General features: G+C 53.3%; 50 protein-coding genes and 1 pseudogene (1 of these 51 running past the window's edge). 37 read left to right on the top strand and 14 right to left on the bottom strand.

Translation table 11 applies throughout. The features are described 5' to 3' along the window. Window positions 1-1,019: the 5' portion of a hypothetical protein gene (locus A6395_RS05575; RefSeq protein WP_071398243.1), read on the bottom strand. It extends 670 nt beyond the left edge of the window; the window shows 1,019 of its 1,689 coding nt (coding positions 1-1,019); its start codon is at window positions 1,017-1,019; the stop codon falls past the left edge of the window. Window positions 1,020-1,133: 114 nt separating this feature from the next. Between A6395_RS05575 and A6395_RS05570 the strand changes: the two genes are divergently transcribed. Both A6395_RS05570 and A6395_RS05565 read left to right on the top strand, forming a co-directional pair. Next, a complete protein-coding gene (locus A6395_RS05570; protein WP_071398242.1) occupies window positions 1,134-1,373 on the top strand; it encodes a hypothetical protein in 240 nt (79 codons plus the stop codon). Window positions 1,374-1,382: 9 nt separating this feature from the next. Further along, window positions 1,383-2,315: a transglutaminase domain-containing protein gene (locus A6395_RS05565; RefSeq protein WP_071398241.1), complete on the top strand. Its 933-nt coding sequence runs from the start codon at window positions 1,383-1,385 to the stop codon at window positions 2,313-2,315. 85 nt (window positions 2,316-2,400) lie between these two features. On the opposite strand, the gene A6395_RS05560 is transcribed toward A6395_RS05565, so the two are convergent. The 6 genes and pseudogenes from A6395_RS05560 to A6395_RS05535 all read right to left on the bottom strand — a co-directional run bounded on the left by A6395_RS05560 (window position 2,401) and on the right by A6395_RS05535 (window position 11,613). Next, window positions 2,401-4,644, bottom strand: coding sequence for a putative bifunctional diguanylate cyclase/phosphodiesterase (locus tag A6395_RS05560; protein WP_071398240.1), 2,244 nt, complete (start codon window positions 4,642-4,644; stop codon window positions 2,401-2,403). Between the two features lie 372 nt (window positions 4,645-5,016). After that, complete coding sequence (locus A6395_RS05555; protein ID WP_071398239.1) at window positions 5,017-5,712, bottom strand: N-acetylmannosamine-6-phosphate 2-epimerase; 696 nt, start codon at window positions 5,710-5,712, stop codon at window positions 5,017-5,019. Window position 5,713: 1 nt separating this feature from the next. Continuing rightward, window positions 5,714-6,520 (bottom strand): MurR/RpiR family transcriptional regulator, encoded by an 807-nt coding sequence (locus A6395_RS05550; protein WP_071398238.1) that lies wholly within the window; start codon window positions 6,518-6,520, stop codon window positions 5,714-5,716. A gap of 24 nt (window positions 6,521-6,544) precedes the next feature. Next, window positions 6,545-8,086 carry a maltose/glucose-specific PTS transporter subunit IIC gene (locus A6395_RS05545; RefSeq protein ID WP_071398237.1) on the bottom strand — a complete coding sequence of 514 codons (1,542 nt, stop codon included), beginning with the start codon at window positions 8,084-8,086 and terminating at the stop codon, window positions 6,545-6,547. A gap of 132 nt (window positions 8,087-8,218) precedes the next feature. Continuing rightward, entirely contained in the window at window positions 8,219-9,670 is a 1,452-nt protein-coding gene (locus A6395_RS05540; protein ID WP_071398236.1) for a 6-phospho-beta-glucosidase, read from the bottom strand. Window positions 9,671-9,706: 36 nt separating this feature from the next. After that, a pseudogene (locus tag A6395_RS05535) lies at window positions 9,707-11,613 on the bottom strand (beta-glucoside-specific PTS transporter subunit IIABC). Between the two features lie 419 nt (window positions 11,614-12,032). Between A6395_RS05535 and A6395_RS05530 the strand changes: the two are divergent. The 27 genes from A6395_RS05530 (at window position 12,033) to A6395_RS05400 (ending at window position 40,694) form a co-directional block, all read left to right on the top strand. Next, complete coding sequence (locus A6395_RS05530) at window positions 12,033-13,460, top strand: polysaccharide deacetylase family protein (RefSeq protein WP_084812957.1); 1,428 nt, start codon at window positions 12,033-12,035, stop codon at window positions 13,458-13,460. Next, window positions 13,453-15,309: a glycosyltransferase family 2 protein gene (locus A6395_RS05525; RefSeq protein ID WP_071398235.1), complete on the top strand. Its 1,857-nt coding sequence runs from the start codon at window positions 13,453-13,455 to the stop codon at window positions 15,307-15,309. The genes A6395_RS05530 and A6395_RS05525 overlap by 8 nt, the downstream gene beginning before the upstream one ends. A 10-nt stretch (window positions 15,310-15,319) precedes the next feature. Beyond that, the gene (locus tag A6395_RS05520) at window positions 15,320-17,035 is read left to right on the top strand and encodes a polysaccharide deacetylase family protein (RefSeq protein ID WP_252100515.1); all 1,716 of its coding nucleotides are present in this window, start codon (window positions 15,320-15,322) and stop codon (window positions 17,033-17,035) included. Window positions 17,036-17,052: 17 nt separating this feature from the next. Then, window positions 17,053-18,075, top strand: a complete 1,023-nt coding sequence (locus tag A6395_RS05515) for a glycoside hydrolase family 18 protein (RefSeq protein ID WP_071398233.1) — start codon at window positions 17,053-17,055, stop codon at window positions 18,073-18,075. A gap of 18 nt (window positions 18,076-18,093) precedes the next feature. Then, on the top strand, window positions 18,094-19,386 hold the full coding sequence (locus tag A6395_RS05510) for a nucleotide sugar dehydrogenase (RefSeq protein ID WP_071398232.1): 1,293 nt from the start codon (window positions 18,094-18,096) through the stop codon (window positions 19,384-19,386). An 80-nt stretch (window positions 19,387-19,466) separates the two neighbouring features. Next, entirely contained in the window at window positions 19,467-19,922 is a 456-nt protein-coding gene (locus A6395_RS05505) for a hypothetical protein (protein ID WP_071398231.1), read from the top strand. Between the two features lie 207 nt (window positions 19,923-20,129). Then, the gene (locus A6395_RS05500) at window positions 20,130-20,888 is read left to right on the top strand and encodes a YveK family protein (RefSeq protein ID WP_071398230.1); all 759 of its coding nucleotides are present in this window, start codon (window positions 20,130-20,132) and stop codon (window positions 20,886-20,888) included. Further along, window positions 20,854-21,549: a CpsD/CapB family tyrosine-protein kinase gene (locus tag A6395_RS05495; protein ID WP_071398229.1), complete on the top strand. Its 696-nt coding sequence runs from the start codon at window positions 20,854-20,856 to the stop codon at window positions 21,547-21,549. The genes A6395_RS05500 and A6395_RS05495 overlap by 35 nt, the downstream gene beginning before the upstream one ends. A 10-nt stretch (window positions 21,550-21,559) precedes the next feature. Continuing rightward, window positions 21,560-22,777, top strand: a complete 1,218-nt coding sequence (locus A6395_RS05490; protein ID WP_071398228.1) for a glycosyltransferase — start codon at window positions 21,560-21,562, stop codon at window positions 22,775-22,777. Then, window positions 22,774-23,700, top strand: coding sequence for a glycosyltransferase family 2 protein (locus A6395_RS05485; protein ID WP_071398227.1), 927 nt, complete (start codon window positions 22,774-22,776; stop codon window positions 23,698-23,700). Before A6395_RS05490 ends, A6395_RS05485 begins: the two co-directional genes overlap by 4 nt. A 15-nt stretch (window positions 23,701-23,715) precedes the next feature. Then, window positions 23,716-24,765, top strand: coding sequence for an EpsG family protein (locus A6395_RS05480; RefSeq protein WP_071398226.1), 1,050 nt, complete (start codon window positions 23,716-23,718; stop codon window positions 24,763-24,765). Window positions 24,766-24,784: 19 nt separating this feature from the next. Next, window positions 24,785-26,347 (top strand): oligosaccharide flippase family protein, encoded by a 1,563-nt coding sequence (locus tag A6395_RS05475; protein WP_071398225.1) that lies wholly within the window; start codon window positions 24,785-24,787, stop codon window positions 26,345-26,347. 11 nt (window positions 26,348-26,358) lie between these two features. Next, complete coding sequence (gene wecB / locus A6395_RS05470; RefSeq protein ID WP_071398224.1) at window positions 26,359-27,510, top strand: non-hydrolyzing UDP-N-acetylglucosamine 2-epimerase; 1,152 nt, start codon at window positions 26,359-26,361, stop codon at window positions 27,508-27,510. A gap of 3 nt (window positions 27,511-27,513) precedes the next feature. Then, entirely contained in the window at window positions 27,514-28,155 is a 642-nt protein-coding gene (locus A6395_RS05465) for a sugar transferase (RefSeq protein ID WP_071398223.1), read from the top strand. A 108-nt stretch (window positions 28,156-28,263) separates the two neighbouring features. Further along, window positions 28,264-29,307 carry a polysaccharide biosynthesis protein gene (locus A6395_RS05460; RefSeq protein WP_071398222.1) on the top strand — a complete coding sequence of 348 codons (1,044 nt, stop codon included), beginning with the start codon at window positions 28,264-28,266 and terminating at the stop codon, window positions 29,305-29,307. 10 nt (window positions 29,308-29,317) lie between these two features. Next, the gene (locus tag A6395_RS05455) at window positions 29,318-30,448 is read left to right on the top strand and encodes a glycosyltransferase family 4 protein (RefSeq protein ID WP_071398221.1); all 1,131 of its coding nucleotides are present in this window, start codon (window positions 29,318-29,320) and stop codon (window positions 30,446-30,448) included. Between the two features lie 20 nt (window positions 30,449-30,468). Next, a complete protein-coding gene (locus A6395_RS05450; protein ID WP_071398220.1) occupies window positions 30,469-31,728 on the top strand; it encodes an ATP-grasp domain-containing protein in 1,260 nt (419 codons plus the stop codon). Then, window positions 31,692-32,807 (top strand): polysaccharide biosynthesis C-terminal domain-containing protein, encoded by a 1,116-nt coding sequence (locus A6395_RS05445; protein ID WP_071398219.1) that lies wholly within the window; start codon window positions 31,692-31,694, stop codon window positions 32,805-32,807. Before A6395_RS05450 ends, A6395_RS05445 begins: the two co-directional genes overlap by 37 nt. Window positions 32,808-32,819: 12 nt before the next feature. Then, on the top strand, window positions 32,820-33,800 hold the full coding sequence (locus A6395_RS05440) for a glycosyltransferase family 2 protein (protein WP_071398218.1): 981 nt from the start codon (window positions 32,820-32,822) through the stop codon (window positions 33,798-33,800). A gap of 14 nt (window positions 33,801-33,814) precedes the next feature. Further along, window positions 33,815-34,513, top strand: a complete 699-nt coding sequence (locus tag A6395_RS05435; protein ID WP_071398217.1) for a WbqC family protein — start codon at window positions 33,815-33,817, stop codon at window positions 34,511-34,513. A 23-nt stretch (window positions 34,514-34,536) separates the two neighbouring features. Beyond that, window positions 34,537-35,658 carry a DegT/DnrJ/EryC1/StrS family aminotransferase gene (locus tag A6395_RS05430; protein ID WP_071398216.1) on the top strand — a complete coding sequence of 374 codons (1,122 nt, stop codon included), beginning with the start codon at window positions 34,537-34,539 and terminating at the stop codon, window positions 35,656-35,658. Then, complete coding sequence (rfbA, locus tag A6395_RS05425; RefSeq protein ID WP_071398215.1) at window positions 35,655-36,629, top strand: glucose-1-phosphate thymidylyltransferase RfbA; 975 nt, start codon at window positions 35,655-35,657, stop codon at window positions 36,627-36,629. Before A6395_RS05430 ends, rfbA begins: the two co-directional genes overlap by 4 nt. After that, window positions 36,532-37,581, top strand: coding sequence for a dTDP-glucose 4,6-dehydratase (rfbB, locus tag A6395_RS05420; protein ID WP_071398214.1), 1,050 nt, complete (start codon window positions 36,532-36,534; stop codon window positions 37,579-37,581). The genes rfbA and rfbB overlap by 98 nt, the downstream gene beginning before the upstream one ends. A gap of 6 nt (window positions 37,582-37,587) precedes the next feature. Then, window positions 37,588-38,565 (top strand): glycoside hydrolase family protein, encoded by a 978-nt coding sequence (locus tag A6395_RS05415; protein WP_071398213.1) that lies wholly within the window; start codon window positions 37,588-37,590, stop codon window positions 38,563-38,565. Further along, window positions 38,562-39,503, top strand: a complete 942-nt coding sequence (locus tag A6395_RS05410) for a glycoside hydrolase family protein (protein ID WP_071398212.1) — start codon at window positions 38,562-38,564, stop codon at window positions 39,501-39,503. Before A6395_RS05415 ends, A6395_RS05410 begins: the two co-directional genes overlap by 4 nt. Continuing rightward, window positions 39,500-39,919, top strand: coding sequence for a GNAT family N-acetyltransferase (locus tag A6395_RS05405; protein ID WP_071398211.1), 420 nt, complete (start codon window positions 39,500-39,502; stop codon window positions 39,917-39,919). The genes A6395_RS05410 and A6395_RS05405 overlap by 4 nt, the downstream gene beginning before the upstream one ends. Before the next feature lie 130 nt (window positions 39,920-40,049). After that, on the top strand, window positions 40,050-40,694 hold the full coding sequence (locus A6395_RS05400; protein WP_159429449.1) for a thioredoxin domain-containing protein: 645 nt from the start codon (window positions 40,050-40,052) through the stop codon (window positions 40,692-40,694). Window positions 40,695-40,713: 19 nt separating this feature from the next. On the opposite strand, the gene A6395_RS05395 is transcribed toward A6395_RS05400, so the two are convergent. Next, window positions 40,714-41,367: an excalibur calcium-binding domain-containing protein gene (locus A6395_RS05395; protein ID WP_071398209.1), complete on the bottom strand. Its 654-nt coding sequence runs from the start codon at window positions 41,365-41,367 to the stop codon at window positions 40,714-40,716. 213 nt (window positions 41,368-41,580) lie between these two features. After that, window positions 41,581-41,841, bottom strand: coding sequence for a hypothetical protein (locus A6395_RS05390; RefSeq protein ID WP_159429448.1), 261 nt, complete (start codon window positions 41,839-41,841; stop codon window positions 41,581-41,583). Between the two features lie 105 nt (window positions 41,842-41,946). Here A6395_RS05390 and A6395_RS05385 point away from each other — a divergent pair, with 105 nt between their 5' ends. Then, on the top strand, window positions 41,947-43,188 hold the full coding sequence (locus A6395_RS05385; RefSeq protein WP_071398207.1) for a UDP-glucose dehydrogenase family protein: 1,242 nt from the start codon (window positions 41,947-41,949) through the stop codon (window positions 43,186-43,188). Between the two features lie 75 nt (window positions 43,189-43,263). Here A6395_RS05385 and A6395_RS05380 read toward each other — a convergent pair whose 3' ends face one another. Then, window positions 43,264-43,737: a DinB family protein gene (locus tag A6395_RS05380; RefSeq protein ID WP_071398206.1), complete on the bottom strand. Its 474-nt coding sequence runs from the start codon at window positions 43,735-43,737 to the stop codon at window positions 43,264-43,266. Window positions 43,738-43,867: 130 nt separating this feature from the next. Between A6395_RS05380 and A6395_RS05375 the strand changes: the two genes are divergently transcribed. Then, window positions 43,868-44,596, top strand: coding sequence for a DUF3784 domain-containing protein (locus tag A6395_RS05375; protein WP_071398205.1), 729 nt, complete (start codon window positions 43,868-43,870; stop codon window positions 44,594-44,596). Beyond that, window positions 44,593-44,853, top strand: a complete 261-nt coding sequence (locus A6395_RS05370) for a hypothetical protein (RefSeq protein ID WP_070328468.1) — start codon at window positions 44,593-44,595, stop codon at window positions 44,851-44,853. Before A6395_RS05375 ends, A6395_RS05370 begins: the two co-directional genes overlap by 4 nt. A 28-nt stretch (window positions 44,854-44,881) precedes the next feature. Here A6395_RS05370 and A6395_RS05365 read toward each other — a convergent pair whose 3' ends face one another. Further along, on the bottom strand, window positions 44,882-47,587 hold the full coding sequence (locus A6395_RS05365; protein ID WP_071398204.1) for an EAL domain-containing protein: 2,706 nt from the start codon (window positions 47,585-47,587) through the stop codon (window positions 44,882-44,884). A gap of 114 nt (window positions 47,588-47,701) precedes the next feature. Beyond that, window positions 47,702-49,507: a C40 family peptidase gene (locus A6395_RS05360; protein WP_071398203.1), complete on the bottom strand. Its 1,806-nt coding sequence runs from the start codon at window positions 49,505-49,507 to the stop codon at window positions 47,702-47,704. A 276-nt stretch (window positions 49,508-49,783) separates the two neighbouring features. Here A6395_RS05360 and A6395_RS05355 point away from each other — a divergent pair, with 276 nt between their 5' ends. Further along, complete coding sequence (locus A6395_RS05355) at window positions 49,784-51,637, top strand: sensor domain-containing phosphodiesterase (protein WP_071398202.1); 1,854 nt, start codon at window positions 49,784-49,786, stop codon at window positions 51,635-51,637. Window positions 51,638-51,654: 17 nt separating this feature from the next. Here A6395_RS05355 and A6395_RS05350 read toward each other — a convergent pair whose 3' ends face one another. After that, window positions 51,655-53,025: a HAMP domain-containing sensor histidine kinase gene (locus A6395_RS05350; protein ID WP_071398201.1), complete on the bottom strand. Its 1,371-nt coding sequence runs from the start codon at window positions 53,023-53,025 to the stop codon at window positions 51,655-51,657. Window positions 53,026-53,037: 12 nt separating this feature from the next. Further along, entirely contained in the window at window positions 53,038-53,727 is a 690-nt protein-coding gene (locus tag A6395_RS05345) for a response regulator transcription factor (protein WP_071398200.1), read from the bottom strand. 107 nt (window positions 53,728-53,834) lie between these two features. Here A6395_RS05345 and A6395_RS05340 point away from each other — a divergent pair, with 107 nt between their 5' ends. From A6395_RS05340 to A6395_RS05325, 4 genes are all read left to right on the top strand, one after another. Further along, window positions 53,835-54,596, top strand: coding sequence for an ABC transporter ATP-binding protein (locus A6395_RS05340; RefSeq protein WP_071398199.1), 762 nt, complete (start codon window positions 53,835-53,837; stop codon window positions 54,594-54,596). Then, entirely contained in the window at window positions 54,583-56,412 is a 1,830-nt protein-coding gene (locus tag A6395_RS05335) for an FtsX-like permease family protein (RefSeq protein WP_071398198.1), read from the top strand. Before A6395_RS05340 ends, A6395_RS05335 begins: the two co-directional genes overlap by 14 nt. Before the next feature lie 13 nt (window positions 56,413-56,425). Continuing rightward, window positions 56,426-56,770 carry a YxeA family protein gene (locus tag A6395_RS05330; protein ID WP_071398197.1) on the top strand — a complete coding sequence of 115 codons (345 nt, stop codon included), beginning with the start codon at window positions 56,426-56,428 and terminating at the stop codon, window positions 56,768-56,770. A gap of 118 nt (window positions 56,771-56,888) precedes the next feature. Further along, window positions 56,889-57,623 (top strand): Fic family protein, encoded by a 735-nt coding sequence (locus tag A6395_RS05325; RefSeq protein ID WP_071398196.1) that lies wholly within the window; start codon window positions 56,889-56,891, stop codon window positions 57,621-57,623. The last annotated feature ends 48 nt before the right edge of the window (window positions 57,624-57,671 follow it).

Raw genomic sequence — 57,671 nt, 5'->3', positions numbered from 1 at the left:
GTCAATCCGGCGGCGCTCAAGCCGACGACAGATCCTGATAAATAGATGGCCGTCAATGGGACTCCGACCGCGGCCGCTTTCGCCGCCAAGTCTTTCATCGACTTGGCAATCTCAGAGTCATTTTTCCGGAACGTCAAAATATCCTCATCGCTTTGGATAGCACTTGAGATAAGTTCGATTTCGTCTCTTGAAATCGACAGATCCTCTTTTAGTTGTTGGAGAAACGCATTCTCAAACCATGCTGAGAGTGGGCGTTTTAATTTGAACAGATAAAGTAAGTCTTTGAACAATGATTTCTCGACGATGGAGAAATCGATCGTCGTCGACAGGGCACGTAATTCTTCAATCAAGTCGGTCGTCGAAGTGTGAAGCGACGGGTTGCTCAAGTAGCTTCGAAGCTGCAATCGATACTCGGAACTGAGGTGAATCCGAGTGACGAGTGACATGAGTTCACTGTACTCTTTCGCATCGATTTGCTGGTCATTGACGAAGGTGAAATTGGCCAAAATTTTTAAATATGTAAGCTTATACGTTTCCGGCAAGTCGGCGAGGGGGGTCACTTGCGAGACGTTGACGAGTTCGTCTTCTTTGTCTTTGAGCGCTGCGATGCCGTTTAATAACTCGACGACGCCTTCGACGTTATACGTCGCGAGCTTGTCGGTCATACTATAGTCGTATTGCTCGGTGTGCATGACGACATGAAGCTTCTCTTTCCGCTTGTCGTTTTTATATGTTACTTCTCGTTCTAAGTCGACACGTTGCAAATCTTTGTAGAGCACACAGATTGGCTTTTCAAGAAGCGGTTTGAAGTAGAAGCGGTCCCCTAAAAACAGCATGCCTTCTTTGCCGCTCTTAAAGAGAGTTGAATCGTACAAAACGACGACGTGTTCTGGAAGTGCATCTTGCGCATAAGTTTTAATGGCACCGTTCAATTTTTTGTCGGGTACGTTAGGAGCGATATGTGTTCCTTCGCCGAGCGCAGTTTGGGCGTACTCTTTCAAATATGTATTGATATTCATGCGGCAACACCTTCCATATATTGTTTATAGAGTTATTATATACTTATAGAGGTTTAAGAGTAGGGAAAATATTCTATTCGGTAGCATACATGAACGAGAGGAGAAACGAACGTCGTGAATGTCATCATGTATACGTTGATCGTGTTATTAAGTGGGGGGATTACGATTCTCTTGTTTCGTCAAGGTCATGAAATGAGAATTGTCCATCGGGCATTAAAGCGTGAACTTCGTCCCATCCGAATCGAGTTGAAAAAGTATGAGCATAATCCCGCTAAACAGTTTGAACTGCTCGATCCGGTGTACAGAAAAGTCGTGTTTCAAGTTCATCCTAAATTGAAGATGAAACGGACGTAGCTAGAACAGATGGTCAGCGATGAACTCAATCGTCTTATCAAAAGTAGACGGTCGGCACTTTGGTCGTCCATCGTTGTGACCGGACGCGGCGTGTTGACAATGACAATGCTCGGGGTCAGCTTCGTGAGCGGATATATGGTGTATATGGAAGGTGACATGACGGAACTTTTCGGTCCGAAACAAGTCAAGAGTCAAACCGCTACGATTTTAGGGGACACGTTCGAGTTACCAGAACAAATCGCCTCACCGGAAGAACTCGGCATGGCGCTCGCTTATCATATGAGCCAATTCGATGAATCATTCAGCATCCGTTATATCGGTAAAAGTCGTGACTTCGAGCAGACGATGGGTGAAGCGTGGGATTGGCTCGAAGCGAACCATATTTATGTCTTCCGCTTGTCACGCGGAGGCGAGACAGAGTATCGGGATCACGGCGGGTATGTCGATTTGGATATGCAATTGGCCTACGATATGAACGTCGAGGAAGCTAAGCAAATCGAAGCAAAAGTCGATCAAGTCGTTACGGAGATGCCTAGCGGCTTGAACGATTATGAGAAAGTGAAATATGTGAACGACTACGTCGTCTTGAATACAGCTTATAACTTGGATAGCGTGGCGAGTCCGTTTACCCCGTACTCGATTCTATTCAACGGGGAAGGTGTCTGTGAAGGGTACGCGCTGACGACGTTGCTTCTGTTAGAAGCGGCTGGAGTAGAGGCGAGATACATCTCAGGCGAGGCCAGGACGGAGTTGCACGCGTGGAACCTCGTCAAGCTGGACGGTGCTTGGTATCATCTCGACACGACGTGGAACGATCCGGTCCCGAATCGGCCAGGAAAAGTCGGGTACGACTACTTCTTGGTGTCGGACGAGACGCTACAGAAAGATCATACGTGGGAAGCGGGGAACTATCCGGTGACGGGGCGGACCGATTTTCAATGACTCGCTGGTCTAGGAATGCACAAAACTCTGAATGAGCACGTTCACGTGCAAGCATTCAGGGTTTTGTGTGCAATTTTTAATTATCTCAATGGATGAATGAGAAAGACTTTAAATATCGTTCAAAGTCAGCTCGATCTAGCGGTTTAGAGAGCAAGTAGCCTTGACCGAGCGTACAGCTATTTTGTTTAAGGAATTGTAGTTGGAAGTCTGTCTCAATCCCTTCAGCGATAATATCCAAATCGAGGTTCAACCCAAGTTCGATGATTGTTTTAACCATCGGTGAAGACGCGGACTCATCCAATCCTTTAACAAACGATTGATCGATCTTTAACGCATCAATCGGCAAATGTTGTAAAACATGCAGCGAAGAGTAGCCTGTACCGAAATCATCAATCGAAGTCCGGACACCAAGTTCCTTTAACTGATGCAATAGGGTCGTCGTCACTTTCGTGTTCTGCATGATGGATTCCGTAATTTCGAGTTCAAGACAAGACGGTAAGATCCTTGTACGTCCGATGATTTGTTTCACCATAGCAATGAAATTTTCGTCTTCTAATTGCCTGACCGAGACATTGACGGCGACATTCAACTGTGGAATCCCGAAAGATTGCCACTCCTTGACTTGGTGGCATGCTTCTTGCATCACCCACTCTCCGATATCGATAATCATACCTGTCTCTTCCGCTGCAGGAATAAACTCCATCGGCGAGACCATTCCTAGGACAGGGTGGTTCCATCGCAACAGCGCTTCGACGCCATTCAATTCATTGGTTTTCAAATCGATTTTTGGTTGATAAACAAGATGAAATTGCTGTTTCTCGAGCGCAATCTTTAACGCTTTTTCAATCTCCATCTTTCGTTGCATTTTTGTCATCATTTCGGTGTCGAATGACAGAAAATTATTTTTCCCTTTCGCCTTTACTTCGTACATGGCGACATCCGCCTTCGTCAATAAGTCCTCGGCGTTTTCTGAGTGCTTAGGAAACAGACTGATTCCGATACTCGGGGTTAGACTCATGGTTTTCTCAGCGACCGTCATCTCGATTGCAAAGAGGTCGAGCAAGGCGTTCGCAAAAATCTCGGCACTTTCTTCAGACCCTTCACGCAACACGACTACAAATTCATCCCCGCCGAGTCGATAAAGACGCTCGTTCTCTCCCGTGATTAAACGGATATGTTCCGCGACAGCAATCAAGACTTTATCGCCTACGGGGTGTCCAAGGGAATCGTTAATATATTTGAATCGATCTAGATCAATCATCAATAGCGCCAATCGTTCATCCTTATGGCTTATATAACGTTTTAAATCGGTGATAAGGCTATGACGATTGCGCAACCCTGTCAGACTATCATGAAAAGCTAGATGCTCCATTTGCGCAAGGATGTGCTTGTTTTCTCGAATGATGAAAAACTGTCTTCCGACAATCAAGAAGTAAGTGACTGTTAAAGCGACACTGAGTACGTTGATTTTCCAGTCATAACTATACATGACGAGCACATTTAATAGAATGCCACTCGCATAAGGCAAATAGAGCTCGTACTCCGCGTTCTGGTTGATTTTATTTTTGCTCCCGGTGCCTGACAAATATTCGCGGGATAAGAGTCCCGTTAATCCAATCAGAAGTGGAGCGATTGTCCACAAAACGTGAGCGACATTTGAAATTTCTGGGTACGAGATTACCATCATGACATCCGCAGTTGCTTGTAATAAAAGTCCTGCCACTAAAAATAAGATCGTCTTCTCTGTTTTTTCTGCTTGGACCATATAATAGAGAATAATACCTAAGAACAAAATACCAAGATCGACGAATTGATAAATATACATAATCGCGTGAATATAAAGTGGATAGTCTAACGCAGATTGGAATGGCTGCAACAAGAAATGGGAGCTGACGGCCATCGCCATGACCATATAGATTGAGAGGTTAAACCGATATTGACGGTCAGTAAGTAAAAAACCACTTTTTTGCGTGCGATCAATGAGCGACATCAAAAATAACGGGTATGAAAAAATCCAAAATAAATTTGCGAGAAATCGTTTCGAGGGATGCAGATACTGCATTTCTAACAGTAACCATACAAAATTTCCGATTGTCAGGGTGATAAGAGCCCACAAGATATATATCCAATATCGCGGAGGGTCGTTATGGTGACGAATCGAGGTGGTCATCCAGAAGACACTAACCATTCCAGAAAAAAATGGAAGTATACCGATGCTCATCGATTGATGATTATCTAACATCGTAACGAGAAAGGTGCATGCTAAAAAAATCCCGCTAATTGTCAGATATAAAGATAATGGTGACCGTTTATGCTTACTCGCTGCCATACGTTTGACCCTCTCTTTCGATTTTTTTTATGATACGTGCAAGTAAAATGAAGGGTCGCTTCGTTCGATTTTCATTGAGGGACATGCGAAAAATCCCTGAGGTGGTCAGTGCTCTCAGGGGAAATCGAAGTCTCGTCTAAAATGCATCCTATCATTATGCTCCTCTATCTCATCGTGATTATCGATAAAAACGATAGTCTAAATATCATTTTATCATTTTTTAGATTTTTGTCCCTTTTTTTATAGAGCATTACTAGTTTAATTAATCGCATACAAAAAACCTCGAAGGGATCACGTCTATCATCCAATTCGAGGTCATGTTGAACTTCTCAATTCTGATTCTTAATAGTGATAAGGGGAGAGGACAGGCACTTATATTGAACTTTCAGAGTGTATGGCTAAAGCAGCCTCAAACCGCGCCGTGATCTGTTGTGGACGCGTGATGGCTCCACCGACGACGACGGCGTGAGTGCCGAGGTCCATGCAGCGTTTCGCCATCTCCGGCGTCAAGATGTTACCTTCGGCGACGACCGGTTGCGTGACGCGGTCGAGCACGTCTTTCAAAAACTTGAAGTCGTCGTGGAAGAGGAGCGAGCCGTTCGTCTCGGCCGTATAGCCGTGAAGCGTCGTCGAGATATAGTCGAAGCCGAGTCGGTCCGCTTCGATACAATCCTCAAGCGTCGCGCAGTCAGCCATGAGGAGTTGGTTCGGATAAATCGAACGGATGGCGTGGACGAGTTCTTGTAGTGTCATGTTGCCAGGACGCAATCGTTGCGTCGCATCGAGGGCAATCACGTCGACGCCGACCTCGATCAATTCTTCGACTTCCTGCATTGTCGCGGTGATAAACACGTCGCTGTCCGCATAGTCGCGTTTGACGATCCCGATGATCGGGACGTTCACTTGCTGTTTGATTTCACGAATATCTTTCGCCGAATTGGCCCGGATGCCTTTGGCGCCGCCTTGGACGGCCGCGATTGCCATCCGACCCATGATGAAATCGCTATGGAGCGGCTCATTCTCGAGTGCTTGGCACGAGACAATCAATCCGGTTGGTAAATTCGTCATCTTAATCACTTCTTTCTTTTAATCGATCGAGCGCTTTCAATGTCTTTAAATAATGCGCTTTTAAGTCTTCATTCGTTTCCATCAATGTCTTCGTCACCGCGTCCGCTGTGAAGAGGAGCGGGAGTTGTGTGTTGATTAAGAACGCCTCACCCGACGCGCCGGCCGTCAACAGTCGATGGTCGACAAGCTCGGCGAGAGGGGAGTGCTGATAACCGACGAAAGCGACGGTCGTACAGCCCGATTCTTTGGCGAGCTGGACGGCTTGGACGACCTCTCGGCTCTCACCGCTGTTCGAGAAGGCGATAATCAAGTCGTCTTTCGTCACAATCGAGGCGTCCATGACCATGCTGTGGCTATCGAACGCCGTCGTCGCGAGCAATCCCATGCGCCGCAAGCGGTACTCCATCTCTTGGGCGACGAGCCCGGCGTTACCGAGTCCGTATAGATGGACCGAGCGGCAACCTCGGATATGGTCGCAGATGGCTAACAGCTCGTCTTGATCGATCAAGTGAGCGGTCGTCTGAATCAATTCGATATACGACCGTTGCATCGGTTCGAGCGACGTCGCCGTCTGGGGCAAGTTCGTTTCCGTCAATGTCTTTTGCATCATGAGCTTCAGTGCCGAATAGCTTCCGACCCCGATCGTTTTACAGAACCGGGTCACGGTCCCAGGTGACGTCTGGATGGCTTGCGCCAACTCGGTGATCGTTAACTCGATGGCGTCGTTCATATTCGTCATGAGGTAATCGGCAATCTTCTTCTCACTGTCCGTCATCTCTGGATAGACGTCTTTCATTTGTTCCCACACGGCTGTTCCCTCCAACACAATTCGTTATTCGCCCCGGCCTAACGCCTCTTGGACTTCATTCTTAATAATTGTAACAGAAGGACCGTAAATTACTTGAATCCCATTTCCTTTTTGCACGACCCCGTGGGCGCCCGTCGCCTTCAACAAATCCTCACGGACGTGTTGGTGGTCGTTGACGGTGACGCGGAGGCGTGTCGCACAGCAGTCGACCGTGTCGATATTGGCATCGCCACCGAGTGCTGCGATGATTGCTGTCGTACGGTCTGATGCATCGACGTCGGCTGTCTTAACAGCTGTCTCATCCGAGCGACCTGGCGTCATGAAGTTGAACTTCGTGATAAGGAAGCGGAACGTCACGTAGTAGAGCAAGAACCAGAAGGCACCGATGACCGGTACGAGCATCCAGTTCGTCTTGTCATTTCCCTGTAAAACCCCGAATAAGATAAAGTCGATGAACCCGCCTGAGAACGTTTGACCAATCGTGATCTCGAAGATGTGGGCCATCATGAAGGCGAGTCCGTCAAAGATGGCGTGGACCAAGTAGAGGACCGGTGCCACGAACAAGAAGGCGAACTCGAGCGGTTCCGTGATTCCCGTCAAGAACGACGTGAGCGCCGCTGAGAACAAGAGACCGAAGACGACTTTTTTCTGTTCTGGTTTCGCACAGTGATACATGGCTAGTGCGGCACCGAGGAGACCGAACATCATCGTAATGAAGCGACCTGACATGAAGCGGGCCGTCCCTTCATAGAACTGGGTCGTGCTCGGGTCGGCGAGCTGGGCGAAGAAGATCTTCTGCGTCCCTTCAATCAAAGTCCCGTCGATAACCAGTGAGCCCCCGAGGCCGGTCGTCCAAAATGGGATGTAGAAGATGTGGTGCAACCCGAACGGTCCAAGCATACGGAGGACGAACCCGTAGATGAACGTCCCGATATAGCCTGTCTTGTCGACAAGTCCACCGAGCGAGAAGATGCCGCTCTGCACGGTCGGCCAGATGAAGTAAAGTGCGATTCCGACACCGATGGCGACGAACGATGTGATGATTGGAACGAAGCGCGATCCACTAAAGAAGCCTAGGAACTGCGGCAGTACTTGCTTGTTGTAACGGTTATGCAAGAGCGCCGTCACAATCCCGATCAAAATCCCGCCGAAGACACCGGTCTCGAGCGTTTGAATCCCGAGCGCCATCCCTTGGCCGGCACTGGCGAGATCCGTTTCCATCAATTCACCCGTGATTTGAAGCATGGCGTTGATGGTGGCGTTCATAATCAGATAACCGAGCATTGCGGCGAGTCCCGCTGTCCCTTTATCCGATTTGGCGAGCCCGACCGCGACTCCGATCGCGAACAGGACAGCCAAGTTGGCGAAGACGATCGACCCGGCTGCGGCCATGATGGTGAATAAATGCTGAAGCCAGGTGATGTCGAGGAATGGATACGCCTGGACCGTGTTCGGGTTCGAGAGCGCCCCTCCGATCCCGAGTAAGAGTCCCGCTGCCGGTAAGACAGCGATGGGCAGCATAAATGATTTCCCGAATTGTTGTGCCCGTTCAAATAAACGTGACATGAGATAAATCCCCCTTAAAATTATTTTCACCTGAATCATATTATGAAAAATATTTTTATGCAAGCGTTTACGGTAAAAATCTTTTGACAAAAAAGTCGAACCGATCACTGGGACCGGTTCGACTGTTGGTGCTTATGTGGTTTGGGCAGAGGACGTCAGATTGGTCCCATTCGTCGCGATGACTTGTTTGTACCAATCAAAACTCTTCTTCTTCGAGCGGGTGAGCGACCCGTTTCCTTCATTATCTTTGTCGACATAGATGAAGCCGTAGCGTTTCTTCATCTCGCCGGTGGAGGCGCTGACCAAGTCGATTGGCCCCCAGCTCGTGTAGCCGAGGATCTCGACGCCGTCCTTGATGGCCTCGTGCATCTGCTCGATATGTTTCGCCATATAGTCGATGCGGTAATCGTCTTCGACGTAGCCGTTCGAATCTGGCGTATCGACGGCCCCGAGTCCGTTCTCGACAACGAACAGTGGCTTTTGATAGCGGTCGTACAACTGGTTCGCTGTGATGCGGAAGCCGGTCGGGTCGATCGTCCAGCCCCATTCCGACTTCTCAAGGAACGGGTTCTCGAGCGAGCTGAAGATGTTCCCTTCGGTCGATTTGTTGATCTCGGGGTCGGTGCTCGTCGTCCGGCTCGCGTAATAGCTGAAGCCGATATAGTCGACCGTGTATTCTTTCAACAGCTCGAGGTCGCCGTCTTCCATCTGGAGCGTGATACCGTGCTCGTCGAGGTAGCGTTTGGCGTAGCCTGGGTATTCGCCGCGTGACTGCACGTCGATGAAGAAGAATGATTCACGGTCCTTGTCCATCGCGTCCAAGACGTCGTCCGGGTTGCACGAGTAGGCGTACGTCTGACCAGCCGCGAGCATGCAGCCGACCTGCATATCCGAATTGATGGCGTGTGCCGCCTTGACCGCTTTTGCGCTCGCGACGAGCTGATGGTGCGCCGCCTGGTATTTTACTTGTTGCTTGTCTTCACCGTCCGCGAACACGAGCCCAGCACCGATGAACGGTAGGTGCAACAGCATATTGATTTCGTTGAACGTCATCCAATACTTCACTTTGCCGTTATAGCGGGTGAAAACGGTCGTCGCGTACGTCTCGAAGAAGTCGACGACGCAGCGGTCGCGCCAACTGCCGTAATTTTTGATCAGGCTGACCGGCACGTCGAAGTGGGCGAGCGTGACGACCGGTTCGATGCCATGTTTTAATAGTTCATCGAATACATCGTCGTAAAACTTCAGTCCTGCTTCATTCGGTTCCGCGTCGTCGCCGTTCGGGAAGATCCGCGCCCACGAGATCGACAGGCGGAGCGCCTTGAAACCCATTTCAGCGAACAGGGCGATGTCTTCTTTATAGCGGTGATAGAAGTCGATCGCCTCGTGCGACGGGTAGAATTCACCTGGCACCGGCTCGAGCGACGGTAAGTCACCGAACATGACGTCGAACCGTTTTTTTCCGGTCGGCAACAAATCGACCGTCGTCAGCCCTTTCCCGCCCTCTAAATAAGCACCTTCTGCTTGGTTCGCGGCGATTGCGCCGCCCCATAAAAATCCGTTTGGAAAACTCATCAAATCCATCCTTTCTATGATCGGGAGGGATTGTCCCTCCCGTCGTTATTCGTTGATGACAAAGATTGGTTCGCCCGCGAGGACACGTGTCGCCTGGATCGGAGCAATCTTCTGCCGGTTTGTGACGATGACAGGTGTTGTGAGAGCACGACCTGAGCGTTTGATAGCCTCAATGTCGAACTCGATTAACAGCTGACCCTTCTCGACGAACTCGCCTTGCGTGACGTGTGCTTTGAAATGTTTGCCTTCCAATTGTACCGTATCCATGCCGATATGGATGAGCACCTCGGCACCAGTCTCGGTCGTGATGCCGATGGCGTGGTGGGTTGGGAACAGTGCCGACACCGTGCCCGAGACTGGTGCGACGAGCCGGCCTTCCGTCGGTTCGATGGCGATGCCTTGACCGAGTGAGCCCGACGAGAAGGCGGCGTCCGAGATGGACGAGAGTTTCACGACATTCCCAGCGAGTGGACTAAGGATCTGTTCTTGCCCGACTTTTGTCGCTGACACTTCTTCTGCGACGGGTGTGACTTCTGGTTGTGGCGTCGCGGCGACCGCTTGATTGACGCCACCGAACAAGTACGTCAAGACGAAACCGACGACGAAGGCGACGGCCGTCCCGATGAGTGAGCCGTAGAAGCCGGAAGTGATGCCTTCTGGCGAGATGTTCGACGGGTAGCCGAACACGCCGAGTCCGCCGATGATATACACTTGCGTGCCCATGACACCCATGATGGCACCACCGATACCACCACCGATACAGCTCATGATGAACGGTTTTTGAGCGGGAGCGTAACCCCGTAGATGGCTGGCTCGGTGACCCCGAAGATGCCTGAGATGAACGCCGGGATACTGAGCGTCTTGATTTTTTGATTTTTAATTTTGAGGAAGACGGCGAGTACGGCACCGATTTGCGCGAACGAGGCTGCGAAGACGAGTGCGAGTACCGGGTCAGCACCGAGTGACGTCAAGTTGTTAATGGCAACTGGGATGAGACCCCAGTGGAGGCCGAAGATGACGAACACTTGCCAGAAGCCGCCGAGGAAGAGGCCGGCGACGAGAGGACTCAAGTTGTAGACGGCGACCGTCGCGCTACCGAGCAACGTGCCGGCCCATGTCGCGATTGGCCCGATCAAGATGAACGTGAGTGGGACGATGACGAGAAGCGTCAAAAGTGGGACGATAAACATTTTGATGACGTCCGGGATGACAGTCTTCAAGAACTTCTCGAGCTTCGCTGCGAAGAACGCCGCGATGATGATCGGAATGACCGATGTCGAGTACGTCATCAAGATGACCGGGACACCGAGGAACGTGATGTGGATCGGTGATTCAAACATCGTGCCGGCGAAGACGGAGTAGAGCGGATCACCGGCCGTGAGCGTCGACAGCGTCGGATAGACGAGCGCCGCCCCGATAGCCATCCCGATAAACGGACTGCCGCCGAACTTCTTGATGGCCGTATAGCCGAGGAAGATCGGGAAGAAGTAGAATAGCGAGTCACCGATGGCGTTCAACAGCTGATACGTGCCGGATGTCGCGTCGAGCCAACCGAGAGCGACGAAGAGGGCGTTGAACCCTTTGATCATCCCGGTCGCGGCCAAGACGCCGAGGACAGGGGTGAAGATGCTAGAGATAATGTCGATGAAGCGGCTGAACAGTGACCCTTTCGGTCCTTCCTCTTCTTCAATAGGCGACTGGTTTTGGAAGCCGCCGACTTCGACGACTGCCTTATAGACGTCCGGGACGTGGTTGCCGATGACAACCTGGTACTGGCCGCCACTCTTCATGACAGTGACGACATCATCCATGCTTTTGAGCGCTTCGGTATTAGCTTTGCTTTCGTCTTTCAATTTAAAACGCAATCGGGTAATACAGTGGACAACGCTGTTGACGTTTTCTTTGCCGCCGACGTGCTTGATAATGTCGCGTGCGAGCTGTTCGTACTTCATGTCCATTCCCATCCTTTACGTTGAATTTGGTTTGTTCAAATAAAAAACCTGACCCGTGTCAGATGGGATACGTAACGAGACGTATACCGATCTGACGCGAGTCAGGTTATGCCCACTAAAGGTAACATTCCTGCGCAGGGAACCATTCAGTTGTTATTTGATACTTGAAATGTAGCACGTGTCAAAACGAAATGTCAACGCTTACATTTACAAATATTCAGATTTATTTATTTAGACAAAAAGTGAAAAGACCTAGATATTAAACGATGGAGTGGGTGAATAGTATCAGCTTTAACTAGCCCTTTAAACCTAAAGTATTGACCAAACATTGAAAAAATTCACTCTCTCAGTGAAACATTTTCATATGATGGACGTACTGTACGTAAAAACCATCATGACGAAAATGAAAGGAGTCTTCTATGAAATTTTATGCATTCATCCCATTCCTATTAGTCAGTACGGTGCTCCTGGCATCTTGTCAAGAAGAGCAAGTGCGTGAGACCGTGAAACCATCACTCGACATCCCGCAAGTGGAACAACAGGCAAAGCCGCCACTTGCGACTGTTCAAACGACAACCCATTCTATCGCATTGACCTTCAATGGATTGGCCGACGATCAGACGATGACAGCGCTGTTGGACGCATTGAAGCGTGCCAAGATCACAGCGACATTTTTCGTTCCAGGTATGCAAGCGGCAGAGAACCCTGAACTCATTGAAACAATCCTTGATTATGGTCATTCCGTTCAAAACAATACGCTCAATCTAGTGGCACCTGATGCATTGTCTTATGAAGAGGCTTATCGGGAAATCTATTTGGCCGATCAAGTGTTACGCGAACGGTTTGCCCTCGAGCCGAAGTATGTCCGTTCGAAATCTGGTGATAGCACGGAGCCGTTCGAGTTGGCTGCCGCACAATTGAAGCAACGTGTCGTGACGTCGACCATCAATCCGAAAGACAGAATGATGCAGTCTGCTGAGGAAATGCTCGCCTACATTGACCGGTTTGTCTCTCGTGGCGCGATTATTGAGTTAAACACCTATTTGAACCCAGAAATCATTCCGTTGATCGACTTGTTGGCAGAGCGAATAGATGAGCGAGGGTATGCTTTCACTTCGTTAGAAGAACTGGAGGATACAAGCTATGTCACCGGGAATCCAGTCGCTTCGAATGGTCTCGTGATTCAAACAAACGATGCGGACGTATCGCCAAATGTGATTCGTCAATTTAAGACGGATGAACGAGAAGTCTCCTTGACGTTTGATGATTGGGCCGGCGAGGAGCAGACGCTTCAACTTCTCGATCTCTTGGACCGCTATGATGTGAAGGCCACGTTCTTCTTGATTACAAAAGGTGTCGAGCAGAATCCTCAACTGGCTCGATTGATTTTAGAGAGGGGGCATGAAATCGCGAGTCACTCTTACAACCACCAAGTCGTGACGGAGATGACAGCGGATGAGCTACAACAGGACGTCGTGCGCTCTGACAAGATTCTAACGACGGCCCTTCAACAAAAACCGCTCAATTATTTTCGTCCCGCGCAAGGCATCATGAATGACGAACAAGCCCGCAACATCACGGCTACGGGCGTCGATTACATCATGCTCTACGACATCGCATCTTGGGATTGGAACATGGAGATCGAGCCGGAAGAAGTATACGACCGAATTATGACGGCAGTCGAACCCGGAAGCATCATCACCATGCATCTCCTTGACGAGTCGCATACGTTAGACGTGTTGCCGAACGTAATCGAAACATTACAACGAGATGGATACGCCATTCAACCGATTTCAACGATGTTAGAAAAGGAGGGAGCTGTCGACGACAGCGAACGAGATGAATGAACAACAAGAGACAATCCTTCAACCGCTTCAAGACAGACGGATATTATCCAATATCCCGGATCCGGAAGGGGTGCGCCGGGCAATTGACCGGCGTGGGTTTCTCGAAGAGGAAATCAACGAGAATCCGAATGAATTGTATAAGAAGAAATTAGAAGGTCAGCGCTATATCGTTGATTTTCCGGTTAAAGTTACATACAACAAACAAGCCGCGACACTGCGGTGTCATAACATCTCCACGACCGGGATTTTACTTGAACTGCCGGCAGGGGAACAGGAAACTGCGTTCGAGGCGGCGGTCCATCTGAAATTCACGATTCCGGACGGCGCGATGCCGGAAGGGTATGAAGCGAAAGTGAGTATGCCGGCAAAAAAAGTACGGACTTTCGTTGAACAGATTGATGGAGAAGAAGTCCGATTCATGGCGTTCATCTTTGAAAAACCGCTCGACCTGTATTTCAAACGACGCCGCTGGGGTCTATCCATTTTTATGGCGAGCGCCTTCCTCTTGTTCATCACGATGCTCGTGCTATTGATGCGAGCGGAGAGCGTCATTTATTTCCGTTTCAATAAATTCTTATATTTTTATAGTTTGTTGGCGGCCACGTTTTTGCTCAGTCGCTATGTCTTCGGCCTCCTGTATCGTAACGTCCCGATTAACCTGGATTATGAACCGGGCGTGTCGATTATCATTCCAGTATTCAACGAAGAGGAGTGGATTGAGCGGACCATCATCAGTTGCATCGATCAGGCGTACCCGATTGAAAAGTTGGAAGTGATTGTCGTCGATGACTGCTCGACCGACCGTACCGCCGAACGCGTCAGACATGGATTCGATAAGGTCAATGCCAACGGGAAACGGTTCAAGACGAAAACGAGGATGCGATTCCATGTGTTAAGTGAGAACGCAGGTAAGCGAGAAGCGCTCGTCGTCGGCGTGAACATGGCACGACATGATTTGGTTGTCTTTGTCGACTCAGATAGCTTCTTAGAGCCGACCGCAATTCGAAATCTCGTTCAACCGTTCCAAGACCCGGAAATGGGCGGCGTTGCCGGACGGACCGAAGTGGAGAATAAATTCACGAACGCCCTGACGAAACTGCAGACGGTTCGCTATTACGTCGCGTTTCGCATCATGAAGGCGGCCGAATCGTGGTTCGATTGTGTGACGTGTCTCTCGGGACCGCTCTCGTGTTATCGAAAAGATCTCGTCCTCAAAAATTCAGAGGACTGGTTGAACCAACGTTTCCTAGGGCACCCGGCCACGTTTGGAGACGACCGTAGCATGACGAATTTCATCTTGAAGACGCACCGGACGAGCTACCAAGATCTCGCCGTGTGTTCGACGATTGTCCCATCAAAGACGGGCGTATTTTTACGCCAACAGATGCGGTGGAAACGTTCATGGTTGCGTGAATCGCTTCGTGCCCTCGGATTTGTATGGCGCAAGGAGCCATTCATGGCCGCATTCTTCATCGTCGGATTGATCGTCCCGATTGCTGCACCAATCGTCGTGACGTACAACTTGATTTACGTACCGGCCCGCTATGGCATTTTCCCGACGACCTTTTTACTCGGATTGCTCTTGATGGCATTGATGATGAGCTTTGCGCATCTCTTTTTCCGAAAGAGCAAACTATGGTCGTTCGGAATCGTCTTCGTCCTCTTCTATGAATTCGTCCTGCTTTGGCAGATGCCGGTCGCCTGGGTCACGTTTTGGAAGTCGACGTGGGGGACGCGGGACACGCCGCAAGACGTGCTCGAACAGAATCGAAAGCAAGAGCGACGGACGAAACGCCGACCGTTTCCGTTCTTTGCGATGAAGGGAGACAATCGCGACGATGGGCAATAAATCATTCAATGTGGCACCCAAAAATCGACGAAAGCGGATCAGTACGGTGATTCAAGCCGTCATCCTACTGTTCCTCGTCATCACGCTCGTGCGCGTCGTTTGGATCACAGAGCGCTATGAGCCAGCTGATGGTAGTGGATATACGAATACAGACGGATTTGTCGCCCTGTCGTATTTCGGTGTGGCCCGAAACGAGTCTACGAAATATGTGGGGCGTGATACGTTGCGGCAACAGTTGACCCTGTTAAAAGAGCAAGGCTTTGAGACGATCTCGCAAGACCAAGTGACGGACTTTTTAGAAAAGGGCAAACCGCTTCCCGATAAAGCGCTATTCTTGTCGTTCGAAGACGGGAGGAACGACTCCAGTATTTTTGCACAGCCGATCCTCGAGGCTTTGAACTATCGCGCGACGATGTTCACATATGCGGACAAGATGGATACGTCCGACACGAAGTTCCTGAAACCACGCGACTTGTCGCCGATGATGAAAAGCGGTTATTGGGAGCTCGGGTCGAACGGCTATCAGCTGACGTATATCAATACGTTCAATGACAAGGGTGAACATTTAGGGGTCATCCCTGAAAATGATGTCCCGGATAAAACGGAGATTGAATACTATAACCATTATTTGATGGACTATTTACGAGACGAGTATTTGATCTCGACCGAGTCCAAACGGGAGATGGAAGAGCGGATCACAGACGACTATGCGCGCATGCAGTCAATCTATGAAGAGTCGTTCGGGTTCGTTCCGAAGAGTTATGCCATCATGCATGCGAATTCGCTCTATAACAACATGAACGATTACGTGGAAGCAATCAATGACCAAAACATTCGCGAGACGTTCGGGATTCATTTCAACCGGGATCGGAACGCGTTCAACGACCAGAATTCCGATGTGTATGATTTAACGAGAATTCAAGCGATTCCGTCGTTTTCGGTGAACCATTTGCTGATGAAGCTGAAACAAGACTCCCCGTTTCCAATCACGTTCTTCGAAGGGGACACCTCACTCGCCTCGCGCTTTAGCAAGACGAACGCTGTGTTAGAGGCAGAGAAAGACGAATTGATTGTCACCACGTACCCAGGGAAAGAAGGCTATGCGACATTGCAAGACGAAGTGCCAGCAGAAGCCACCGTGGCGATGCGGTTGACCGGAGCTGTCATGGGCGAACAGAGCATCGTGTTACAGGACGCCGACAGCGGGAAGAGCCACATCCTGGTCTTCGCGAAGAACACGTTGACGTTGTATGAAGAAGTGAACGGCGAGCGACGGGAAGTCGATCAAGTGGCGCTGGCCCCAATCAAGTGGGACGGGACCGATTTCGCGTTTAACAAAGCCACGCAATATACGTATGAAGACACGCAAGCAGGGTCACGGATCGTCGACGGGGAATACCCGCGCACGTTGCCGAACAATCGGCAAGTAGAGCTGCGTCTTGGCACCGATACATTGAACGTCTCGGTAGATGGAGAAGCCTTGATTAGTGTAAAGTCTGATCCGGCCGACACGTTTTATGTGAAACTCGGGGGGCGAGCGCTTCAATCCGAGACCGGTTATCAAAAAGATGAGGGCGCTATTTACGATTCGTCGTTCGAAGCGCTAAGGATTACGAAAGAGGATGAGTCAATCTACGACACGACGCCGACACGTACAGAACGCATGGCGAGCCAAGTGAAGACGCGTTGGGACCGGACCGTTGATTACTTTATCGAAACGTTTTAACAAAGGGAGTACGTGTGATGAAACGAATAATGTATCCGCTGTTGCTGCTGACGCTGCTCGGATTGTATGGCTGCGAGGAGGCGTCAGCGCCAACACAAGAGACCGAACCTGCGCATGACGTGTCATGGTGGCTCGTTGATTGGGCCAGCGAAGCGAGCGTGACCGATACGGTCGCGGCTACCTCGGGACTGAATCGATTGATGCTGTTCACGAGCTACGTCGATGCGTCGGGTCATCTCTTTCAGACCGATGAGGGCAAGGAACTGATTGAGACCGTCTTTGCCACCGCATCGATTGCCGATAAACCAATATTTTTGACTGTGGTCAATGATCGATTCGTCGATGACAAGATCATCCAGAAGGACCCAAGCGTGATCACTGACCTCCTTGACAACCCAGACCTTGAAGCGCAGTATTGGCAACAACTTTTCAACTTGTTGGAGCGTCATCCTTTTACAGGAGTCGAGATGGACTTCGAGAAGATTCCGCCGACACGTTTTGAGGACTATATAGCATTTTTAGAACGGACCAAAGAACGGTTGCGTGAAAAAGGGATGACGCTGCGCGTCATCTTCGAACCGGGCACCCCGTTTGAGGATGTTACGCTGCCCTCTGGGATCGAGTACGTCGTCATGGCGTATAACTTGCACGGGTTCCACACACCGGACGACCCAGGACCGAAGGCGACGTATTCGTTCTTTGACCAGTTATCCGAACGAATGACCTCAGGTACCGATTGGACGGTCGCGCTCGCGGCAGGCGGCTTTTTATTCAAAGACGGTCGTGTAACATCGCTGACCGAACTCGACGCCCTGGACATGCTACCCGAGGGGACGAAGATTGAGCGGGACCCAGCGAGTAGCGTACTCCGTGCGACTTACGTCGAGGACGGTGTGCCAGCATCGCTCTGGTGGGCCGATGGCGAGACGATGACACGGTGGATGGCGTATTGGGAAAAGCATCATGATTTCCACAATTTTTCGTTATGGCGTGCCGGAGAATGGTCCGACAGCTCATTAAAAACTATATCGACATGGTGATGAGAAAGAAGGCGCAACATGGAGTTAAAAGAAACAATTGGCATCATTGGGCTAGGCTACGTCGGGTTACCGCTAGCAATCGAATTTGCTAAGTATTTTGACGTCGTTGGCTATGACACGAACCACGAGAAAGTAGACGCATATCATCGGAAAATCGATGTCACTGAAGAAGTCGGTGCACGGGCGCTGGCAGAGACGTCGGCCACCTTGACGACGTCAAAGGAAGAGTTGGCAACGTGCACGACATACATCGTCACAGTTCCGACTCCTATCAATGCAGACAAAACACCGAACCTTGACCCGATTATTCAAGCTACCCGACAAATTGCCAGCATCTTGAAGCCCGGAAACTTGGTTATCTACGAATCGACCGTGTATCCGGGCACGACGGAAGAGATTTGCGTCCCGATTTTAGAGGCAGAGAGCGGGTTCGTGTATCGCAGTGATTTTCAAGTCGGATATTCTCCCGAACGAATCAATCCAGGTGACAACGTTCATAAGCTGACGACGATTCAAAAGATTGTATCTGGGTGTGATGAACAGACGTTGGAACGTATCGATGCCTTGTACCAAACGATTATTCAAGCAGGGACGTATCGTGCGCCCTCCATCAAAGTGGCCGAAGCGGCGAAAGTGATTGAAAATGCGCAACGGGACATCAATATCGCGTTCATGAATGAACTGGCGATGGTATTCGAGCGCATGGAGATCGACACGCAAGACGTATTGGCGGCTGCCAGGACGAAGTGGAACTTCTTGCCGTTCCAACCGGGTCTGGTCGGTGGGCATTGCATTGGGGTCGACCCGTACTACTTTATGTACAAAGCAGAACAACTTGGCTATCATTCACAAATCATTTCAGGTGGTCGGGCCGTCAATGATTCTATGGGAGAGTTTGTCACGCAGCGAGTAATCAAACAGTTGATTCGTCGTAAATCATTGTCGGGAGCGATTCGGGTTGGTATTTTAGGCGCCACCTTTAAAGAGAACTGCAGTGACGTACGGAATTCAAAAGTGTTTGATATCGTATCTTCTTTGACAGATTATGGGATTGAAGTGCTCGTCCACGATCCGGTGGCGAATGCGGAAGATGTGGAAACCTATTATCGACAAGCGCTCGTCTCTAAAGAGAAACTCAGTGGTTTGGACGCGCTCATCGTCGCTGTCGGTCACAAAGTGTTCCGACTTGACTATCCGTTGAGTGAATTACGTTCGATGTTAAAACCGGAGGCAAACACGGTCTATGACGTAAAAGCGATTTATTCGAAGGATGAGGGAACGGCAATTGGGCTAGAGTTATGGCGACTCTGATCGAAAGACGGAGACAAGGTTGAAACCATGACGGATTCGTTCACATATGTAAAGTCATGACAAAATAAGGAGATGTGACTATGAGACGTGAACAACATATCCGTCGCCTCGTCGACTACGCACGGCAAGGCAAAGCAAAAGCGATTATGATCGGAGCCGGTTCCATCTTCCTGACGAGCACGTTCCTGCGAACGGTCGACCTCTCACAACCGCTCCTCATCGGACTCGGGTTTCTCGGCGTCGTCCCGTTGCTCGTGCGTGAATGGAAACTCGGGACAATCCGGAGTACATTCAACGATGACGCGACGTATCAACGGCTCATCCGTTTCCCGTTTTGGCTGACGCTGTTTGGCCTCCTTGTCTTGTACGCGTTGCTTGGGTGGTTTGAAACCGGCTCACCGGGGACGTCGTTCTTTCTAGCGCTCGGTGTCCTGTTGCTTGGCATGTTCCTGCTCCAACGCACCTTCGACCGCATCATCTTAAAACTCGAACCCGACTACATCACCGACCGTGAACTGCATCGCGAACTGAACTGACCGACCGTCTCCTCGCGAGGCGGTCTTTTTTTAGGTCCAAGTTCCTAAAAAGACAAAGAACGAAACGGAACGGCAACATGACATGATGTTGCGAAAAAATGATAAATGATTCCCTCCGATTGTCAAGATGAACAGGGAAAGAACGTATTACGGTAGGTTCATGCCTTATTTCTGTCGTCCATCTTGTCTGTAGGGAGGGAAACATTTATGAATCAGCAAACGACGATCGTCGGTGATCTCGTCGAGGTACTTAAAAAAAGCAAATGGCTGCTCATCCCGTTCATCCTGCTTGGCGGGCTCGCTGCTTATTATGTGAGCACGACGTTCATCCAACCGACGTACGAGGCCTCGACGCAAGTGCTCTTAGTGACCAATCAAGAAGGCGATCGCGTCGACAGCTCGGAAGTGCTCTCGTCGCTCTCGCTCGTCAATACGTATCGGGTCATCATGAAGAGCCCGGCGATCTTGAACGAAGTGAAAGAACGCGTCCCGAACGCGCCAGACCCGATCAGTGACGCGCTCACGGTCGAGAGCGAGGAAGAGTCGCAAGTCATCAACGTCGTCATCACCCATACGGACGCGGCGGCGGCGGCGGAGACGGCGAACGTCATCAGCGAAGTGTTCGCGGACGAGATCCCAGACTTGATGAGCATCGACAACGTCCGCATCTTGTCGCCGGCTGAAGTGCCGCTCACCCCGATCTCACCGAACGTCCTCGTCAATACACTGATCGGTATGTTCGTCGGCTTGTTCGTCGGCGGGCTGATCGGTCTCTTGCGCCATGTGTTCGACAAACGGATTCAAAACGAACAAGAGGCGGAACGGCTCCTAGACCTTCCCGTCATTGGGTCGGTGCCGGTCATCGAACGGCGTGACATGAAATCGAAAAAAATAAAAACGAACACCCCTAAAGGGAAAGGAGAGGTCCCTCATGTTCCTGAGAAAAAAGAACGACAATCTTCCTGATTACGGGCAGCGTGATTTGATCACGCTCGCCAACCCGAAGTCGCCGATCTCGGAGCAGTATCGGACGATCCGGACGAACCTCGAGTTCACGTCGATCGGTCAGAAGCTACAGATGATCAACGTCACATCGGCCTCGACCGGGGAAGGGAAGTCGACGACCGCGGCGAACCTTGCCGTCGTCTATGCGCAGCTCGGAAAGCGTGTCCTCCTCATCGACTGCGACCTTCGTAAACCGACGGCGCAGTTCACGTTCAACCTCTCGTCCCAAGCCGGGCTATCGACGATTCTCGTCGGACGGATTTTGCTCGAGCGGGCCATTCAAAAGACGGGCGTCGAGCGGTTGTCGCTCCTCACCGCAGGACCGATTCCGCCGAATCCGACCGAGCTCATTGCTTCTAACCAGATGGTCGAACTGCTCGACGAGGTGCGCCGGCAATACGATATCGTCATTCTCGACGCACCGCCGATGATGCAAGTGGCGGACGCCCGTCTGCTCGCAAAAATCGCTGACGGCACGATTCTTGTCATCGGCTGCGAGAATTCGGAGCGCCAACTCGTCGTGAAAGCGAAAGAACAGCTCGAGCGGACCGGGACGCATATGCTCGGCCTCGTCTTGAACAAGCGGAAGAGCAGACGGCATAAGTATTACGCGTACGAGTGAGGTGGCGACGATGAAAATTCTCCATATTAACGCGATCAACGACGTGAAGAGCACTGGACGAATCTGTAAAGAACTCGCATCTGTCCATCACGACTGCGGACACGAGACACGTGTCGCCCATTCGACGGGACCGGTCACCGAGGCGAGTTACGTCATCGGCGATCCTGTAGACGTGAAGCTGCATGCGTTACACGCCCGCATCACCGGACGGCAAGGCTACGGCTCGAAGCTCGCGACGGAGAATTTGGTCCGTGACATCGAGCGCTACGCTCCGGACGTCGTCCATCTCCATAACTTGCATGCCAACTACGTTCATCTCAGGACGTTGTTCGAATACTTGGCCACACGCGACATCCCGACCGTGTTGACGCTCCATGACTGCTGGTTCTTCACCGGAAAATGCACGCATTACACGACGGTCGGATGCAACAAGTGGCAACACGGATGCGGTGACTGCCCGCAACTCAAAGACGATATCCCGAGCTGGCTGTTCGACCGGACGAGTGAGATGCTCGACGACAAACGTCGCTGGTTGACGGCGATCCCGCGTCTCGCCGTCGTCGGGGTCTCCGACTGGATCACGACCGAGGCGCGCTTTTCGTTCCTCCAACACGCTACCGTATTGCGGAGGATCCATAATTGGGTCGACCTCGACGTGTTTCGTCCGGTCGACGCGACCGAGCTCCGGGCACGGCTTCAGTTGGCCGATAAGATGGTGCTGCTCGGTGTCGCGAGCACGTGGAGTGAGGCGAAAGGGCTCGGTGCCTTCCTCGACCTCGCGGCGGCACGTCCGAACGACGCATTTCTCTTGATCGGCCGGCTTGGCGCCACCGAGCTCCCGGCCAACGTCATCCACGTCAACGAGATGAACGACGCCCGTGAGCTCGCCCGCTACTACGCGCTCGCCGACGTGTTCCTCAACTTGTCGGAACAGGAGTCGTTCGGCAACGTCACGGTCGAGGCGATGGCGTGCGGGACGCCGGTGCTCGTCTTGGACGCGACCGCGAGCCCGGAACTCGTCACCGATGACACGGGTGTCGTCGTCGCGACACGGGGACTCGCCGATTTGAATTACGGGATCGAGCGCATCTTTGCCCGTGGCAAACGGTCGTACAAAGACGCGTGCGTCACCCAGGCCCGGACGCACTTCGCGCTCCGTGACCGCGCCATCGACTACTTGGACGTCTATGCGACGCTCCGACACGAGAAAGTGAGGAATATCCTATGAAACCACTCGTCTCGATCGTCATCCCGGTGTATAACGGGAGCAACTATTTGGCTGAATGTATCAACAGCGCCCTGGCCCAGACGTATACGCACATCGAAGTCATCGTCGTCAATGACGGTTCGACCGACGGAGGAAAGACGGCGGATATCGCCACGAGTTACGGCGACCGGATCCGTTACATCGAGCAAGTGAACGGCGGCGTCTCGAGCGCGCTCAACCGTGGGATCGACGAGATGCGTGGCGACTACTTCTCTTGGCTCAGCCATGACGACTTGTACGCCCCGCGGAAGATCGAGGCGCAGCTCGAGACGATCGAGCGGGAAAGGCTCGACCCGTCGCGGACGATCCTCGTCACCGGCACCCGCTTCATCGACGAACACGGTGCCCTGATCCGGCGTTACCAGCGCAAGTTCACCGGGCTGTATCGAGCGGGTGAGATGTTCCGCCACTTGATGTTGACGTCGAGCCTGAACGGTTGTGCGCTCTTGATCCCGCGCGAGGCGTTCGCAACGCGTCGATTCTCGCTTGAAGACCGATTCATCCAAGATTGGATGTGTTGGGTCGAGCTCGCGCTTGACGGGTTTGACTACTACTTGACCGATGAGCCGCTCGTTCTGTCCCGGATTCACGGGGCCCAACAGACGAAAAAGATTGCCCACCGTGCCGAAATCGAATCGGACCGCTATCTCAGCCAGTTACTCCTTGATGTCGAGCGCCGTCCGGACGCGGGTACGCTCATCCCAATCATCTTGCGCCATACGTTCAAAGAAGACGCGGCGGCGGTGCGTGAAGCGTATCTCGCGACCAGGGACGTGCGCGACTATTTCAGTCCGTTCGAACATGGGCGTCTGCGGTTCAACGGACTGTTGATCTCGAACTTGCTGTCGCTCTATCGGGGCGTCACGAACCTCATCTATCGTTAGAAAAGAGGCGACCTCATGACCATCTATCTCGTCAACATCGCACTGCTCGTCCTCTGGGCGATGCTGCTCATGCGTTCTGACACGACTTACAGGCGTGGGTGGTTCGTGACGTTCGCGACCATCCAGTGGATCGTCTTGTCGGGATTTCGTCACATCTCGGTCGGGGACGACACGGCGCAATACGGAGCGCTTTTCCTTGCGACGAAACCGTTGCCGCTAGAAGCGCTGACGCGGGACTTCTTTACCATCGTCTTCACCGAGAGCGAGGACCCGGGCTATTATGTGTTCCAGCGGCTCACCCAGTTCGTCATCTCGGACTATCAACTGTATCTCGTCTTGATCGCTGTCCTCTTTATGGTACCGCTCGGTTACTTCATCTATAAATATTCGAGCGAGCCGCTCATCAGCTTTTTGTTGTTTTCGGTCCTGTTTTATGAATTTTTCGCCGTGACGGGGTTACGTCAGACCGTGGCGACGGCGCTCGTCGTCCTCGTCGGTTATCACTTCGTCCGGGCCCGCAAGCTCCTACTGTTTCTCGTCCTCGTGCTCGTCGCTATGACGATCCATAAGTCGGCGCTCGTGTTCTTGCCGTTTTATTTCTTGGCGAACCGGCAACTGACGAAAGCGTACATTCTCGGCATGCTTGGCTTCATCGTCACCTTGTTCGTGTTTCGGGGTCCGTTCTTTGAGATGTTGGTGACGTTGTCTGGCTACGACACGTATGACTACATGAATGGGGCAGGTGCAATCAACTTCAGCGTCATGCTCCTGTTCGTCCTGTTCGTCGCCTTATGGCGGCGCGACGAGATTTTGGCGAACAATCCGTCGGCGACGCATTACTTTAACGCGTTGTTCCTCGCGGCATGCTTCTTGCCGCTCACGTTCATCAACCCGTCGATGATGCGGCTCGTCCAATACTTCACGCTGTTCTTGATCCTGATGATCCCGGAGATCATCAAGACGTTCGAGCGGCGCGAACGATTGCTCGTCTATTACGCGGCGGTGACGCTTTTAGTCTTGTTGTTCCTGCAGGATGCACCGGTGTATACGTTCTTCTGGCAGTAAGGAAGAGAGGTGGAAACACATGTCGACACGCGTCGAGCCCGATGAGGCCGCGAGCACGCGCAAAATTAAATACGGGGCAGCGATGTCGTATACGCAAATCTTTTTCGGCATCTTGTCCGGATTGATCTATACGCCGTGGATGATCCAGGAGATCGGTCAGGCGAACTACGGGCTCTACATGCTAACGATCTCGCTTATCAGCATGTTCGCGATGGACTTCGGGCTCGACGCGGCCGTATCCCGGTTCATGAGCAAATACATGGCCGAAGGGGACGAGGATAAGGCGGCACGCTTTCTCGGCGTCGCCTATAAACTGTTCACCGTCATCGGCTTCGTCTTGTTCATCATCCTTGCGGTCGTCTATTTCTTCCTCGACTCGGTATACGCGGGGCTGACCGCGGCCGAGCTCGACAAGTTGAAAATCTTGTACGTCGTCGCCGGTCTGTTCATCGTCATGTCATTCCCGGCGAAACCGTTCACAGGCATCCTTGTCTCACATGAGTACTTCTTGTTCTCGAGCGCGCTTCACTTAGCGGAGAAGGTTTTAACCGTCGTCCTCATGGTGACGGCGCTCCTCCTCGGCTACGGGCTGTATGCACTCGTCCTCGTCACCGCGTTCGTCGGCACGCTCGTGCTCATCATCGAATACATCTTTATCCATCGGAAGACGACGGTCCGTGCGAACTTCCGGGAACGCGACAAAGGAATTTATAAAGACATATTCGGTTTCATGACATGGAGCACGGTCACGCTCGTCGCCCAACGCTTCATCCTCAACATCACGCCGAGCCTGCTCGGGATGCTCGCCGGCAGTGCCTCGATCGCCTTGTTCTCGGTCGGGATGGTCATCGAAGGGTACGTCTGGACGATCGCGTCGGCGCTCGGTTTCTTGTTCTTGCCGAAAGTGAGCCGGATGCTCACGCGTGACGACAGGGGAGGAATTGCCGTCTTGTTCGTCCGAATCGGCCGCATCCAGCTCTATATCGTCGGATTGATCATCCTGTCATTCTTCGTCCTCGGAAAAGAGTTCATGAGGCTCTGGGTCGGCGAGGCGTTTCACGATTCGTATTACGTCGCTCTCCTCCTCATCGCCCCGAGCCTCATCACATTGACACAAGATATCGGCAACACGACGCTCATCGCCGAGAACAAAGTGAAGTATCGGGCGTATGGCGCACTCATCGTCGCCTGTATCAGCATCACGTTATCTCCGCTCCTCATACCGATTTACGGGCCGATCGGGGCGGCTGTCGCCATCTGTATCGGCAATGTCGTCGGGCTCGTCTTCTACATGAACTTCGTCTACAGCCGCATCCTCAAACTCGACATCGCCCTGTTTTTCCGGTCCTGCCACGTGAGGATTCTTCCAGCGCTCGCGCTCTATACGGTCATCGGCTGGGGCATCCAACAGCTGTTCCCGGCGTCGAACCTGTTCACCTTCGCCTTGAAAGGGGGCGTGCTCGTCGTCCTCTATGGCATCATCATGTGGTTCCTCGCGTTTGATGACAGCGAGAAAGCACTCGTCCATCAAGTGTTCGCCCAAGTGAAGATCCGCATCCTATCCATTCACCATACTTCTTAGGAGGGAACGTTATGAATCGACTCAAAGTGATGACCATCGTCGGCACGCGCCCAGAAATCATCCGTCTCTCGGCCGTCATCGCCAAGCTCGAGGCGTCGGAGGCGATCGAACATGTCCTCGTCCACACCGGACAAAACTACGACTACGAGTTGAACGAGATCTTTTTCGAAGACTTCGGTCTGCGCACACCGGACTACATCCTCGACGCCTCCGCGGACGGGCCGATGGCGACGATCGGCAACATCTTGATCGCGGTCGATCCGGTGCTTAAAGCGGAACGACCGGACGCGGTGCTCATTCTCGGCGACACGAATAGCTGCCTCGCCGCCATCGCCGTCAAACGACATAAAATCCCGATCTTCCACATGGAGGCAGGGAACCGCTGTTTTGACGAACGGGTGCCGGAAGAGACGAACCGCCGCATCGTCGACCATATCGCGGATATCAATTTGACGTACAGCGACATCGCACGCGAGTATCTTCTGAAAGAAGGGCTCCCGTCCGACCGCGTCATCAAGACGGGCAGTCCGATGTTCGAGGTGCTCACGCGCCAGCGAGATAAAATCGAGCGCTCGGACGTGCTCGACCGACTTGGTCTGACGGCAGGCGGCTACTTCGTCGTCTCCGCGCACCGGGACGAGAATATAAGCGCGGATGAGAACTTCTTCGATCTCGTCGACACGTTGAACGCGATCGCCGAGACGTACGACCTCCCGCTCATCATCAGCACGCATCCACGCACCGCCAACCGGATTCGCGAGACCGGGGTGACGCTGCACCCGAATATTCGAACGCTCAAGCCGCTCGGGTTCAGCGACTACGTCCACTTGCAAAGCCATGCGAAAGCGGTACTCAGCGACAGCGGGACGATCAGCGAGGAGAGTTCGATCCTCGGGCTGAAGGGGTTGAATATCCGCCAAGCACACGAACGGCCCGAAGCGATGGAGGAAGGGGCGGCGATGATGGTCGGCTTGAAACGCGACCGCATCCTCCAGGCGCTCCGCGTGTTAGAGGAGACGGATACGCCGATGCGACTCGTTTCCGACTACGCGATGCCGAACGTGTCCGACAAGGTGCTCCGCATCGTGCTGTCGTACACGGATTATGTGATGCGTGAAGTGTGGAAACAGACTCCAGGGAGTCCGCTCAAGAAGGAGGTGTGAGGGATGCGCTATTTGAATCAAAAGCGGAAACTCGACATCGTCTTGAGTTCGCTCGCACTATTTTTGCTAGCACCGTTGCTCGTGTTGATCGCGATTTTGATCAAACTCGACTCGAAAGGACCGGTCCTGTTCAAACAGCAGCGCGTCGGTCAGGACGAGAAGTTATTTTGGATTTATAAGTTCCGGACGATGCGGGACGACACGCCGAAAGACGTGCCGACCCACATGTTCGCCGACCCGACGAAACACATCACGCCGATCGGTAGCGTCCTAAGGAAGACGAGCCTCGACGAACTCCCGCAACTCGTCAACATTTTAAAAGGCAACATGGCGCTTGTCGGTCCGCGGCCGGCGCTGTGGAATCAGACCGATTTGATCGAGGCGAGACGCGCAGAAGGCGTCTCCCCGGTCAAACCAGGCTTGACCGGGTGGGCGCAAGTGAAAGGACGCGATGAGCTCCCAATCGAGGTGAAGGCGAAGTTTGACGGGGATTACGTCCGGCACATGGGTCACCGTATCGACCTCGTCTGTATCTTGTTGACGGTCCGAAACGTCCTCCTGCGCAAAGGCATCATCGAAGGGCAGGTCGAACCGCCGACCATCCCGTTGAAAGAAAAAGAGATGACACATGTTGCGAAAAAATGATAGGGGTTTCCCTTCTATTACCAATTCATTTCAAATTTGGCGGGTAAAAGACTTCATACACAACCTCCTGACCTCTTAGACAATGCAGATTAGAAAGGAGACTCGATCATGTTTTCGAATAAGACTTTGCTCATCACCGGCGGGACCGGCTCGTTCGGCAACGCCGTCATGGAACGGTTCCTCCATACGGACATTAAAGAAATCCGAATCTTCTCACGCGACGAGAAAAAACAAGAAGACATCCGCAAGCGCTACAACGATGACAAACTAAAATTTTATATCGGTGACGTGCGCGATTCGAATAGCGTCAAGAACGCGATGTACGGCGTCGATTACGTGTTCCACGCCGCGGCGCTCAAACAAGTCCCGTCGTGCGAGTTTTTCCCGATCGAAGCCGTCAAGACGAACATCCTCGGCACCGAGAACGTCTTGAACGCTGCCGTCGACGCCGGTGTCGCGAAAGTGATCTGCCTGTCGACCGACAAGGCGGCCTATCCGATCAACGCGATGGGCATCTCGAAAGCGATGATGGAAAAAGTGTTCGTCGCCAAGGCGCGCGCCGTCGGTCCGGACAAGACGCTCATCTGCGGCACCCGTTACGGAAACGTCATGGCGTCCCGCGGCTCGGTCATCCCGCTCTTCGTCGAACAGATCAAAAACGGGGAACCGCTCACCGTGACCGACCCGCTCATGACCAGGTTCTTGATGAGTCTCAGTGACGCGGTCGAACTCGTCGTGTTCGCCTTCAATTATGCGCACGCGGGCGACATCATGGTCCAAAAGTCACCGGCTTCGACGATTGGTGACCTCGCCGAGGCGCTCAAACAATTGTTCCAAGTCGACAATCCGGTCAAAGTCATCGGCACCCGGCACGGCGAGAAGACGTTCGAGACGCTCATGACACGTGAAGAACACGTCCTCGCTGAAGATATGGGCGGTTTCTTCCGTGTCCCGGCCGATAACCGTGATCTCAACTACGATAAATACTTCAGTGAAGGCAGCAGGGAGCTGACGGTCCAAGGCGAGTACAACTCGAACAACACCGAACAGCTCGGCGTAGAAGACGTGAAACGGCTGTTGTTGACGCTGCCCTACATTCAAGCAGAACTCGCAGCTTGGCACGTGCTGAGCTCGACGAAGCGGATCGGGTGAGGTGAGTCTGATGAAACAACGGCTCGTCTTCATCACGAACATCGCCGCCCCGTATCAAGTCAAGTTCTGCTACGCGCTCCAAGAACATTTCGATACCGAGTTTTGGTTTTATGACCAATTGACTGCCCGGCGTCCCGACTGGTGGAAAGTCCCGCTCGGTGATCGCTGCCGAGTTCTATCCGGTTCACGATTTATTGGGCCACTTAATTACGTCTCCTTTGATGTGTTTAAACAACTCAATCGATTTGAGCCGGATATTATTTTGCTTGGAGGTTTCACACCGCTTCATTCGCTCATCTTGAAGATTGCGAAACGAAAAGGAAGTAAAGTCGTCGTCTTGAGCGAGCCGATTCGGGACGTGTCAAACGAGGATAACGCTTCGGACAAGTTGCTCGAACGAGTCAATGCGAAATGGAAGACACGAATCTTGCATCACATGTTTGCTGGAGCTGACCTCATCTTCGGAATGGGACAAGTCGCACGTGATCAGTTCGTTCGTGAGTTCGGATTTACTGATAAACAAGTCGTCAATGCACCATATCCAATCGATATTGAGGTTTATTTCGACCATCCGCTTCGTGTGAAACGGCGAGGTGACCCGATTCGGATTTTGTTCGGGAACCGGCTCATCGATCGCTACCAACCGCTCGTCGCCCTAGAAGCGTATCGAGCCTTGAAACGAGACTACCCGAACCTGTCGCTCGCATTGAATCGCGATGGACACTTATACGAGGCGTGTCGTGACTACATCAAGGAGCATGACCTCGAAGGTGTGACGTTCTTAGATGACATCGACGCGTGGGACAACATGCATCTCGTCTATCGCGAATCAGATATCCTCGTGCTGCCAGCTACTTATTCCAATGGCAACATCACCATCATTGAAGCGTGTGCCTCGGGTATGGGAACGATCGTCAGTCGACACGTTGACAACGTGTCGCGTCATTTAAAGGAAGGTGAGAACTGTTTCAAATGTGAGCCGACCGCGGAGTCGCTCGAGGCGTCACTCCGGAACTATCTAGAAGTACCGGAACTTCTCGAAATACATGGGGCCCTTTCAAAGCAAAACGTCGAGCATCGACGAAATTCTAGTACTGCTTTAACGTATCGGGATTTAATCGCACAAGCTAATCTCATCTGACGACAAAGGAGATTAACAACATGATGAAGCTCATGTTACTCGGAGGAGCCATGCACCAAACGCCAGTTATTTTGAAAGCGAAAGAGAAAGGGATTTTCACGATTTTATGCGATTACTTGCCGGACAACCCGGGGCGTCACGTCGCTGATCGCTATTATTGCGTCAGCACACTCGACCGGGATCGCGTGCTCGAATTGGCACAGGAAGAGAAAATCGATGGGATTCTCGCCTACGCGTCCGACCCGGCCGCTCGGACCGCGGCTTACGTCGGCGAAGCACTCGGACTCGTCACGAACCCGTTCCAGACGGTCGAGACGTTGACGAATAAAGCCAAATTCCGTGCCTTCTTGAAAGAGAACGGCTTCCCGACGCCTGAGGCATACGCTTTCACCGAATTCGAGACGGCCGTTTCAGCACTGTCGACGATGCGTGGGACGTACGTCGTCAAACCAACCGACTCGTCGGGCAGTAAAGGAATTAGCCGTATCACCTCGTCGGATACGCCCAGGAAGATTCGCGAGAAGCTAGCCGCAGCCTTCGAGATGTCACCGGGCGGAGAGATCGTCGTCGAGCAGTTCATCAAACGTGATGGCTATCAAGTCGCAGGAGACGGGTTTGTGATCGATGGAAAACTCGTTTTTCGGTGCTTTGGGAATGGTCACTTCAATGATAAAGGGATCAATCCATACGCACCGATTGCTGCGAGCTTTCCAAGCGTTCATTCGGAGGAAATCCAAAAACGTGTCCATGAAACACTTCAGCGTATGATCACAGCAGTCAAATTTCAGAATGGGGCACTCAATTTTGATATTCTCGTTTCTGATCGAAAAATATATTTGATTGATATCGGCCCCCGTAACGGCGGCAACTATATCCCGCAGATCATCGAACAGGCGACCGGCGTCGACATGGTGAGCGCGACGATCGACCTCGCGCTCGGACGCCCGGTCGAATTGGAAATGAAACGTGTCACGACGCCGTCGAGTTACTTCATTCTCGGCAGTCAGATCCCAGGCCGTTTTATCGGACTCACGTTCGCATCCCAAGGGTACACAATCGTCAAATCGAATTTGGCCTACGCGATCGGTGCGGATATCCCACGCTTCGAAGGGGCGAACAAATCGCTCGGCAGTCTCATCCTTCGGTTTGAAGACGTGCCGACGATGCTCCGCTTGCTCGATCATCCGGACAAATGGGTGACGCTTCACGTCACGCCGGCTATTCAACGGAAGGAGGGATTATCATGGACATCGTCGTCACCGGAGCAAACGGCTTTTTAGGAAAACACCTCACACACGCACTTGAACAACATGGACACAACGTCCTTAAAGTCACGCGGGAGACGCACTTCGCTGAACGCAGCCGGATGCTCCGAGCGGCCGACTTCGTCTTCCATCTCGCCGGCATCAACCGACCGGAAGACCCGCACGAATTCATCACCGGTAACGTCGATTTGACCGAGGTTATCGCGACGGAGCTATTGTCATACAACCCGGTCCCAATCGTGTTCGCCTCGTCGATCCAGGCGACGCAAGACAACGACTACGGCCGCAGCAAGCGTGACGCGGAAAACGTGCTCGTCGTCTACAGTGAACGCTCGGAAATGCGGGTCCACGTGTTCCGCTTGCCGAACGTGTTCGGGAAGTGGGGGCGTCCATTTTATAACAGCGCCGTCACGACGTTCTGTCATCAGATCTCGCGCGGCGAGACGGTCACGGTGAACGATCCGGACCGGTTGCTCACACTCGCCCACGTCGATGATGTCGTCGCCTCGTTTCTTGACACGTTGACGACGGACGTCTCGCTCTATCCGACCGTCCCGGCGCATGAAATCTGCCTGCTCGACGTCGTCCGGACGCTCGAGGCGTTCGAGGCGATGCGAGTGGCGCACAGCGTACCGGACTTGTCGGACGCGTTCACAAAACAGCTGTATAGTACGTACACAAGTTACTTACCGAGAGAGCGGATGGTGACTCCGCTCCTGATGCACCGTGACGCGCGCGGCTCGTTCACCGAGTTTTTGAAGACGCCGGACCGGGGGCAAGTGTCGGTCAACGTCGCCAAGCCCGGCGTCAAAAAAGGGGAACATTGGCACGACACGAAGCATGAGCAATTCCTCGTCGTCAGCGGGGAAGGGGTCATCCGGCTCCGCGAGGTCGACGGGACCGAAGTCATGACGTTCCATGTGAGCGGGGAAACGCTCGAAGTCGTCGAGATCCCGCCTGGATACGTCCACAACATCGAGAACGTCGGCACGACCGAACTCGTCACCCTCATGTGGGTGAACGAACCGTTCGACCCGGGCCAGCCCGACACGTACTCAGGCACCGTCGCCCGAACTGAAACTGAAGTGCTGTGAGGAGGAAACGCGATGATCATGGTCAGTATCAACTGCATCACGTATAACCATGAGGCGTATATCGGTCAGGCGATCGAAGGATTCCTCATGCAGGAGACAGACTTTGACTTCGAGATCCTGATTCATGAGGATGCGTCGACGGACCGGACGGCTGAAATCGTCCGGAGTTACGAACGTCTTCATCCCGACAAGATCCGGGTCATCTATCAGACGGAGAACCAGTACTCAAAAGGCGTGTTCATCAACTTGTTGAACGAAGAGCGGGCCCGCGGCAAATACGTCGCCCTCTGTGACGGTGACGACTACTGGACCGACCCGCACAAGCTGCAAAAACAAGTCGACTATATGGAAGCAAATCCCGACTGCACGCTTTGCTTCCACGACGCCTACGTCGAGACGGACGACACGTTGCATACAGATTGGCGCGTCATTCCATGGCTGCCTGAGAACCGGAAGTACGCATCGTCTGAAGCGCGGACGTATAACGCCGGTGAGCTGCAACTGCTCGGGTTCATCCCGACGATGTCGATGATGTATCCGAACGGGCTGATCGTGAACGGACCCGACTGGCTGAGCGATACGCCGGCGAGTGACGGATCGATGAAACTGTACGTCGCGAGTCATGGCTACGCCTACTATATGCCGGAAGTAATGAGCGTCTATCGGTTCGGCGTCAAAGGTTCGGCGACGACGCTTTGGAACGAAGGGAACCTTGAGCGGGATATCGCGCGTCACGAGGCGTTCATCCGCTTCATTGACACGTTCGATGCGTATTCGAAAGGACAGTACCGTCAAGAGATGGAGGTTTCACGGATCTCGTTCGAGGTCGGGTTACACCGGCTGAGACGAGACTATGCCGCTTTGAAATCACCACGGTACGACCGCTACCTTGACCGCTTCATCGGCAAAGAGCGGATTCGTCCTTATTTGATGGTGCGTCATCCGATTGTCACCGAACTGTTGATTCGGCTTCGGTCGCTACGGGCGACGTAAGGAGGGCGACGAATGTGAAACTGGCGATCATGCAACCTTATTATTTTCCATACCTCGGTTACTTCCAACTCATGGCCGCGGTCGACACGTTCGTCATCCTTGACGATGTCCAGTTCATTAAAGGGGGCTGGATCCATCGCAACACGATCCTGCTCGAGGGTAAAACGAAGCCGATTTTAATGCCGATCGAGCACATGTCCCAACTGCGTTTGATCAACGAGCATGACCGTGTGCTTGATGCGAAGCAGCGGCACTCCCAGTTACGTCTCATCCGTCACGCCTATCAGCGTGCTCCTTACTTTGACGACGTCATGCCGATGGTCGAGCGGATCATGAAAGACGAGGAGCGGAACGTCGCCGTTTACTTAGGGTGTCTCTTGAGTGAGGTGCGTGACTATATCGGACTCGACACATCAATCCTCTATTCGTCTGATCTCACGAACGACAAAGATGCGAAATGTGAGCACCTTGTTTTATCCATCTGTGAACATTTAAATGCGGACCATTACATCAACGCGATCGGGGGCACGTCCTTATACGATAAAGCGATGTTCGCCGAATCCGGGGTCAAGCTCGACTTCATTAAGATGGACCCGGTCACATACCGGCAATTCAATGAACCGTTCACACCGAACTTGTCGATCATCGATGTGCTCATGTTCAATTCGAAACCGAAAGTCCGCGAGTTGCTGAACGCCTACACGCTAGTTTGACTTAACAGAAGGAGAGGGACTAGATGAACTTACCGAAACGCGATTTGTCGCCGCCAATCCCCGTGACACGTCCGGCGATGCCTGAGTTCGAGGCGTACGTAGAGATGATCCGGCCGCTCTGGGACAGCCGTTGGCTCAGCAATCGCGGCGAACACGTCCGCGCACTCGAAGAAGAATTGACGGAATTGCTCGGTACAGAGCACGTCTCGCTCCTGACGAACGGACATTTGGCGCTCGAGACGGCAATCGACGTCCTCAGACTCTCGGGCGAGGTCATCACGACACCGTTCACGTTCGCTTCGACGACGCATGCGCTCGTCCGAAAAGGGCTGACGCCGATCTTTTGTGACATCAATCCGCTCGACTATACGCTAGACGTCTCGCAGCTAGAGTCGCTCATCACCGACAAGACGTCGGCCATCCTTCCGGTGCACGTGTACGGCAACGTCTGCCACATCGACGAGATCGACCGCATCGCCAAACGGCACGGGTTGAAAGTGCTGTACGACGCGGCCCATGCGTTCGGGGTCACGTATCAAGGACGGAGCATCGCCACATATGGAGACATGAGCATGTTCAGTTTCCATGCGACGAAAGTATTCCATACGATCGAGGGCGGTGCGCTCGCTTACAATCAAGCGAGTTACCAAGACGCCATCGAACAGGCCGTCAACTTTGGCATCACCGGACCCGAAGCAATCGAATCGGTCGGGGGCAACGCCAAGATGAACGAGTTCCAGGCGGCGATGGGGCGCTGTAACTTGCCGCGCTTCGAGCACGACGTCATGAAACGGCGTGCTATCGTCGAACGCTATGACGAACGGCTCAGGGGAATCCCGACGATTCGCTTGAACCGCCGAGGCACGGACACCGTCTCGAACTACGCCTACTATCCGGTGTTGTTCAAAGGCGACCGGCGCCGCCGCGACGAGATGATGTCTTGGCTCGCCGAGCACGGCATCTTCGCCCGGAAGTACTTTTATCCGCTCGTCACCGATTTTAGTTGTTACGCGTTCGACGCCCGCGTGCCGAACGCGAAGTACGTATCGGATCGGATTTTGACGCTGCCGCTCTACCCGGACATGACGCTCGAGATGGTCGACCGGATTTGTGACGTGATTATTGAAGGAGGGAACCGGACATGAAAGGAATCATTTTAGCAGGCGGTAATGGGACACGGCTCTATCCGATGACGAAAGCCGTCTCGAAACAGTTGCTCCCGATTTACGACAAGCCGCTCATCTACTATCCGATGTCGGTCTTGATGCTCGCTGGGATCCAAGACATTCTGCTCATCTCGACACCGAAAGACATCAATGGCTATGAGCGGTTGTTCGGGGATGGACATCAGCTCGGGTTGTCGATCACGTATAAAGTGCAAGACAAACCGGTCGGTCTCGCCGACGCCTTCATCCTCGGTGCGGACTTTATCGGTGACGACTCGGTCTGCCTCATCCTCGGAGATAACGTTTTTTATGGACAGGATTTGACGCAGTTCTTACGTGACGCGAAACAACGCGAGACGGGGGCGACCGTGTTCGGGTATCCGGTCAAGGACCCACGTGCGTTCGGTGTCGTCGAGTTCGACGATAATCGCCGCGTCATCTCGATCGAAGAGAAACCGGCGCAGCCGAAGTCGAATTATGCCGTACCTGGTCTCTACTTCTATGACAACCGTGTCGTCGAGTACGCGAGACAAGTACAACCGTCCCCGCGCGGCGAGCTCGAGATCACCTCGATCAACCAGATGTACCTAGAGGCCGGTGATTTGAACGTCGTCTTGTTCCGACGCGGGATGGCGTGGCTCGATACGGGGACGCCAGAAGGTATGATCAAGGCGTCGGTGTTCGTCCAGACAGTGCAAGAGCGGCAAGGTTACTATATCGCCTGTCTCGAGGAGATCGCCTGGCGCCGCGGGTTCATCACGTCAGACGAACTCCGCGATATCGGCCAAACGTTAAAGATGACGGATTACGGGCAGTACATCCTATCACTTCTTGAAGAGGAGCGTGTCGAAGATGAAGACTTTACTCGTAACTGGCGGAGCCGGGTTCATCGGATCAAACTTCATAAAGATGCTTCTGGAAAACGAGCAGTGGCGTATCGTCAACCTTGACGCGCTCACGTACGCCGGTAACCTCGAGACGCTACAAGACATCGACGACCCGCGTTACGTGTTCGTCAAAGGTGACATCCGGGACCGCGAGACGGTCGAAAGCGTGTTTGCGACGTATGACGTGACGCGCGTCATCCACTTCGCGGCCGAGTCGCACGTTGACCGGAGCATCGTCGAACCGGACGTGTTCTTGACGACGAACGTGCTCGGGACACAAGTGCTGTTAGACGCGGCGAAGCGGCACTGGAATTTACGTCCTGATGATAAACACTCACGTGACTATTCGGAAGGCGTCAAATTCGTCCACGTCTCGACCGACGAGGTGTACGGGACGCTCGGGCCAGACGGGCTCTTCACCGAGACGACCCCGCTCGCCCCGAACAGTCCATACTCGGCCTCGAAAGCGAGCTCCGACCTCATCGTCCGAGCCTATCACGAGACGTACGGCCTCCCGGTCAATATTACGCGTTGCAGCAACAATTACGGGCCATACCAATTCCCCGAGAAGCTGATCCCGCTCATGATCCAACGCGCCGAGCGCGGGGAGACGCTCCCGGTGTACGGTGACGGTCAACAGATCCGTGACTGGCTCCACGTCAAAGACCATTGCGTGGCGATTTGGACGGTCGCTGAGCGGGGACGCGACGGCGACGTGTATAACATCGGTGGCAACAATGAACAAGCGAACGTGACGATCGTCCGCTTAATTTTAGAACTGCTCGGTAAAGATGACTCCCAGATCACATTCGTCACCGACCGTCCCGGGCACGACCGCCGCTACGCGATCGACAACACGAAGATAACGACCGAGCTCGGATGGCGTCCGGCCTACACGTTCGACCAAGGCTTGCGGGAGACGGTCGACTGGTACGTCACGCATCCTGATTGGATCGACCACATCGTTTCCGGGGATTATGCACACTACTACGACAAGATGTACGCGAAAGGGTGACGGGGAATGGCTGAGACGACGAAGACGACGTACGAATGGACGAACCGGCGCTTGCTGTTCAGTCCGCAACGGGATACCGACATCGATTGGATGGATGCATTCGCGCAAGCGCCGTCCGTGCTCGAGCGCGATACGTATTTACGTATCTATTTCAGTTGCCGGCCGAAACCAATCGATGGTCGCTACGTCAGCTATAGCGCTTACGTCGACGTCGATAAACGAGACTTTTCGATTTTACGTGTGAGCGAACAGCCAGTGCTTGCACTCGGGGAGCGGGGCACGTTCGACGAGTTCGGCATCTATCCGTTCTCGACGATCGACGTCGGTGACGAGGTACACGCCTACTACGGGGGTTGGACACGTTGTACGTCGGTCCCGTTCAACGTCAATGTCGGTAAAGCAGTGAGTCAAAACGGTGGCAAGACGTTCGAACGGGTCGGGCCGGGACCGGTTTTGTCGTATACGCTCGATGAACCGTTCGTCTTGAGCGGGCCGAAAATCCGACGCTTTGGAGACGTGTGGTACTTGTTTTACATCGCGGGCCGAGAGTGGCTCATGCACGAGGGCAAACCGGAACCGGTGTACAAGATCCGTCTCGCCACGTCAGCCGACGGCGTGAACTGGGTGAAACAAGAGCGCGACTTGATCGAGAGCATCGTCCCGGACGAGGCACAGGCGAGCCCAGACGTGTTTTATGAGAACGGGTCGTACCATATGTTCTTCTGTTATCGCGACGCGACCGATTACCGGAAGAATCCCGAACGGACGTATCGACTCGGCTATGCGTCGTCTCAGGACTTGTTGAACTGGACGCGCGACGATGACGTCATGCGCTTCACCCGCTCAGAAGTCGGGTTTGACGACGAGATGGTCGCCTATCCACACACGTTCGTCGCCGGTGGGAAGCGTTATCTGCTCTATCTCGGCAACGAGGTCGGACGGGCCGGTTTCGGCATCGCCGAGCGGAAGGAGGAAACGACATGAAGTGGCGGAAACTCGGGCATATTTTCGATCCCAAGCCGCACGGCTTTTTCGGGGACTATTCAGCGTTCGCTCAATCACCGCAAGCACTCGTCTTCGACGACTTCGTCCGCATCTACTTCTCGACCCGGGAGCCGGATGCGGACGGGACGTTCAAGAGCCATATCCGTTACGTCGATATGACACCGTCGTTCGAAGTGATCGCCGTATCGCACGACCCGGTCATCCCGCTCGGAAAACTGGGCACGTTCGATGAGCACGGCATCTTCCCGTTCCACGTCACACAGACGGACGCGGGCCTGTACGGATATACGAGCGGCTGGAGCCGACGCGAGTCGGTGTCGGTCGAGACGGGGATCGGCCTGTCGATCAGTCATGACGACGGGCATACGTTCGAGCGGCTTGGTGATGGGCCGGTGCTATCGGCGAGTGTCGATGAGCCGTTCCTAGTCGGGGACCCGTTCGTCTTCACGAAAGACAAGCAGTATATGTACTACATTTACGGTACGACGTGGAAGACGGGCCCGGACGGCGTCGCCGAACGGACGTACAAGATCGCGCTCGCGACGTCCGAGGACGGGCGCACGTTCACTCGGCACGGCCGCATCGTCGATGATGTGATTCAAGACGAGAGCCAGGCGCTCCCGACCGTGTTCGAGGCGGGTGGCCGCTATCACATGGTGTTCTGTTTCCGTGACACGTTCGGCTTCCGGGACGACCCGACGCGCGGCTACCGGCTCGGTTACGCTTATTCCGACGACCTCATGCAGTGGACGCGCGACGACGCCTCGCTCGGTTTCGAGCGGAGCGACTCGGGGTGGGATTCAGCAATGGAATGTTACCCGCACGTGTTCGAGATGAACGGGCGGCAGTATTTGTTGTATAACGGCAACGCCTTCGGACGCGACGGCTTCGGTGTCGCCGTCTTGGAGGACGTATGATCACGCTCGGCCGCGGGTCGGTCGCCGACTACGAGGCCCACCTCGAGGCGTGTGATGCCTTGTTCCCGACGGCACTGTCGGAACGGATCGACTTGCACGAATATGCGCGCAAGCTGCATGACCGGGCGACATCGTTCGAACTGTGGGACGATGACCGGTTGCTCGGCCTCCTCGCGGCCTACTTCGATACGGACATCGCCTTTATCAGCCATATCTGTGTCTTGCCGGAGGCGCCGAAAGGGAGCGGGCATGACTTGTTGGTCAGACTATTCGATGAGGCGGCGCAGCATCATAAGCAGTTGATCCGGCTACACGTCGAGAAGACGAATGAGCACGCCATTTCATTTTATAGAAAGCATGGCTTCGTCGGGACGGGACAAGCGGGGAACGATGTGATTATGGAGCGCGAAGCGTGAAGGTTCTGAATAGAATCGAAGCGCTTCTTTTTGTTTGGCCCGGGGAGTGTCAACAGAACGTCACTCGAATTTTCATAGGAGGCGTGGTATAACAGATTTATGTGAATAAATGAACAAACGGAGGATGAGCATGAAACGTTTACTATTGATTGTACTCGGTGTGATGATGTTGGCAGCTTGCGGGACAAGCGAGGCGGATGAACGGGGAGAGCAGTTTACATATACGAGGTATGAGCTCCCGCTCGAAGATAAGGTCGCGCTCGGCGATGGTTCGCACGAGATCGTCTTCGTCTTTGACTACAGTTGCCCATGGTGCAAAAAATGGATGGAGAGCGTCTTGCCGGAGATCGAGTCGCGGTGGATCGAGACGGGAGAGGCGACGTTCAAAGGACAGCCGCTCGTCTTGTTGAATGAGCAGTCGCAACTGCTCGCTAGTGTCGATGCGAATGCGGAACAAGTGATGCCGGAACGGTACTATGCGTTGCAACGCCACATCGGGCTCGACGCCGAGACGGTCCCGGACTTTGGTACGGAGGCGTACGTCCAACGGCTCGCGGAAACGTTCGATGTGGACGCGGAAGCTCTGCTCGCGCCGCAAGTCGACGCGGGGATTCAAAACGCACGGCTCTATACGCGTGACCTCGGCGTCGAATACGTGCCGACCGTGTACGTGAACGGGATTAAGTTGCTCGATGCGTTCAGCTTAGAGGAGATGGAGCGGGTCATGTCTGGCGAGATTGAGGCGGGGGACCAAGTCGAGATGCCGAAAGAATGAACAAGCGACACCCTCATTTCTACTGGGTGTCGCTCTGTCCGCAGGCGATGCCGTCAAGATCGGTGTCGAACGACAGCAAATAGGCGTCGTGCTCGAGTGGGACGCCGTCTGGGTAGACCGCGTTCAAATCGGTGCAGGAGCCGTACACTTCGAAGAACGAGTCCGTCTCATCAGTCGCGGCAATCGCGTCGTCTTGAAGCTTGGTCAGTTCATTTGTAAGTTGTTCGGTCAAGGCGTTCGCTTCCCGCAACTTGTCTTCGAGCGCATAAATTTCAGTCCGTTGCGTCTGGATGACTTCTTCTAAATCGAATACTTTTTGAAACAAGTTGTCTTGCATCATGTCTTCGCGGGCGGCAAGACGTGCCTCGAGTTTCTCGGTCACGTCCCGCTCGATTTGAATCGCTTGCCAGGCGAGGGCGTCGGCATGTTGTTCCTCGAGGGCGAGCAGGGATTCGTCGTAGCTCGCCTCGACCTCAGCTAAGTCGGAGCTGACGTGCAGCTTGTCTTGTTCCAAGTTGTAGTAGTAGACGCTCGAGCCGACGAGCAGTAAATATAAGACGGTCGCGAAGACTTGTAGTTTGATCGGCTCGACCGGATGTTCGGCGAACCAGATGAACACGAGGCTGAGCGTGCTCGCCACGCACGCGGCCGTGATGAACGTCATGATTGTCATAGACACCCCTCTTTTCCTAGACTCTCTTTGACTATTCCTGTTTTGACTCGAAAATGAAGCGACAAAGCGAGCATACTTTCAGGAAATCGAAGCAACACTTGGATGCCGAAACGCGATTATACCCGTAGATGTTCACACTGTATACATAATCGGGAAGCAGGAATTTCGGGGCATTCGTGGAATAAGACAAAAAGAAAAAACGCTCGACTGTCGTCAAACGCTCTTCTTGTCTTCAAGCTGTTGATTTTTACGCCATTTCCAAATCACGAGACCGAGGACGAGGAAAATCGGAGCGACCACCCAGGGACGGGCTTCGAGAATCGCAACAATTTCAAAGATGGATAGCCATCCGCTGATCATGACGAGGATGAGCAACAAGGTTCGCAGCCCCCCCCGGACCGGAAACCAGTAATAGATGAATAACGTGATCAAAAAGAAAGCGAGCAAGCCCATGCGGTTATTCCTTTCTAGCATCATTTTGACCAATTATAGCAGACAACATTGCGAGAGTGTTAGAGGGTTCCCTTTAAGACGACTTTTCGCTACAGTTGAAGATAGATTATCTAAGGAGGAACTAGCGTGAAATTTGGAATCATCGGCTTAGGATATGTCGGATTAGCCACCCTGTGTGGTCTTGCAAAAGCGGGACATGAAGTCATCGGTGTCGAGAAAGACCAACCGAGACTGCGCCGCCTCATGAGCGGCCACGCACCGTTTCACGAGCCGGGTATGTCGGAGGTGCTCCAAGACTATGCAGACTCGATCACACTTACGGATAACACCGCCGACACAAATGATGTCGATTACTTGTTCTTAGCTGTCGGTACGCCGAGCAAGGAAGACGGCAGCTGCGACATGACGTTCGTCGATGCCGCTTTGTCTGAGATTAACACGAAACAAAAAATCGTCATCCGCAGCACTGTGCCACCGGGGACGACCGACTTACTTAGCATCATGTATCCATCCCACACGTTCGCAATCGTGCCGGAATTCTTACAAGAAGGGCGTGCGCTCGCCGACGTCCTTAAACCGCAACGCGTCGTCATCGGCAGCGGGAATCTTGAAATCAGCGAAGAACTCGCCGGTATTTATGGCCGTCTCGGTGTGCCGATTGTTTGCACGACACCGATCAACGCCGAATTGATCAAATACGCCTCGAACGCATTTTTAGCCACAAAGATCAGTTTCATGAACGACTTGTCACGCCTCGCGGATAAAGCAGGCGCCGACATCGCGACGATTGCCGACGGGATGGGGCTTGACCCGCGCATCGGACGTTCTTACTTAAACGCTGGTCTCGGTTACGGCGGCTCGTGTTTCCCGAAAGATATGAACGCGCTCTTGAACGTCGCGGCCGAGAACGAACTCGACTTGCCGGTCATCCGTGCGGCGATTCAAGCGAACGATGAACAGATTGCCTATGTCGCATCGAAGATCGAACACCGTCCGAACCTGCGTGTCGCTTTCCTCGGTCTCGCCTTTAAACCAGGGACGGACGATATGCGTGACGCACCGTCGATCACACTCGCCAATCACTTACGGTTACGTGAAGTCGAAGTCGTCGGCTACGATCCGCTCGCGAAGTGGGAGTACCGTCAAGCGTTGACACCAGAAGAAGCGCTTAAAGGAGCCGACGTGGCGATTCTTGTCACGGAGTGGGACGAACTCGTCAACTTGAAACCGGAAGCGTTCGCCGGGATGCGGACGAAACGGTTGATTGACGCACGGAACGCGTGGAAGTATGCGCGCGACCCAGAAGACGTCGAGTACGAAGGCGTCGGCCGCATGCAGGGCAAGACGAACACACCGTCATCGAAATGAGCAAAGACGAGACCTTTCAACAGGTCTCGTCTTTTTGGTTGCGGTCCATGACCTAGGTGCTGAGTGTGACGGCGGTTAGCGATTCGACTGTTCTTTTGTCGGGCCCATGACACCGGGAACGTGTTGTCCCGCTTGGCGTAAAAGTACCGTCATCTGACCACGGTGATGCGTCTGATGGTCGATCATCATGCGGAGGACGGCACCGCGCGGCGTCATCTTCCCGTGGACGTCGACTTCTTCTAGCAAATAGTCATCTGTAAAACCGTCAGCGGCGCTTGAGATTTCTCGCGCGTATCGTTCGTACTGGTCGGCGATCACGCTCGCTTGATCGGGCTGGGTCAGGCTCTTCAAAGCTGAGAGACGGAAACCGAGCAAGTTCGTGAAGTAGCCGAGCGCGGTCGTGACGTGCCAACCGATCCAACCGAGCGAGTTATGGTCGGGGACGATTTTTTGGCCGAGCGTGTCATCGGTCATGGCACGGAGCACGTCGAGCGTGCCGGTCGATGATTTTGTCCAATCCTGTTTGAAGTCGTTAGCGGTGCGGTACATAAACTAACCTCCTCCTGCGTATTCTACCGCTAGTATACGCATGCACCCCTTGATCGCGCACGTCTGATGATTCGGTGAAACATTTCGGTCGATTTTCCCGTAGAATGAAGGAGATAGGAGGGACTCGTCCATGTGGATTCTTGTATTTGCAGCACTACTCATGTTTGTCCTCGGTTTTGCCGTCCACAAGTTAGGGTGGCATTTTCTCATCTCGGGCTATAACACGATGAACGAAGCAGACAAGGCACGCGTCGACATCAAACCGGTCGCGCGGTTGATCGGTATCATGTGTTACGGCATCGGCTTCATCTTTCTCATCGTCGGCCTCATTGATTGGTTCGGGCTCGTCGTCCCAATCGAGCCGCTCTTTATCGTGCTCATCCTGTTCATCGTCGTCATCCTTTGGCGCGCCCAAAAGTATGACGGGAATATTTTTGACGACACGGGACGGCTTCGTCCGGGCGGGAAGAAGAAACTCATCCCGATCGTCCTCGTCTCTGTGCTCTTGCTCACGGTCGTGCCGGGAATCCTGATTTGGTTCTCTCAACCGACCGAAGTGACACTCACCGATACGGCACTCGTCATCGAAGGCAGTTACGGGCAAACCGTGCCGTATGACGAGATTGTTGATGTCATATTGACCAACGTCCCGGACGTCGAGCGTCGAACGAACGGGGCCGCTACAAGCTCACAACTGACAGGACACTTTCGAACGACTTATAAGGAAGACGTGCTTCTCTTCATCAACCGTGACGCCACAGCCGCCATCCGCATCGACTGGAGCGGAAAACCGATCTATCTAAATCTTGAAACGAACGAAGCGACGGAACAGTTATATGAGGAGGTGATCACTCGATGAGTCCATGGTACGCGCGCAACATGCCGTTCTTTTTCCTGACGTTCTTTTTTCCACCGCTCGCGCTGCTCTTGCTCGTCTGGCAGTGGGACAAATTCACGACGGACCGGGGCATCAAACTGTTTTTCGCGGTCGGGATGACGGTGTTCATCGTGTTCGGTCTACTGCCGCGCGGCACGCTTCCGGTCATTCTGCCGATCATTTTCGGTTTGATCGCCTTGAAACTCGTGCTGAACGTGATCAGACGAAAAAAAGGCTGACGCGCTAGACGTCAGCCGGTCGGGACGCTCAGTCAGGGCGTCCTTTTTTTTCGTTCACCCAAGCCTCGAACTCGTTAGGTTTGAGCGCCGGGGCGTAGTAGTAGCCTTGTCCGAGCTCGACCCCTTCGGCGATCATCCGTTCGAGGTCTTCCTTCGTCTCGATGCCTTCGGCGAGGGATGTGAGCGCCTGCTCGCTCGCGAAGCGTGAGACGGCACGGAGGAATGATGTGCTGTCTTTCGCTTTCCCGCTGACGTACATCCGGTCAATCTTCACTTCTTGGATCGGTAAATGCCAAATCGCTTCGAACGAGGCGTAGCCGGTGCCGAAGTCATCGATCGACAAGCAGTAGCCGAGGTCGGCGATGTCCTCGAGCCGATCGAGCTCGTTCGCATGTGACATGATGTCGGCCGACTCGGTCAATTCGATTTTCAAGCGGTCCGGCAGCCACGGATACGTCTCGATCAAATCACGCAGCTTCGTGACGATCGACGGGTCGACCGAGTGGGCAGACAAGTTGTACGACAACGAGACGCCGGAGAATGACGTATCGCGCCAAGCGACGAGCTGGTTGATGACTTGGTCGAGGATCGAGTGAGATAACCATAAAATTTGATCTGACCGTTCGGCGATCCGGATGAACTCGTTCGGCGGGACGTGACCGATATCCGGATGCTGCCAACGAGCGAGCGCTTCGGCCCCGACGACGCGTCCAGTTGTCAATTCGACTTGTGGCTGGTAGGCGACGGTGATGTGTGCTTGCTCGATTGCCTCGGGGAGCGCCTGTTCGATCAATGCGGCCCACTGTAGCTGGGCGAGGATGCTCGCGTCATACCAGACGAACGGCGTCCGCGTCTCTTTGGCGTGTTGGAGTGCTCGTGTCGCCTCGAACAGACAATCCGTATAGTTCGGCGTCGTGTGTGCCACCCCGATTTGAACGTGGACGGTCTGCCGTTTTTGATTGATCAACAGTTCAGTCGGGAACAGCTCCATCAGCTCATGTTCGTCGAGCGTGTTAAACCCTTTGACGTACAGCATGAGCGTGTCGTCACGATAGCGGCCGAACAAATGATGCGCATACTTCTCGAGTCGGTCCTCGACGTGACGGGCGAACTCGGTCATGAGCAGGTCAGCATAAATCGTATCGTACCAATCGACGAGATGATGGAAATCGTTCAACTTGATCAAGAGGAACGTTCCGTCGATGTCTTGTTTTTCCCACGCTCGGATAAAACCGTATTCGTTATACAGTTCGGTCGCGAGGTCGAATCGGACGAGACGATCGACTTTCCGTTCACGCTCGACGCGTTCGGTCTCATCTTCGAGGATCAAGTAGTACGTGAGCGTTCCCCCGCGCTTGAGCGGAATGATTTTCGCATTCAAGAAACGGGCATGTTCTCCTTTTAAATGCAAAATGAATTGGGCGCTCGTCCCATGCTCGGTCACACCTTCAAGTGCTTCCTGGAACAGGCGACGACCTGTGTTGGTGAATAGCTGGTTGATCTCGTACAAGTTCCGTTCGCCGAAGAACTGATCGAACACATCGTTCCGTTCGATAAAGTTATAAGCATCATCGATCAACGCGATGGCGAGACCGGTCTCTGAGAACAGGGATGACCAACGCTCGTGATAGCGAAGCAGGTCGTTCGATTGCGTCTCGAGCGTGTTGACGGTCGAATGGACGCTCACCGCGATTTCGCGGAGCTCGTCCTCGATGCCACGGAAGTCATGACTGGCCGGGAATGACGCCTCGACCGGTTCGGTGCTTGGGTCGATGGCGAGTGCACGAGCCTTCAAATGACTTAAATCATGGGCATACATTTTACGTGTATAGCAAAGCGCGGCTAAGAGTCCGGTCGAAAGCACGAGCGTCGCGAGCAGGACGAGGACGGCGAGCGTCCCATATCGGTTTCGTTCCTCTAGGAGCAATGACTCGGTCGACGAGCGGATGGTCTGGAGCACTTCATGCGAGTCTTCGTAAAACTTGGTCCCGTTGACGTAACGCGCCTCGAGCGTCGATCCCGCCGAAGTCAGTCGTCCCAACGCTAGGGCGCTCTCCGTTAAATCAGCGGTCGACTTCGTTTGGAGAGCAGGATTCGTCGCGATAATCTCTTCAAGTAAACGCGCTTCAGTGGCGATGGAGGCGAGTTCGACTTCTAATTTTTCTCGGTCCGGCGTCTCCGCCAGCAAGTTAGTCACGTTTTGGATGAATGTCATCTGCATCCGCATGACGGCATCGGTCAACTCGTAGGTCGTGTTCGCTTGGGCGGTCCGCTCTAAGCCTTGGTAGAGCCAGCGCCGGTCAATCGATTCGATGACGTCAAACGGGACGTTGTCGAATTCGCTCAACTCGCCGTCGAGCGTCTCTTCTAGTCGTTCAGAAAAAGCGAGGAGGGCATCTCGTTCGCGTTCGTGGACCCCGGTCTCGAAATCATCGAGCAGCTGGGTGTTATACTGGAGCGCGCGTTCGCGATAAGGCGAGGACAACAACGCCGTCGGCTGGCCCGAGTTCAGTTCGTACAGTTTCGCGGCCTGGTGGAGGACAAGGTAAGACTCGACGCCGGCAAGGTCGGATGCATGGTTCAAGTTCGTCACGGACTGATCGACGCTGACATGCTTCTCTTTCCAGTAATAGCTTAATCCGAGACCGAATAACAACACACCGACGAGGCAGGCGACAGCAAGTACCATCGTATAGATCCGGTACGGAATTTTGGCGAATCGGTTGCTTCCCATCGTACACTCCCTTTCTACCTTTCCTATCTTATATCGCATTTCGAGTCTTTCAAGTGAAATCCTGCTAACTGAAAAAAAACCCGACAAAGGTCGGGTTTTTAAATGCGTCAAAGGTCACGGTCGCTTGTAGCCGATGAGGCGTGATTTCCAATATGGCTCTTTGCTGATTTGGTTGTAGCCGAGACCAAACGTCCCGGCGTGGATGAACGTATCGGCGTCGATCATGATGCCCATATGGGACGGACCGGCCGTATACGTGTTCTCAAAGAAGACGAGGTCGCCGGCCTGGGGCACGAACGATTTGTCGAGCTGCGGACCGAAGTAAGAACCGGCCCAATAGTTGGCGACGTTCGTCCGCGGGATCGAGACACCTGCTTGGTTGAACGCGTAATAGATGATGCCTGAGCAGTCAAAGCCACCGTTGACCGGACTAGACGACGCCCAGATGTACGGCGTCCCGACGTATTTCTTAGCGACGGCGATTGTCGCGAGCCGGGTTGCTTGGGCGGTTTGTCCGTTGACTTGGGTGACGAACGCTTTGGCGACGAATCCTTGCGTCCCGTTCTCGTTGACACGGTAGTGTGTCGCCGTCTCGCCGACGACGTTCAACAGTCCGCCGCGGAGCGTCGACCCGACGACCTGACTTGAATCGTTTGCTTGGGCGCGGATCGCGGCCGGACTTGCCGTATAGAACGTATGTGAGTCGAACGACCCGCTGACCCATGTTGGTGCCGTCGTTGAGCCTTTCGGTACTTCTTTGACGAACGACGCTGCGACGAAGCCGGTCGTGTTGCCGATATAAATCTGGTGCCAGCCGTTTGCCGTCTGGACGACGCGGAGCGTCTGTCCGGCTTTGACGTTACCGACGATGGCGGAACTCGTCGACGCAGAAGCACGGACGTTCAAGGACGGGGTGTTGACGACGTAATCGACCGAAGTGTTCCCAGCCCCGGCGTCGCCTAAGTTCGGGGCGACCGGTGCACTCGGTGCGGTCGTCGTCTGTTTCAAGTAGCCGGCACTGACGTAACCGCTCTTTCCGTTATACGTGACGTAGTACCAAGTGCCGCTCTGTTTCGTCGCTTGCACGGTCGCGCCGTTCGGGATCGTCGTGACGAGCGCGAAACCGATGCCTGCTCCTTTTCGCACGTTCAAGTTCGCCGTCGTGACGAACGCTTGATTGACGCTCTCTTCTTTCGGCGCTGCCGGTGTCGCCGGCTGACTCGGTGAAGGCGTTGCGGCGGCTTTCTTTAAGTATGTAGTGGCGACGAAGCCTGTCGTCGAACCGTATTTGATGTGCGACCACGAACCTTCGACTTTTAGGATCGTGACCGTTTTTCCTTTCGGGATCGTGACGAGTACGTTCGCCTTTGTCGATTTCGAAGCCCGGAGGTTCAAGTTGACGGTCGTCTGTGACGTCGATTGGGCGGCCGGGCTGACGGTGCTCGTTGATGCCGTCGGCTTAGTCGTTGCTGCCTTGACTGTACCGAGATAATCGTTATGTACCCAGCCAATCTTCCCGTTGAAGGTGACTTGCGACCACGCACCGTTCGTCCGGAGTGGCGTGAGCACTTGACCTTTCGGAATCGTCAAGAGGACGTCGTGCCATGTGCCGGCGGCTTTTCGAAGGTTGAGAGAAGCGGTCGTCACTCGATTTTTGCTTACCGCCGTGCTCGCTTTCGTAAGCCCGGTCGGTGATCCGGCCAAATGAAGTGTTTGTCCGATGGCGATTCGGTCGGTCGTCAAGTTGTTCATCGACTTGAGTGTCGCGAGCGGGATGTGATGCTGTTGGCTGATTGACCAAAGTGTGTCGCCGGTACGGACGATATGGGTGCTAGCGGCGGATACTTCATCGGCCTGGGCGATGACGCTTACAGCGGCGAATGCGGCGAATGAATATATGAGGCCGGACTTGTGATCCATGGAGTCACTTCCTTTAAGGGTAATGGAGTCATTCATGACGGGTAACGATACACGTTTATTGTACGGTGCCGAGAAACCGGGAAGCAATGGTGGAAAGGACTCATTCGAACGAGATTCCTTGAAAAGCAGGTCAATATTTTTTGGTAGGTCTATCAGATAGATGACTCCTAAAAAGAGGGAAATTAAAAATTGACTTTCTGTTGAATTTTGGAAGGTCTCGTATTTGTGCTTCATGCTATCATTAAGGCAAAACTGTTTGAACGAAGGTAGGGGACTATGATCGAGGGGAACTTTTCAACACAAACATACCGTAAACATCAAGAGAAACTGTTCGAACTCGTACGGATGCCGGACGTGTCTGACGCGACAGTCGAGCAGGCGATCAGCTACATGTGCGAAGTCGTCGCGGATATGCTCGAAGTCGACACCGTATCAATCTGGCACTTCGATGAGGCGCAACACTCGATCAGTTGTCAAGTCGCATATTCAAAAGATAAAGGCATCAGCAAGCCGGCATTAACGGTCTATCGTCAGGATGCACCGGTCTATTTTGATGCGCTCTGCACGAATCGTGTCCTCCTGTTTGAGAACGTCCGGACGCACGAATGGGTGAAAAATTTATATCAACAATACTTCGTCGAAGGACAGCGGGTTTACTCGATGCTTGACGCGCCGATCATTGCGGACGGACAAGCCCGCGGTGTCATCTGCTGCGAGACGTACGAGCTTCGGAAGTGGACGTATGTCGAAGAGCTGATCGTGAGTACGCTCGCCGATTTTGTCGCTATTTTATATAGCCGGCTCGAACGTCAGTCGGTCGAACAACACATCGCCCGGCTCGCCTATACGGATGAATTGACAGGACTGATGAATAAGAACGCGTTCATCGAACGAGTCGACCGGATGCGGGACGAAATCGATCATCACCTCGGGTCACTCATTTACGTGAGAATCGACGAGTTCCGCTCTGTCGAGGACGCGCTCGGCAGCGAGAAGGCCAATCAATTAATCCAGGAAATCGCAAATCGGCTCCGTCTCGTCGTCGATCCGGCGATGTTCGCCCGGAGTTCTCAATCCGGCTTCGTCGTATGGACACCGTACGGCGACCGGATCAAAGCGTACGGGATTGCCGACATGCTTTGTGAGACGGTGACGAACGAGCCGTTTACCGTCGATGAACTGGATGTCGTCCTGACGATGAGTGCCTTTATCTCGATTGAGGATAAGGCGCGCTCGACGCTCGAGATGATTCACACGACACGGATCGCCGCTAGTCATCATCATGTCCAACGCGGTGGCATCATCTTCTATGAAGAGAAGATGAGCGAGAAGGCGACAGCCCGATTGACGCTCGAGATGAATTTGCGCAAAGGGCTCGCATTGAACGAGTTTGCGCTCTACTATCAGCCGAAAATTGACGGATCGACCGGACGGCTCAACGGTTTTGAAGGGCTCATGCGTTGGATCCATCCGGAAAAAGGGCTGATCCCGCCGCTCGACTTTATCCCGCTCGCCGAGTCGACCGGTGTCATCATCGCCCTCGAGGAGTGGGCGCTCGAGGAGGCATGCCGCCAATTGAACGCCTGGCACGCCTCTGGCCGGACATATCACTTGGCGCTCAATTTGTCGGCCCGTCACTTCCTATCAGAAGGCGTTGTCGAGAAGTTCGCCCGTGTCGTTGAAAGAATGGGTGTCTGCCCGAACTATTTGACGTTTGAGATCACGGAGAGCGTCGGGATGGAGAATCAACAGCACGTCATCGAACGGTTCATCGCCTTCCGCAAGCAAGGCTTTTCGATTTCGATCGATGACTTCGGGACAGGTTTCTCGGCGTTCGTCTATTTAAAGCATTATCCGATCCATGAGATCAAAATCGACCGTCAGTTCATCCAAGCGACGGAGAACGACCCGACCGGAAACGTCATCGTCCAATCGATCATCGAGCTCGCCCGCGGCCTCGGTTTAAAGACCGTCTGCGAAGGCATCGAGACGACCGAGCAGCACGACACGCTCCGTTTGCTCGGTTGTGATGAGATGCAAGGGTATTACTTCTCGCGTCCGCTCGCGATTGATGAGCTTGAGGTATGGATTGAAGCTTATAACAATGAAAACAAGGATTCGCTCCGTTGAGCGAATCCTTGTTTTCATTACGGCAGATCAATCTGAATCGTCGTCCCGACACCGAGATCACTCGTCACGGTGACCGTGCCCCCGTGTGCCTTGATGATGTCCCGGGAAATCGCCATCCCGAGCCCACTGCCGAGCGCGTCGGTCGTATTCGTCCCTCGGTAATAACGTTCGAAAATATATGGCAGATCGGCTTCATCAATGCCATTCCCGTCGTCTTGCACGATAATCGTCCCGCCTAGGACCGTGACACATACTGTAACTGACTCGTCGTTATGGAGGAGGGCGTTATAGATGAAGTTGAGCAAAGCCCGCTTCATGAAATGACGGTCGACGTCACGTGACGCGGCGTCTGTGCTTGAGAACGTGATGTCGCGCGTCGCAAATCGTGGATCGTTCAAGACGTCGATGACGAGCTCGCGGACGAACGGCTCGAGCCCGGTCGTCTCGCGTTTGAGCGGGAAATCACCGTGCTGCAGCCGCATCGTCAAGTTGAAGTCATCGAGTAGTTCTTTCATATAGAGCGCTTGCCGTTCGATGACTTCAGCGTACTGGCGCCGTTCCGTCTCGTCGATTCCTGTATCCTCGAGCAGTTCGGCGTAGCCTTGGATCGAGGCGAGCGGTGTCTTCAAGTCATGGGACACGTTGCTCATCCACTCTTTACGGCGGCGCTCGAGTTGTTCCCGTTCTGACTCATATGTCGTCAGGGTCTGTGACACATCGTTCAAGTTTGCGAACACGGGTCGGTACATGCCGGGCCGTTTCGGTTCGACGGTCGAGAAGTCGCGTGCTTTCAGCTGAGCGATCCGCTCGGTCAAACGATAGACAGGGCGTGTCAAAATCGAACTGAAGGCGAGCCCGATCAGTGCGGCGACGGCGAGATCGACAACGAGTAAGATGACTGTCGCTCGCGACACGTAAGCGAAGATTGCCTCGGGATCGAGCATGAACAGGGCACGGTCCTCTTTGGCGTCTGGTACGCCGATCAAGTAGCTATACGTTTCAAATTCACCGACGAAGTAGAGGACGAGGTCGTCGTCTTTATACTTATAAATCTGAATCAGTTCGATCGGGGAGTAGGCATCGGGTGCGTCAACGGGCGCAGCGACGTCGCTCACCACGTCACCTGAAGCATCGAGGATTTGGATGAACGCCCCGAACTCCTCAAGGGCGGTTATTCCGTCTTCGTTGACGACCGGCGCGCCGTCCTCGAGTGACATGTATTGGTTGAACGTGCGGGTGAACGTCTCTCCGGAGTTGCTCTCGACGTCATCAATCCCGGTCCGGTCGTTGACGAGCAACGTGACGAGAATGACGACGTTCAAGATGACGACGATGGCAACGATGGCGAGAATCGACACTAAGTAACGTCCGGTCAATTTCCATTTCAATTCAAACGCCCCCTATGCCTCAAACTTATAGCCGAGCCCTTTGACCGTCTTAATATAGATCGGTTGTGACGGGTTCGGTTCGATTTTTTCGCGGAGCCGGCGCATGTGCACCATGACCGTATTGTCAGAGCCGTAAAAGTCCTCGCCCCAGACGCGGGTGAACAATGTTTCTTTACTGAGAATCCGGTTCGGATTACGCATGAAGCAGGCGAGCAGGCCGACTTCTTTCGCCGTCAGTTCGAGCCGGACACCGTCTTTGTACGCTTCTGTCTCGTCTACATTCAACCGGAACGGCCCGACGATTGTATCGACGGGTGCTGGTGCGTCGTACATCGAGACACGGCGAAGCTGCGCCTTGATGCGGAAGGCGACTTCTTTCGGACTGAACGGCTTCGTGATGTAATCGTCGCCGCCGATGGCGAGGCCGAGGATCTTGTCGATTTCGTCTGACTTCGCGGATAAGAACAAAATTGGAATGTTCGACGTGTCGCGGATTTGGCGGCACAGGTCATAGCCTTCACCGTCCGGCAACATGACGTCGAGGATGGCGATGTGCGGGGCGAACGTTTGGAACGTCTCCAAGCCGCTTTTGACGGTGTGGGCGGTCGCGATTTGTGTGAATCCTTCTCGCTCAAGCGCTTTTTGAATGAGTATACATAAGTCTTTTTCGTCGTCGACGATTAAAATACGTGGTTGGTCCAATGAAATCACCTCTCTTTGTAGCATATCATTTAAGGATTTCGTAAGGTACGCGTGATTTTCAGTTAAGGTGGCGCGTGTATCGTAGTGTTTAGAAAGAGGTGCTATTCATGGAATCATTATTACAAGTCAACGCAATCGAAAAAACATATGGGAAAGGCAACACAACGTTCAAGGCGCTCAACGATGTATCATTCACGATCGAACACGGCGAATTTGTCGGCATCATGGGACCATCTGGCGCCGGAAAGTCGACACTGTTGAACGTGCTCGCGACGATTGATACACCGACCGCGGGGGATATCCTCGTCGAAGGGAAAAACATCGCCAAGCTCGACGAGGAATCGCTGTCGGACTTCCGTCGCGACCACCTCGGCTTCATCTTCCAAGACTACAACTTGCTCGACTCGCTCACGGTCCGAGAGAACATCTTGCTGCCGCTCGCCGTCGCCAAGACACCGGTCCACGAGACGCGGGATAAAGTCGATGCGCTCGCCAAGCGGTTCGGCATCACGCCAATACTCGACCAATATCCGTACGAGATCTCGGGCGGACAAAAACAGCGGACGGCCGTATGCCGGGCGCTCGTTGCCGATCCAAAACTTATCTTCGCCGATGAGCCGACCGGTGCGCTCGATTCGAAGTCGGCGACCGACCTGTTACAGACACTCGCCGGGCTGAATGAGGCTGAGACGACAATCATGATGGTGACGCACGATGCCTATGCCGCAAGCTTTTGTCGCCGGGTCCTCTATATTCAAGATGGAAAGCTATCGCACGAGTTGATTCGAGGCAGCAAGTCGCGCGACGTGTTTTATCAAGCGATTTTGGATGAGCTCGCAAAAGGCGGTGCGACCGATGACGCTATTTGATTTGGCGAAGAAGAACGTCGCCCGCAATCTATCGCGGTACGCGCTCTACGTCGGGACGACGATCTTCTCGATCATCATCTACATGACGTTCGCGACGCTCAAACACAGCGGGGAGATCAGTGCCCTCGCCGAGACGTCCGGGCAGATCAGCGGTCTTATGAACGCCTCGACGTTCATCCTGCTCATCTTCGTCGCCCTGTTTATCGCTTATTCGAACGCCTTTTTCTTGAAAGGACGTAAACGGGAAGTCGGACTGTATTCTCTTCTCGGGGTACGGAAAAAGCAGATTGGTCTCATCCTGTTGTTTGAGAACCTCGTCATCGGTGCGGTATCGCTCGTGATCGGGATCGGGCTCGGTTTGATTGGGTCGAACTTTTTGTTGCGGCTGCTGCTCAACTTGATGAACAGTGGCTTGTCGATCGGGTTCACGGTCTCGACCTCGGCGCTCGTCGAGACGACGCTCGTCTTCCTCGCCATCTTTTTATTCACATCGTTCCAAGGTTACCGGGTCATCTATCGCTTCAAGTTAATCGAACTGTTCCATGCCGACAAAAAAGGCGAGGATGTGCCGAAGGCGAGCCCGCTCATGGCGCTCATCGGAGTCCTCACCCTCGGTACGGCTTACACGCTTGCGCTGCAAGACCTCGCGACGTCACCGCTTTGGGGTTATCTTGCGGCGGCGATGCCGCTCCTCATCATCGGTCTTACGGTCATCGGTTCCGGTCTTTTGTTCCATAGCGTCCTCATCTTTATCCTCGCCCGCCTAAAAGCAAACGAGCGTTGGGCGTGGCGCCGGCTCAACTTATTGACGACGTCACAACTGTTGTACCGGATTCGGGGCAATGCGAAGACGTTGACGCTCATCAGTATCATCAGTGCGACGGCGATCACGGCCGGCGGGGCCATCTTCAGCGTCTACTATTACGCGGAACAACAAGTCACTTCGTACGCTCCATATACGTTCGCCTGGCAAGGCGACAAACAAGACATTGACGCCGACGTGTTGGCGGAGACGACCGTCATGCAAAAGACGGTTCGTGTCGCTGGTGAGATGGGAGAGCGGGAATATGGCGTCATCGACGAGACGACGTTCCAACGACTCGCCTCAGGCTTAGGATGGGTTGAGCCGGAACCGCTCCAAGAGCAAGACGTCTTCTTGATTGATCCGTTTTATGATGAACGCTTCTCGGAAGATGTGAACGATGTGACGCTAAACGGGGCGACGTACGCAGTCGCATCCCGCTATGACGAGACACCGCTCAACGTCATGACGTTTGGCGGGCTGTTGCTGGTCACACCGGATGACGTCTTCAAGACATTGTCAGAAGAAGAGACGATGTATCAAGTCGCGTCCGTCGCTGATTATAAAGAACAGACCGCCTTGTCGGATCGGTTGTCGGTAGCAGTAAACTTCTCGAGTGCGACAGCGTTATACGCTGAGACGATGGCGATACACGGAGCGCTCTTATTTGTCGGCAGTTTTCTCGGACTCGTCTTCCTCGTCGCAACGGGCAGCATCATCTACTTCAAGACGATGACTGAGGCTGAGGAGGACCGTTCGAAGTACGCGGTGCTACGAAAAGTTGGGATATCGAAGCGGGACATTAAACGCACAATCCGTCAACAAATCGCGGTCGTGTTCCTCGCACCATTCTCGTTAGGGATTTTGCATGCCTCGGTCGCGCTCTTCGCGTTCTCGCGCTTGCTCGTTATGGACTTCACGGTACCGGTGCTCGTCTGGATGGCGGTCTATTCTGCCATTTATGCCCTGTATTACGTGTTGACGGTTCGACGGTTTACGAAATACGTTATCTGAAGGAGAGAATATTATGAAGAAACTAATAATTGCGGCTTTCGCCCTCGTCATCGTGGCGTTCGGGCTTGTGAACATCGACTGGAACCGGCTTGGGAAAGAAGCGCTCTACGTGCAAGTCGGGGCAGCGACAAACGTTGAGGAGACGACGCTCGAATCGGGTGACGTCGTCCGGCGTTACGAGTATACGATGCCAGCGCTGACGAAAGACGGTGATCCGCAGACAGTCACGTTCACGGCAGCGAAGGAGCTTCGAAGCGGGGCATACTTGAAGTTATATGTGAAGGATCAAGACGTCGTCACGTCTTACGATGAAGTAACGGGCGCAGATATTCCAAAGGCGGCCCGGGAGCAACTATAGGAAGAGCATCAACGAGCTGCGCGTACTTATTTCAAATCGAGATAAGTACGTTTAGCTCGTTGATGCTACAATTAATTTACCACCAAACAAGAAGCGTACATGAAAGGAGACGGTGCGAATGTTTGAACGGATCACAATAAAAAAAATGGAGTTGGATCAAAAGCGGCCGTTACCAGTGTATACACTCCGAAGTCTTAGAGAGAAACTATTTTTAGAGTGGACGTATAATTCGAACGCCATCGAAGGCAACACGTTGACAATCAATGAGACAAAAGTTGTCCTAGAAGGCATAACGGTTGGCGGGAAGACGATGCGAGAACATCTAGAAGTTATCAATCACCAAGAGGCGATTGTCTACGTAGAAGAAATCGTTCGTCGGGAAGAACCGTTTTCAGAATGGCAAATCAAAAACTTGCATCGGTTGGTTTTGAAAGGAATTGATGATGCGTATGCAGGTGTGTACCGCGATCAACAAGTGTTCATCGCCGGGGCTGTCCATACGCCGCCACCTTCGTATATGATTCAAGAACAAATGGAGCAGCTGATTCACTGGTACGAAACAGAAGCAATCAACCTTCACCCGGTGGAGCGCGGAGCGTTGTTGCATGGTAAGTTTGTGGGGATCCATCCCTTCATCGACGGGAATGGACGAACGTCTCGCCTGTTACTCAATTTGGAATTGATGAAATCAGGATATCCGCCCGTCATCATCAGAGTTGAAAATCGTTTGGCATACTACAACGCACTGGATCGTGCACATACGACCGGTACGTATGATGATTTCATCGAACTCGTTTCTGCAGAAGTTGAAGAGTCGCTCGACTTATACTTACGTGCCGTTGCCATTGACTGACAAAAAGCCTTTCCCAACGACACGTTGATCGTTGGGAAAGGCTTTTTA

It is taken from the genome of Exiguobacterium sp. SH31 (assembly GCF_001816105.1).
Taxonomy (GTDB): domain Bacteria; phylum Bacillota; class Bacilli; order Exiguobacteriales; family Exiguobacteriaceae; genus Exiguobacterium; species Exiguobacterium aurantiacum_A.
Note: the sequence above shows the minus strand (reverse complement) of the source record. Positions and strands in the feature narration are given on the sequence as shown.

Bases quoted from the DNA above. Each gene is read 5' to 3' on its own strand.
- A6395_RS05505 (WP_071398231.1), top strand. From the start codon at position 19,467: ATGAGACGTGAACAACATATCCGTCGCCTCGTCGACTACGCACGGCAA.
- A6395_RS05440 (WP_071398218.1), top strand. From the start codon at position 32,820: ATGATCATGGTCAGTATCAACTGCATCACGTATAACCATGAGGCGTAT.
- wecB (WP_071398224.1), top strand. From the start codon at position 26,359: ATGAATCGACTCAAAGTGATGACCATCGTCGGCACGCGCCCAGAAATC.
- A6395_RS05490 (WP_071398228.1), top strand. From the start codon at position 21,560: ATGAAAATTCTCCATATTAACGCGATCAACGACGTGAAGAGCACTGGA.
- A6395_RS05515 (WP_071398233.1), top strand. From the start codon at position 17,053: ATGAAACGAATAATGTATCCGCTGTTGCTGCTGACGCTGCTCGGATTG.
- A6395_RS05495 (WP_071398229.1), top strand. From the start codon at position 20,854: ATGTTCCTGAGAAAAAAGAACGACAATCTTCCTGATTACGGGCAGCGT.
- A6395_RS05540 (WP_071398236.1), bottom strand. From the start codon at position 9,670: ATGGATTTGATGAGTTTTCCAAACGGATTTTTATGGGGCGGCGCAATC.
- A6395_RS05360 (WP_071398203.1), bottom strand. From the start codon at position 49,507: ATGGATCACAAGTCCGGCCTCATATATTCATTCGCCGCATTCGCCGCT.
- A6395_RS05375 (WP_071398205.1), top strand. From the start codon at position 43,868: ATGTGGATTCTTGTATTTGCAGCACTACTCATGTTTGTCCTCGGTTTT.
- A6395_RS05480 (WP_071398226.1), top strand. From the start codon at position 23,716: ATGACCATCTATCTCGTCAACATCGCACTGCTCGTCCTCTGGGCGATG.
- A6395_RS05325 (WP_071398196.1), top strand. From the start codon at position 56,889: ATGTTTGAACGGATCACAATAAAAAAAATGGAGTTGGATCAAAAGCGG.
- rfbB (WP_071398214.1), top strand. From the start codon at position 36,532: ATGAAGACTTTACTCGTAACTGGCGGAGCCGGGTTCATCGGATCAAAC.
- A6395_RS05335 (WP_071398198.1), top strand. From the start codon at position 54,583: ATGACGCTATTTGATTTGGCGAAGAAGAACGTCGCCCGCAATCTATCG.
- A6395_RS05560 (WP_071398240.1), bottom strand. From the start codon at position 4,644: ATGGCAGCGAGTAAGCATAAACGGTCACCATTATCTTTATATCTGACA.
- A6395_RS05430 (WP_071398216.1), top strand. From the start codon at position 34,537: ATGAACTTACCGAAACGCGATTTGTCGCCGCCAATCCCCGTGACACGT.
- A6395_RS05445 (WP_071398219.1), top strand. From the start codon at position 31,692: ATGGACATCGTCGTCACCGGAGCAAACGGCTTTTTAGGAAAACACCTC.
- A6395_RS05565 (WP_071398241.1), top strand. From the start codon at position 1,383: ATGGTCAGCGATGAACTCAATCGTCTTATCAAAAGTAGACGGTCGGCA.
- A6395_RS05355 (WP_071398202.1), top strand. From the start codon at position 49,784: ATGATCGAGGGGAACTTTTCAACACAAACATACCGTAAACATCAAGAG.
- A6395_RS05365 (WP_071398204.1), bottom strand. From the start codon at position 47,587: ATGGGAAGCAACCGATTCGCCAAAATTCCGTACCGGATCTATACGATG.
- A6395_RS05380 (WP_071398206.1), bottom strand. From the start codon at position 43,737: ATGTACCGCACCGCTAACGACTTCAAACAGGATTGGACAAAATCATCG.
- A6395_RS05455 (WP_071398221.1), top strand. From the start codon at position 29,318: ATGAAACAACGGCTCGTCTTCATCACGAACATCGCCGCCCCGTATCAA.
- A6395_RS05530 (WP_084812957.1), top strand. From the start codon at position 12,033: ATGAAATTTTATGCATTCATCCCATTCCTATTAGTCAGTACGGTGCTC.
- rfbA (WP_071398215.1), top strand. From the start codon at position 35,655: ATGAAAGGAATCATTTTAGCAGGCGGTAATGGGACACGGCTCTATCCG.
- A6395_RS05405 (WP_071398211.1), top strand. From the start codon at position 39,500: ATGATCACGCTCGGCCGCGGGTCGGTCGCCGACTACGAGGCCCACCTC.
- A6395_RS05510 (WP_071398232.1), top strand. From the start codon at position 18,094: ATGGAGTTAAAAGAAACAATTGGCATCATTGGGCTAGGCTACGTCGGG.
- A6395_RS05390 (WP_159429448.1), bottom strand. From the start codon at position 41,841: ATGCTAGAAAGGAATAACCGCATGGGCTTGCTCGCTTTCTTTTTGATC.
- A6395_RS05500 (WP_071398230.1), top strand. From the start codon at position 20,130: ATGAATCAGCAAACGACGATCGTCGGTGATCTCGTCGAGGTACTTAAA.
- A6395_RS05525 (WP_071398235.1), top strand. From the start codon at position 13,453: ATGAATGAACAACAAGAGACAATCCTTCAACCGCTTCAAGACAGACGG.
- A6395_RS05395 (WP_071398209.1), bottom strand. From the start codon at position 41,367: ATGACAATCATGACGTTCATCACGGCCGCGTGCGTGGCGAGCACGCTC.
- A6395_RS05465 (WP_071398223.1), top strand. From the start codon at position 27,514: ATGCGCTATTTGAATCAAAAGCGGAAACTCGACATCGTCTTGAGTTCG.
- A6395_RS05475 (WP_071398225.1), top strand. From the start codon at position 24,785: ATGTCGACACGCGTCGAGCCCGATGAGGCCGCGAGCACGCGCAAAATT.
- A6395_RS05460 (WP_071398222.1), top strand. From the start codon at position 28,264: ATGTTTTCGAATAAGACTTTGCTCATCACCGGCGGGACCGGCTCGTTC.
- A6395_RS05555 (WP_071398239.1), bottom strand. From the start codon at position 5,712: ATGACGAATTTACCAACCGGATTGATTGTCTCGTGCCAAGCACTCGAG.
- A6395_RS05340 (WP_071398199.1), top strand. From the start codon at position 53,835: ATGGAATCATTATTACAAGTCAACGCAATCGAAAAAACATATGGGAAA.
- A6395_RS05450 (WP_071398220.1), top strand. From the start codon at position 30,469: ATGATGAAGCTCATGTTACTCGGAGGAGCCATGCACCAAACGCCAGTT.
- A6395_RS05415 (WP_071398213.1), top strand. From the start codon at position 37,588: ATGGCTGAGACGACGAAGACGACGTACGAATGGACGAACCGGCGCTTG.
- A6395_RS05330 (WP_071398197.1), top strand. From the start codon at position 56,426: ATGAAGAAACTAATAATTGCGGCTTTCGCCCTCGTCATCGTGGCGTTC.
- A6395_RS05370 (WP_070328468.1), top strand. From the start codon at position 44,593: ATGAGTCCATGGTACGCGCGCAACATGCCGTTCTTTTTCCTGACGTTC.
- A6395_RS05545 (WP_071398237.1), bottom strand. From the start codon at position 8,086: ATGTCACGTTTATTTGAACGGGCACAACAATTCGGGAAATCATTTATG.
- A6395_RS05400 (WP_159429449.1), top strand. From the start codon at position 40,050: ATGAAACGTTTACTATTGATTGTACTCGGTGTGATGATGTTGGCAGCT.
- A6395_RS05485 (WP_071398227.1), top strand. From the start codon at position 22,774: ATGAAACCACTCGTCTCGATCGTCATCCCGGTGTATAACGGGAGCAAC.
- A6395_RS05410 (WP_071398212.1), top strand. From the start codon at position 38,562: ATGAAGTGGCGGAAACTCGGGCATATTTTCGATCCCAAGCCGCACGGC.